The 54,855-nt window shown below is 59.9% G+C and carries 56 protein-coding genes and 5 tRNA genes (1 of these 61 running past the window's edge); 38 read left to right on the top strand and 23 right to left on the bottom strand.

Annotated features, from left to right (window positions below; all coding sequences use genetic code 11):
- Positions 1–27 precede the first annotated feature (27 nt).
- The 3 genes from BHC62_RS02815 to BHC62_RS02805 all read right to left on the bottom strand — a co-directional run bounded on the left by BHC62_RS02815 (position 28) and on the right by BHC62_RS02805 (position 2,592).
- On the bottom strand, positions 28–828 hold the full coding sequence (locus BHC62_RS02815; protein ID WP_070994153.1) for a hypothetical protein: 801 nt from the start codon (positions 826–828) through the stop codon (positions 28–30).
- Between the two features lie 65 nt (positions 829–893).
- Positions 894–1,886 (bottom strand): trans-aconitate 2-methyltransferase, encoded by a 993-nt coding sequence (locus BHC62_RS02810; protein ID WP_029292095.1) that lies wholly within the window; start codon positions 1,884–1,886, stop codon positions 894–896.
- A gap of 34 nt (positions 1,887–1,920) precedes the next feature.
- Positions 1,921–2,592: a GntR family transcriptional regulator gene (locus tag BHC62_RS02805; RefSeq protein ID WP_029292093.1), complete on the bottom strand. Its 672-nt coding sequence runs from the start codon at positions 2,590–2,592 to the stop codon at positions 1,921–1,923.
- 127 nt (positions 2,593–2,719) lie between these two features.
- Here BHC62_RS02805 and BHC62_RS02800 point away from each other — a divergent pair, with 127 nt between their 5' ends.
- The 3 genes from BHC62_RS02800 to gdhA all read left to right on the top strand — a co-directional run bounded on the left by BHC62_RS02800 (position 2,720) and on the right by gdhA (position 7,389).
- Positions 2,720–3,916, top strand: a complete 1,197-nt coding sequence (locus BHC62_RS02800; protein WP_070994152.1) for a benzoate/H(+) symporter BenE family transporter — start codon at positions 2,720–2,722, stop codon at positions 3,914–3,916.
- Positions 3,917–4,037: 121 nt separating this feature from the next.
- Entirely contained in the window at positions 4,038–5,702 is a 1,665-nt protein-coding gene (ettA, locus tag BHC62_RS02795) for an energy-dependent translational throttle protein EttA (RefSeq protein WP_029292090.1), read from the top strand.
- A gap of 349 nt (positions 5,703–6,051) precedes the next feature.
- Positions 6,052–7,389 (top strand): NADP-specific glutamate dehydrogenase, encoded by a 1,338-nt coding sequence (gene gdhA / locus BHC62_RS02790; RefSeq protein WP_070994151.1) that lies wholly within the window; start codon positions 6,052–6,054, stop codon positions 7,387–7,389.
- A gap of 66 nt (positions 7,390–7,455) precedes the next feature.
- On the opposite strand, the gene BHC62_RS02785 is transcribed toward gdhA, so the two are convergent.
- The 4 genes from BHC62_RS02785 to BHC62_RS02770 all read right to left on the bottom strand — a co-directional run bounded on the left by BHC62_RS02785 (position 7,456) and on the right by BHC62_RS02770 (position 10,844).
- Positions 7,456–7,812, bottom strand: coding sequence for a hypothetical protein (locus BHC62_RS02785; RefSeq protein WP_029292086.1), 357 nt, complete (start codon positions 7,810–7,812; stop codon positions 7,456–7,458).
- 132 nt (positions 7,813–7,944) lie between these two features.
- Positions 7,945–8,247, bottom strand: coding sequence for a chorismate mutase (locus tag BHC62_RS02780; RefSeq protein WP_070994150.1), 303 nt, complete (start codon positions 8,245–8,247; stop codon positions 7,945–7,947).
- Positions 8,248–8,409: 162 nt separating this feature from the next.
- Positions 8,410–10,263 carry a DUF4105 domain-containing protein gene (locus BHC62_RS02775; RefSeq protein WP_070994149.1) on the bottom strand — a complete coding sequence of 618 codons (1,854 nt, stop codon included), beginning with the start codon at positions 10,261–10,263 and terminating at the stop codon, positions 8,410–8,412.
- A gap of 92 nt (positions 10,264–10,355) precedes the next feature.
- Positions 10,356–10,844, bottom strand: coding sequence for a DUF3015 domain-containing protein (locus tag BHC62_RS02770; RefSeq protein WP_029292080.1), 489 nt, complete (start codon positions 10,842–10,844; stop codon positions 10,356–10,358).
- 265 nt (positions 10,845–11,109) lie between these two features.
- Between BHC62_RS02770 and BHC62_RS02765 the strand changes: the two genes are divergently transcribed.
- Together BHC62_RS02765 and BHC62_RS02760 are read left to right on the top strand one after the other, a co-directional pair.
- Positions 11,110–13,548 carry a Lon protease family protein gene (locus tag BHC62_RS02765; RefSeq protein ID WP_029292078.1) on the top strand — a complete coding sequence of 813 codons (2,439 nt, stop codon included), beginning with the start codon at positions 11,110–11,112 and terminating at the stop codon, positions 13,546–13,548.
- Between the two features lie 272 nt (positions 13,549–13,820).
- Entirely contained in the window at positions 13,821–14,141 is a 321-nt protein-coding gene (locus BHC62_RS02760; RefSeq protein ID WP_029292076.1) for a hypothetical protein, read from the top strand.
- A gap of 41 nt (positions 14,142–14,182) precedes the next feature.
- Here BHC62_RS02760 and BHC62_RS02755 read toward each other — a convergent pair whose 3' ends face one another.
- On the bottom strand, positions 14,183–16,003 hold the full coding sequence (locus tag BHC62_RS02755; RefSeq protein ID WP_070994148.1) for a hypothetical protein: 1,821 nt from the start codon (positions 16,001–16,003) through the stop codon (positions 14,183–14,185).
- A gap of 164 nt (positions 16,004–16,167) precedes the next feature.
- Here BHC62_RS02755 and BHC62_RS02750 point away from each other — a divergent pair, with 164 nt between their 5' ends.
- On the top strand, positions 16,168–16,656 hold the full coding sequence (locus tag BHC62_RS02750; protein WP_029292073.1) for a TIGR00645 family protein: 489 nt from the start codon (positions 16,168–16,170) through the stop codon (positions 16,654–16,656).
- 146 nt (positions 16,657–16,802) lie between these two features.
- Entirely contained in the window at positions 16,803–17,420 is a 618-nt protein-coding gene (locus BHC62_RS02745) for an FKBP-type peptidyl-prolyl cis-trans isomerase (protein ID WP_029292071.1), read from the top strand.
- 147 nt (positions 17,421–17,567) lie between these two features.
- Here BHC62_RS02745 and BHC62_RS02740 read toward each other — a convergent pair whose 3' ends face one another.
- The 3 genes from BHC62_RS02740 to BHC62_RS02730 form a co-directional block, all read right to left on the bottom strand.
- Complete coding sequence (locus BHC62_RS02740; RefSeq protein ID WP_029292069.1) at positions 17,568–17,825, bottom strand: hypothetical protein; 258 nt, start codon at positions 17,823–17,825, stop codon at positions 17,568–17,570.
- A 196-nt stretch (positions 17,826–18,021) separates the two neighbouring features.
- On the bottom strand, positions 18,022–18,363 hold the full coding sequence (locus BHC62_RS02735) for a zinc ribbon domain-containing protein YjdM (RefSeq protein WP_029292067.1): 342 nt from the start codon (positions 18,361–18,363) through the stop codon (positions 18,022–18,024).
- Positions 18,364–18,535: 172 nt separating this feature from the next.
- On the bottom strand, positions 18,536–19,504 hold the full coding sequence (locus BHC62_RS02730) for a polyprenyl synthetase family protein (protein WP_070994147.1): 969 nt from the start codon (positions 19,502–19,504) through the stop codon (positions 18,536–18,538).
- Positions 19,505–19,881: 377 nt separating this feature from the next.
- Between BHC62_RS02730 and rplU the strand changes: the two genes are divergently transcribed.
- From rplU to BHC62_RS02705, 5 genes are all read left to right on the top strand, one after another.
- The gene (gene rplU, locus BHC62_RS02725) at positions 19,882–20,196 is read left to right on the top strand and encodes a 50S ribosomal protein L21 (RefSeq protein WP_003176051.1); all 315 of its coding nucleotides are present in this window, start codon (positions 19,882–19,884) and stop codon (positions 20,194–20,196) included.
- A gap of 34 nt (positions 20,197–20,230) precedes the next feature.
- Positions 20,231–20,488 (top strand): 50S ribosomal protein L27, encoded by a 258-nt coding sequence (gene rpmA / locus BHC62_RS02720; RefSeq protein WP_029292052.1) that lies wholly within the window; start codon positions 20,231–20,233, stop codon positions 20,486–20,488.
- 193 nt (positions 20,489–20,681) lie between these two features.
- Positions 20,682–21,905 carry an Obg family GTPase CgtA gene (cgtA, locus tag BHC62_RS02715; RefSeq protein WP_029292050.1) on the top strand — a complete coding sequence of 408 codons (1,224 nt, stop codon included), beginning with the start codon at positions 20,682–20,684 and terminating at the stop codon, positions 21,903–21,905.
- Between the two features lie 123 nt (positions 21,906–22,028).
- The gene (proB, locus tag BHC62_RS02710) at positions 22,029–23,147 is read left to right on the top strand and encodes a glutamate 5-kinase (protein ID WP_070994146.1); all 1,119 of its coding nucleotides are present in this window, start codon (positions 22,029–22,031) and stop codon (positions 23,145–23,147) included.
- Positions 23,148–23,160: 13 nt separating this feature from the next.
- On the top strand, positions 23,161–23,625 hold the full coding sequence (locus BHC62_RS02705; protein ID WP_029292045.1) for a CreA family protein: 465 nt from the start codon (positions 23,161–23,163) through the stop codon (positions 23,623–23,625).
- A 189-nt stretch (positions 23,626–23,814) separates the two neighbouring features.
- On the opposite strand, the gene rpsT is transcribed toward BHC62_RS02705, so the two are convergent.
- Positions 23,815–24,093 carry a 30S ribosomal protein S20 gene (rpsT, locus tag BHC62_RS02700; protein ID WP_029292043.1) on the bottom strand — a complete coding sequence of 93 codons (279 nt, stop codon included), beginning with the start codon at positions 24,091–24,093 and terminating at the stop codon, positions 23,815–23,817.
- Positions 24,094–24,346: 253 nt separating this feature from the next.
- On the opposite strand from rpsT, the gene murJ reads away from it, so the two are divergent.
- From murJ to ispH, 6 genes are all read left to right on the top strand, one after another.
- On the top strand, positions 24,347–25,885 hold the full coding sequence (gene murJ, locus BHC62_RS02695) for a murein biosynthesis integral membrane protein MurJ (RefSeq protein WP_065944248.1): 1,539 nt from the start codon (positions 24,347–24,349) through the stop codon (positions 25,883–25,885).
- Between the two features lie 118 nt (positions 25,886–26,003).
- Complete coding sequence (gene ribF / locus BHC62_RS02690) at positions 26,004–26,942, top strand: bifunctional riboflavin kinase/FAD synthetase (RefSeq protein WP_029292040.1); 939 nt, start codon at positions 26,004–26,006, stop codon at positions 26,940–26,942.
- Between the two features lie 13 nt (positions 26,943–26,955).
- Positions 26,956–29,787, top strand: coding sequence for an isoleucine--tRNA ligase (ileS, locus tag BHC62_RS02685; RefSeq protein WP_070994145.1), 2,832 nt, complete (start codon positions 26,956–26,958; stop codon positions 29,785–29,787).
- Positions 29,780–30,289, top strand: coding sequence for a signal peptidase II (gene lspA, locus BHC62_RS02680; RefSeq protein WP_029292036.1), 510 nt, complete (start codon positions 29,780–29,782; stop codon positions 30,287–30,289). The genes ileS and lspA overlap by 8 nt, the downstream gene beginning before the upstream one ends.
- Positions 30,290–30,296: 7 nt before the next feature.
- Positions 30,297–30,734, top strand: a complete 438-nt coding sequence (gene fkpB / locus BHC62_RS02675; RefSeq protein WP_169851210.1) for an FKBP-type peptidyl-prolyl cis-trans isomerase — start codon at positions 30,297–30,299, stop codon at positions 30,732–30,734.
- 139 nt (positions 30,735–30,873) lie between these two features.
- A complete protein-coding gene (gene ispH / locus BHC62_RS02670) occupies positions 30,874–31,821 on the top strand; it encodes a 4-hydroxy-3-methylbut-2-enyl diphosphate reductase (protein ID WP_070994143.1) in 948 nt (315 codons plus the stop codon).
- Here ispH and BHC62_RS02665 read toward each other — a convergent pair.
- Complete coding sequence (locus BHC62_RS02665; RefSeq protein WP_070994142.1) at positions 31,775–32,356, bottom strand: GspH/FimT family pseudopilin; 582 nt, start codon at positions 32,354–32,356, stop codon at positions 31,775–31,777. The two genes, ispH and BHC62_RS02665, sit on opposite strands and share 47 nt — an antisense overlap.
- Before the next feature lie 203 nt (positions 32,357–32,559).
- Here BHC62_RS02665 and pilV point away from each other — a divergent pair, with 203 nt between their 5' ends.
- Genes pilV through thiO form a run of 5 tightly spaced genes read left to right on the top strand, consistent with a single transcriptional unit; the run spans position 32,560 to position 35,846 of the window.
- Entirely contained in the window at positions 32,560–33,045 is a 486-nt protein-coding gene (pilV, locus tag BHC62_RS02660) for a type IV pilus modification protein PilV (protein WP_070994141.1), read from the top strand.
- Entirely contained in the window at positions 33,042–33,749 is a 708-nt protein-coding gene (locus BHC62_RS02655; protein ID WP_070994140.1) for a PilW family protein, read from the top strand. The genes pilV and BHC62_RS02655 overlap by 4 nt, the downstream gene beginning before the upstream one ends.
- 34 nt (positions 33,750–33,783) lie before the next feature.
- Positions 33,784–34,275: a PilX N-terminal domain-containing pilus assembly protein gene (locus BHC62_RS02650; protein WP_070994139.1), complete on the top strand. Its 492-nt coding sequence runs from the start codon at positions 33,784–33,786 to the stop codon at positions 34,273–34,275.
- Positions 34,276–34,287: 12 nt separating this feature from the next.
- On the top strand, positions 34,288–34,686 hold the full coding sequence (locus tag BHC62_RS02645) for a type IV pilin protein (RefSeq protein WP_070994138.1): 399 nt from the start codon (positions 34,288–34,290) through the stop codon (positions 34,684–34,686).
- Positions 34,687–34,745: 59 nt separating this feature from the next.
- A complete protein-coding gene (thiO, locus tag BHC62_RS02640; RefSeq protein ID WP_070994137.1) occupies positions 34,746–35,846 on the top strand; it encodes a glycine oxidase ThiO in 1,101 nt (366 codons plus the stop codon).
- A 50-nt stretch (positions 35,847–35,896) separates the two neighbouring features.
- Here thiO and BHC62_RS02635 read toward each other — a convergent pair whose 3' ends face one another.
- On the bottom strand, positions 35,897–36,130 hold the full coding sequence (locus BHC62_RS02635; RefSeq protein WP_029292019.1) for a PP0621 family protein: 234 nt from the start codon (positions 36,128–36,130) through the stop codon (positions 35,897–35,899).
- A gap of 127 nt (positions 36,131–36,257) precedes the next feature.
- On the bottom strand, positions 36,258–37,283 hold the full coding sequence (locus BHC62_RS02630) for an outer membrane protein assembly factor BamD (protein ID WP_029292017.1): 1,026 nt from the start codon (positions 37,281–37,283) through the stop codon (positions 36,258–36,260).
- Positions 37,284–37,432: 149 nt separating this feature from the next.
- Here BHC62_RS02630 and rluD point away from each other — a divergent pair, with 149 nt between their 5' ends.
- The 7 genes from rluD (at position 37,433) to BHC62_RS02595 (ending at position 42,555) form a co-directional block, all read left to right on the top strand.
- Complete coding sequence (gene rluD, locus BHC62_RS02625; RefSeq protein WP_029292014.1) at positions 37,433–38,395, top strand: 23S rRNA pseudouridine(1911/1915/1917) synthase RluD; 963 nt, start codon at positions 37,433–37,435, stop codon at positions 38,393–38,395.
- Complete coding sequence (gene pgeF, locus BHC62_RS02620; RefSeq protein WP_070994136.1) at positions 38,392–39,117, top strand: peptidoglycan editing factor PgeF; 726 nt, start codon at positions 38,392–38,394, stop codon at positions 39,115–39,117. The genes rluD and pgeF overlap by 4 nt, the downstream gene beginning before the upstream one ends.
- 154 nt (positions 39,118–39,271) lie before the next feature.
- A complete protein-coding gene (gene clpB, locus BHC62_RS02615) occupies positions 39,272–41,836 on the top strand; it encodes an ATP-dependent chaperone ClpB (protein ID WP_070994135.1) in 2,565 nt (854 codons plus the stop codon).
- A gap of 303 nt (positions 41,837–42,139) precedes the next feature.
- A tRNA-Asn gene (locus BHC62_RS02610) sits at positions 42,140–42,215 on the top strand.
- A gap of 9 nt (positions 42,216–42,224) precedes the next feature.
- Positions 42,225–42,301: transfer RNA gene (locus tag BHC62_RS02605), tRNA-Pro, on the top strand.
- A gap of 5 nt (positions 42,302–42,306) precedes the next feature.
- Positions 42,307–42,382, top strand: a tRNA-Lys gene (locus BHC62_RS02600).
- A 96-nt stretch (positions 42,383–42,478) separates the two neighbouring features.
- A tRNA-Pro gene (locus BHC62_RS02595) sits at positions 42,479–42,555 on the top strand.
- A gap of 159 nt (positions 42,556–42,714) precedes the next feature.
- Here BHC62_RS02595 and BHC62_RS02590 read toward each other — a convergent pair.
- From BHC62_RS02590 to BHC62_RS02580, 3 genes are read right to left on the bottom strand one after another with little or no spacing between them, the layout of a single operon-like run.
- Positions 42,715–44,013: an NAD(P)/FAD-dependent oxidoreductase gene (locus BHC62_RS02590; protein ID WP_029292008.1), complete on the bottom strand. Its 1,299-nt coding sequence runs from the start codon at positions 44,011–44,013 to the stop codon at positions 42,715–42,717.
- Positions 44,014–44,073: 60 nt separating this feature from the next.
- Entirely contained in the window at positions 44,074–44,247 is a 174-nt protein-coding gene (locus BHC62_RS02585) for a DUF3094 family protein (RefSeq protein ID WP_032866455.1), read from the bottom strand.
- A 39-nt stretch (positions 44,248–44,286) separates the two neighbouring features.
- Positions 44,287–44,916 carry a DUF1780 domain-containing protein gene (locus BHC62_RS02580; protein WP_029292005.1) on the bottom strand — a complete coding sequence of 210 codons (630 nt, stop codon included), beginning with the start codon at positions 44,914–44,916 and terminating at the stop codon, positions 44,287–44,289.
- A 78-nt stretch (positions 44,917–44,994) separates the two neighbouring features.
- Here BHC62_RS02580 and BHC62_RS02575 point away from each other — a divergent pair, with 78 nt between their 5' ends.
- The 3 genes from BHC62_RS02575 (at position 44,995) to BHC62_RS02565 (ending at position 46,451) form a co-directional block, all read left to right on the top strand.
- Complete coding sequence (locus tag BHC62_RS02575) at positions 44,995–45,486, top strand: FAD/FMN-containing dehydrogenase (RefSeq protein ID WP_169390310.1); 492 nt, start codon at positions 44,995–44,997, stop codon at positions 45,484–45,486.
- Complete coding sequence (locus tag BHC62_RS02570) at positions 45,483–46,172, top strand: energy-coupling factor ABC transporter permease (protein WP_029292001.1); 690 nt, start codon at positions 45,483–45,485, stop codon at positions 46,170–46,172. Before BHC62_RS02575 ends, BHC62_RS02570 begins: the two co-directional genes overlap by 4 nt.
- A 63-nt stretch (positions 46,173–46,235) precedes the next feature.
- On the top strand, positions 46,236–46,451 hold the full coding sequence (locus BHC62_RS02565) for a hypothetical protein (RefSeq protein WP_029292000.1): 216 nt from the start codon (positions 46,236–46,238) through the stop codon (positions 46,449–46,451).
- Here BHC62_RS02565 and yacG read toward each other — a convergent pair.
- The 4 genes from yacG to BHC62_RS02545 are packed head-to-tail and all read right to left on the bottom strand — an operon-like array spanning position 46,448 to position 49,363.
- On the bottom strand, positions 46,448–46,651 hold the full coding sequence (gene yacG, locus BHC62_RS02560; protein WP_070994134.1) for a DNA gyrase inhibitor YacG: 204 nt from the start codon (positions 46,649–46,651) through the stop codon (positions 46,448–46,450). The genes BHC62_RS02565 and yacG overlap by 4 nt on opposite strands.
- The gene (gene coaE, locus BHC62_RS02555) at positions 46,648–47,271 is read right to left on the bottom strand and encodes a dephospho-CoA kinase (protein WP_029291995.1); all 624 of its coding nucleotides are present in this window, start codon (positions 47,269–47,271) and stop codon (positions 46,648–46,650) included. The genes yacG and coaE overlap by 4 nt, the downstream gene beginning before the upstream one ends.
- Positions 47,268–48,140 carry an A24 family peptidase gene (locus BHC62_RS02550; RefSeq protein ID WP_070994133.1) on the bottom strand — a complete coding sequence of 291 codons (873 nt, stop codon included), beginning with the start codon at positions 48,138–48,140 and terminating at the stop codon, positions 47,268–47,270. Before BHC62_RS02550 ends, coaE begins: the two co-directional genes overlap by 4 nt.
- Before the next feature lie 2 nt (positions 48,141–48,142).
- Complete coding sequence (locus BHC62_RS02545; RefSeq protein ID WP_070994132.1) at positions 48,143–49,363, bottom strand: type II secretion system F family protein; 1,221 nt, start codon at positions 49,361–49,363, stop codon at positions 48,143–48,145.
- A 203-nt stretch (positions 49,364–49,566) separates the two neighbouring features.
- Between BHC62_RS02545 and BHC62_RS02540 the strand changes: the two genes are divergently transcribed.
- From BHC62_RS02540 to BHC62_RS02525, 4 genes are all read left to right on the top strand, one after another.
- The gene (locus BHC62_RS02540; RefSeq protein WP_029291989.1) at positions 49,567–49,977 is read left to right on the top strand and encodes a pilin; all 411 of its coding nucleotides are present in this window, start codon (positions 49,567–49,569) and stop codon (positions 49,975–49,977) included.
- Positions 49,978–50,054: 77 nt separating this feature from the next.
- Positions 50,055–51,461 (top strand): O-antigen ligase, encoded by a 1,407-nt coding sequence (locus BHC62_RS02535; protein ID WP_070994131.1) that lies wholly within the window; start codon positions 50,055–50,057, stop codon positions 51,459–51,461.
- Positions 51,462–51,500: 39 nt separating this feature from the next.
- Positions 51,501–51,573: transfer RNA gene (locus BHC62_RS02530), tRNA-Thr, on the top strand.
- Positions 51,574–51,709: 136 nt separating this feature from the next.
- Positions 51,710–52,015, top strand: a complete 306-nt coding sequence (locus BHC62_RS02525; protein WP_070994130.1) for a DUF6388 family protein — start codon at positions 51,710–51,712, stop codon at positions 52,013–52,015.
- A 105-nt stretch (positions 52,016–52,120) separates the two neighbouring features.
- Here the strand turns inward: BHC62_RS02525 and nadC are convergent, their stop codons facing one another.
- Complete coding sequence (gene nadC, locus BHC62_RS02520) at positions 52,121–52,969, bottom strand: carboxylating nicotinate-nucleotide diphosphorylase (RefSeq protein WP_070994129.1); 849 nt, start codon at positions 52,967–52,969, stop codon at positions 52,121–52,123.
- Positions 52,970–53,235: 266 nt separating this feature from the next.
- Here nadC and BHC62_RS02515 point away from each other — a divergent pair, with 266 nt between their 5' ends.
- Positions 53,236–54,855, top strand: the 5' portion of a protein-coding gene (locus BHC62_RS02515) for a DUF1631 domain-containing protein (RefSeq protein WP_070994128.1). 540 nt of this gene lie beyond the right edge of the window; only the first 1,620 of its 2,160 coding nucleotides appear in the window; the start codon lies at positions 53,236–53,238; the stop codon falls past the right edge of the window.

Below are 54,855 nucleotides of genomic sequence, written 5' to 3'. Positions count from 1 at the left end.
GCCGGTCGCCCGGCCCGTCGGTACGCTTCAGGCCGCGGCGCGGCTACCCTCGGCCTGGAGGAGAGTGGCGTCCAGCAAGTCCCATAACGCTTCCAGGTTATTGAGGAAATCATCGGCGCCCTGGACGATTGCCGTGCTGTTCTCGGCGCTGAGGACTGACCCTACGGCTTCGATGGCATTCTGTTCGTGCTGGCATTCGGCGCCGGTTTCACCGTAGTGCTCCAGCAGGTAGTGCATGGCCGGCTCGTCGAAGCTGGCGCGGTACAGGCCGCTGTCAATCAGGCAGGCTTTTTCTCCGGGTATCAGTTGGCGATTGGAGATGATCTCCAGGGCCAGCGCGGTGCCCAGGCTTTTGTACACATCCTGGGGCGCCGTCGATTTGCGTGCTTCAAAGGTGTGGATGGCTTTTTTGGTTTGCGGCATCAGGCCGGTGGCAAAGTCGTAACCTGGCAGTTGGCCGAGCAACTCGTCGGAGCAACGCTTGAGCATGGACTCGATATGGGCCTGGTCGGACAGGTCGTCGAACAGCGCCTTGCCCGGCACTGAGCGGTTGATGATATGCCCGGCCATCATCGCCAGTTCCGGGCCATGGTTTTCCTCGCTGTCGACGATTTCCTGCAGCAGATGGCTTTCGGTGGGCAGGCCGATCTGCTTCAAGCCTTCAGGCAGGTTCCAGCCCGGGCGGGTGGCATCGCAAAAGCTGCGTATATGGTGGAACAAGGCGCCGATAGCTTCGGTTCCGGGGTTGACCCGGGCCCAGTTGTGGAAGATGGGGTGGCTGTAGCAGCGATGGGTTTTGACACGGTCCACAAGGGTTTCTATACGCATGATCGATCTCCCAAGGATTGGTTACGACATAGGGTTCCTTACTGCTTTAAAGGAAGGGTGGTGCTTTAGTGACCGACAATCAGGCGACTGCCCGACAGGCCGGGTTTACTGATGGTCACGTCCATGAACCCAGCCTGTTCGAGCAGCGCTCGCCAGCCTTGCTCAGAAGGAAACCGTCGATCCATGAAGTGGGTATGTAAAAACGTGAACGCCAGCGAATAGGCGTTGTTTTGCCAGGGTGTGTCGTCGGGGATGGCGTCCGCAATCACCAGTTTGGCGCGGGGGGATGCGCCCTTGATGGCCGCCAGCAGGCGCGGCAGAACCTGGCTTTGCGTCGGGTTCAGGTCATGGAACACGAAGCCTGCGTGAATGACATCGACGTCCTTGAGCAAGGCCGGATCGTTGATAAGGCTTTCAACCGGTGCATGAATCACCTGGATCCGCTGGCTCAGGCCTTTGCCTTCAATGATTTCCCGGGCTTTCTGGCAAGCGCTGGCACTCAGGTCTATGCCAATTGCCGTGGCCTGTGGCAGTTGCTCAAGCAGGCGGATCAGCAGGCCGCAAGTGCCTGAGCCGAAATCAATGATTTTTTGCGGGTTGGCTTGCAGGATTTCCTTTTCGGCATGGGGATAAAAGTCGGTCGCCCCCATCCATTTGGACGTCCTGGCCACGTGCTCACCATTGCGTACGTAGGTGTCGATAGCACCCTGCATATCATTGGCGAACTGCACAGGGTGTTCGATCAACGGCGCGCAGGACTGCAAGGCCCACAGCAGGTAGCCGCAGTTGTTCACCGCCGCTGGCAGTTCGGCGGTGCCCTTGTAGCTTTCGGGGTCAGGGCCAGGCGCGGCCAGCCCCAGCTTGCATAGCGCGTTGAGGTAGGACACGACGAAATGGTGCTTGGCGCCGCTCAGGTCTACGACCTGTTGCGCATCGAAGGGCTCTGCTTGCAACAGCAGCTCGACAACGCCCAAACGTGCGCCCATTTCCAGGAAAATCGACTTCCCAGCCAGGTTCTGCGCCGAATCCACGGCGGTTGCTGAAATGACCTCTACCACGACTACCTCCTTGTTGTGCGGTAAGCACTCACTTTTAAGTTTTGCGGTCGAAAAAGTTTTCCAGTGCAATAGCGGCCTTTATCAAGTGCTTGCGCACCAACTCCTCGGCGCGGTCCAGATCCTGGTGGGTGGCGGCCTCGACCATCGCCAGGTGTTCGTCCTGTGACATGTGCTCACGGCCCATGGCAGACAAGTGAAAGCGCAGGTAACGATCCTCCACGGACAGTTGTTTCTCGACCAGTTGCAAGAACTTGGCATGAGGCGTCTTCCCGTAGAGGCACATGTGAAAACGCTTGTTCAGCACCCCCAGTTGGTCCATTTCCGTTTCGTCATTCATCTGCTGGATCAAGTCCCTGGCCATCTGCAGATCTTCGTGGGTCAAGTAGGGAATCGACTGCCGTATGGCGGCCGGTTCCAGTGCCAGGCGGATCGCGTAGTTATCAAGGCCATCGGCCTTCGATATCTGCGTCACGATCGCGCCTTTGTAAGGCACGAAATCCACTAGCGCCTGTGCCTCCAGTTTCTTCAGCGCTTCTCGAACCGGCATGCGACTGACGTTGAAGGTCTGCGCCAGCTCCTCTTGGCGCAACACCTCTCCGGGAGGGAGCCGGCCCTCCAGGATTGCCTGCTTCAGCACCTGTTCAATCTGCTCGCTTGCTGTTCTGTGTTGAATCTCACCCAGGTCACTAAGCCGTTTGCTTTTCAAATCTACTACTCACTACTATTCAGACGAAGCAACCAATATCCATTGGATATTGGTTTAGCATCGTATTTTCGATTGTGCAAGTTTGTTCCTGTCACGGCTCGAAAAGTCGACAAGCGAGGTGGCGGTGATGAGTGTTTCGAGCAAGCGATGGAGTGCGCGCAGTGGTCTACCCGTGGCTTGGTGGAGCCTGATCAGCACAGGAGCGAGTGCAGCGCTGATAGGGTTTATCAGTACTTTTTTTATTGTGCTGCAGGGTTTTTACAACGTGGGGGCTTCACCCAGCCAGGCGGTCAGCGCCCTGGCGGTACTGTGTCTGTTTCAGGGAGGGTTGGGGATCGCCTACTCCTTGTTAACCCGAAAGCCGTACGCGTTTGCGTGGTCGACACCGGGGTCGGCGATCCTGCTTGGGTATAACCAGCCCCTGGTTGGGTTTGGTGAAGCAGTCGGTGCCTTTTTCATGTCCGGGGTACTGATGCTGGCGCTGGCCGTGGTACCGAACATTGCCCGCTATATTGAAAAAATACCCGCCAGCCTGTCATCGGCGATGCTGGCGGGGGTTTTGCTCTCACTGTCCACCTCGTTTGTACCGGCCTTTGAGCGCTACCCCTTGATCATGGGAGTGGTGGCCGCCCTTTGGTTGGTGCTGTTTATCTTCAAACCGTTATTCGCCTTGCCGGTGACGCTTTGCGCGCTATTTGCCTATTTCCTGCTCCAGCCACCGCTGGCACCGGTGGTGGAGGCTTCAGCCCTGACGTTTGAGTGGGTAGTGCCGGTCTTCACCTTGTCCTCGTTTATCAACCTGTCGATCCCACTGTTTGTGGTCACGTTGTTTTCACAGAATATTCCCGGCTATCTGATTTTGCGTAATAACGGCTACACCAGCCATTTCCCCGGGATGCTGTTCGTCACCGGATTCGCCACCAGTTGTGCCTCCCTGTTCGGCTGCCACAATCTCAACCTGGCAGCGCTGACGGCGGCCATGTGTGCCGGGCCCTTGGCCTGCGAAGACAAGTCGCAGCGGTATATCGCCAGTTGTGCGGCGGGCATCAGTTACTGGGTCATGGCGTTCTTTGCCGCCGGGTTGGTGAGCCTGTTATCGGTCATTCCTTCGGCGGTTGTGCTGGCGCTGGCTGCACTGGCATTGTTCAGCACGCTGGCGGACGCCCTGAGGGACGCGCTCAAAAGTGATCTTTATTACCCGGCTGTCGCCACCTTGATGATCACCGTGTATTTCCCCGACTTCTTCCATGTGTCGTCTTCATTTTGGGGGTTGGCGCTGGGGTTTGTGTTCTATCTGGCCTACAGCAGGAAAAAGCGCGGCTGAAAAGCACCTGTCAACCTGCCCGCCGCCGCTGACTTAGGTTAACCTTGATCATTCGATGTGCTACGTACAGCGCCATGCCGCTACGCAGGCCCTGTTCTCATCTTTTTACGAGGTCCATATTTTGGCTCAATACGTTTTCACCATGCATCGGTTGGGCAAAGTTGTTCCACCGAAGCGGGAAATCCTGAAAAACATTTCGTTGTCCTTTTTTCCGGGCGCCAAGATCGGTGTGCTCGGCCTCAACGGTTCGGGTAAGTCCACGCTCCTGAAAATCATGGCTGGCGTCGACACCGAGTTCGAAGGCGAAGCCCGCCCGATGCCCGAACTGAACATCGGCTACCTGCCGCAAGAGCCGATCCTGGATCCGTCCAAGACCGTGCGTGAAGTGGTCGAGGAAGCCGTCAGCGTCATCAAGGACGCCCAGGCCCGCCTGGACGAGGTCTATGCCGCCTACGCCGAGCCGGATGCCGACTTCGACAAACTGGCCGCCGAACAGGCCAAGCTCGAAGCCATCCTGCAGGCCGGTGACGGTCACAACCTGGAACGCCAGCTGGAAGTCGCCGCCGATGCGCTGCGCCTGCCGGCGTGGGACGCCAAGGTCGAGCACCTGTCCGGTGGTGAAAAGCGCCGCGTGGCCTTGTGCCGCCTGCTGCTGTCGGCCCCCGATATGCTGCTGCTCGACGAACCGACCAACCACTTGGACGCCGACTCCGTGGCCTGGCTGGAACACTTCCTCCATGACTTCCCGGGCACCGTGGTTGCGATCACGCACGACCGGTACTTCCTGGACAACGTCGCCGGCTGGATCCTGGAACTCGACCGTGGCGCGGGTATCCCTTACGAGGGCAACTACTCCGGTTGGCTGGAAGCCAAGTCCGACCGTCTGGCCGCTGAATCCAAGCAGCAGTCGGCCCATGAAAAGGCCATGAAAGACGAGCTGGAATGGGTGCGCAAAGGCGCCAAGGCCCGTCAGTCGAAATCCAAGGCCCGTCTGCAACGCTTCGAGGAAATGCAGTCCCAGGAATTCCAGAAGCGCAGCGAGACCAACGAAATCTACATCCCGGCCGGTCCGCGCCTGGGTGACAAGGTCATCGAGTTCAAGAACGTCTGCAAAGGCTATGGCGACCGCGTGCTGATCGACAACCTGTCGTTCTCCATGCCTAAAGGCGCCATCGTTGGCGTGATCGGTGGTAACGGTGCGGGTAAATCCACGCTGTTCCGCATGCTGATGGGCAAGGAGCAACCGGATTCGGGCACCATCGAAGTCGGCGAAACCGTGCAACTGGCCTGCGTCGACCAGAGCCGCGAAGACCTCGACGGCAGCAAGACCGTGTTCCAGCAGATTTCCGACGGTTCCGACCAGATCCGCATCGGCAACTATGAAATCCCGTCGCGCACCTATGTCGGCCGCTTCAACTTCAAGGGTGGCGACCAGCAGAAGTTCGTCAAGGACCTGTCCGGTGGTGAGCGTGGTCGCTTGCACCTGGCCCTGACCCTGAAAGAGGGCGGCAACGTCCTGCTGCTCGACGAACCGTCCAACGACCTCGACGTTGAAACCCTGCGTTCCCTGGAAGAAGCCCTGCTGGACTTCCCGGGCGCCGCGATTGTGATCTCTCACGATCGGTGGTTCCTTGACCGTGTGGCAACACACATCCTCGCGTACGAAGATGACTCGCAAGCTGTGTTCTTCGAAGGCAACTACACCGAGTACGAAGCCGATCGCAAGAAGCGCCTGGGCGAAGCGGCTGCCCAGCCGCATCGTGTACGGCACAAGAAACTGGCCTGAATCGGGTCGGTGGTTTGAAAAGCGGAGCCTTCGGGCTCCGTTTTTTGTGGGCGCATTTCAGGTACGCCGAGGTGACTTCATCGCAGGCAAGCCAGCTCCCACATTAGATCGAGTACCTGCGCTACAACACGATCAAATGTGGGAGCTGGCTTGCCTGCGATAGCGGTTTAACTATTGGTGCATTCCCCGAGTTGAAATCCCTGTTAGGGGGCATAAAATCAGGGTTATTTATATCCAATGCACCATTTAAATTCACAAAAGCGACATTTTGCCCTGTCGCGGTGCGACATGAATTGATAAAGTCCTGGGCAATTCGCCATTAACGACAATAAATCTGCCGAGACTTTTCATGATCGAATCCGTCGAATCCTTCCTTGCCCGCCTCAAAAAACGCGACCCGGACCAGCCGGAATTCCACCAAGCTGTGGAAGAAGTCCTACGCAGCCTGTGGCCTTTTCTTGAAGCCAATCCCCACTACCTGACTTCGGGCATCCTCGAGCGCATCTGCGAGCCGGAACGGGCCATTACCTTCCGGGTATCGTGGGTCGATGACCAGGGCAAGGTCCAGGTCAATCGCGGTTTCCGTATCCAGATGAACAGCGCCATTGGTCCCTATAAAGGCGGCCTGCGCTTCCATCCGTCGGTCAACCTCGGGGTGCTGAAATTCCTCGCCTTCGAGCAGACCTTCAAGAACTCCCTGACCTCGCTGCCCATGGGCGGCGGCAAGGGCGGCTCGGACTTTGATCCCAAGGGCAAGAGCGACGCCGAGGTCATGCGTTTCTGCCAGTCGTTCATGAGCGAGTTGTATCGCCATATCGGCGCGGACGTGGACGTACCCGCTGGCGACATTGGCGTGGGTGCCCGGGAAATCGGCTTTCTGTTCGGCCAGTACAAGCGCCTGAGCAACCAATTCACCTCGGTGTTTACCGGTAAGGGCATGAGCTACGGCGGCAGCCTGATCCGCCCCGAGGCCACCGGTTTTGGCTGTGTGTACTTCGCTGAAGAAATGCTCAAGCGCCAGGGCCAGCGTGTCGAAGGCAAGCGCGTGGCGGTTTCTGGCTCGGGCAACGTCGCGCAGTACGCGGCGCGCAAAGTCATGGACCTGGGTGGCAAAGTAATTTCCCTGTCCGATTCCGAAGGCACCCTGTATTGCGAAAATGGTTTGACCGAGGAGCAATGGTCGGCGCTGCTGGAGCTGAAAAACGTACAGCGCGGGCGTATCAGCGAATTGGCCTCGCGCTTCGGCCTGGAATTCCGCGCCGGCAAGACCCCGTGGGAACTGGCTTGCGATATCGCCCTGCCATGCGCGACGCAGAACGAACTGGACGCCGAAGCCGCCCACCACCTGTTGCGCAACGGCTGCATCTGCGTGGCCGAAGGCGCCAATATGCCGACCACCCTCGAGGCTGTGGATATCTTTATCGACGCCGGCATCCTGTTCGCACCGGGCAAAGCCTCCAATGCCGGCGGCGTGGCGGTGAGTGGCCTGGAAATGTCGCAAAACGCCATGCGCCTGCTGTGGACCGCCGGTGAAGTGGACAGCAAACTGCACAACATCATGCAATCGATCCACCACGCCTGTGTGCACTACGGTGAGGAAAATGGCCGGGTCAACTACGTGAAGGGCGCGAACATCGCGGGCTTTGTGAAAGTGGCCGATGCAATGCTGGCCCAGGGCATCGTCTAAGCCATAACGCTGATCCACTGTAGGAACCGGCTTGCCACCGCTGGCAAGCCAGCGCCTACAGAGGTGTTATTGGCTGCGATAGGCCCGTGCGGCGTCGCGGTCCTTCTCTTGCTGCCAGGCGCGCTCGCGCTCGTCCCAGTGGCGCTCCCGGTAGTCCTGCTGGTCCTCGCTCTCGCGCATGGCCTTGCATTGGCGAAAGCCATCTTCCCAGCCTTCGGCGTAGGTGCGGTCCTTCACATAGCGTGGGACGTCCTTGCGAAACACCCCAGTGATCACCCCGGCCGCCTGGCGCCCACTGCCGCAGCCATCCTCAAAACCGTCGGCGAAGGCCGGTGGATAACCCCTGGCCAGCAACTCCTCGTGGGTGGTTTGGCACCCTGAAAGCGCCATCACCACGCCCAGCACCACAGCGAACCGCCACATCTCATACTCCCCGGCCGTTGAGCGGCTGATAAGGGAAGTCTAGAAGGGGATTCGTCGGGGAGATGTGAAAGCTGGGTGAGCTATTTGTTTGGACGGCATATTTTTGGTGGCAAGCCCGCTTGCCACAGGGGGTTATGTCGTAGGTTGGGTGAGAGCGGCGTGTTCGGCCAATTCCTGCTGGATGAATGCGCTGATCATCGTCCGGTACACCTGTTCAGTGACGTCGGGGTTGGCGCCAAGGGTGTGCGATAGCTCGCGAACCTTGTTGATGACTTGTTCGACACGCTGGGGAGCCTTGACGCTGTCGCTGTCTTTTTTAAAGCGCGCAGCCTGGGAGACGAAACTACCGCGTTCGGCCAGCAGGGCGACGATCTGGCGGTCCAGGCGGTCGATGTTTTCCCGGACTTGTTCAAGGGTGGTGCAGGTGACGGCCATGTCGTTAGAGCTCCTGTAGGTATGGGGTAAACACGGACTAAAAATGTGGGAGCGGGCTTGCTCGCGAAAGCGGTGCTTCAGTCAATCTATCCGGCGACTGATACTCCTCCATCGCGGGCAAGCCCGCTCCCGCACTGGAATTTTAGTGGGTTTTGCGCCGGGTCAATAGTGATACCACTTCACTTCCAGCATCACTTCGTTCACCGGCGTGGCCATGTGGCTGAACTCGCGTTGTGCGCTCAGGCGTACGCCGAGGTTACGTGACACTTCCCACTGCTGATTCAGGCTGATACTACGGCGTACTTCGCCATTGGTGAAGAAGTCGCCCTTGGCCTCCAGGCTGAGGTTGCCCAGCGGGTTTTTCCACAAGACACCAGTGTTGAAGCCGGCCGCCGGGGAGATGAATTCGCTGAAGTCGTTGTTATGTTCCACGCGCACGGTGCCGAGGGCAAAGCCGAGCATGTCGTCGTGCAGTTGCCAGGTGCCGCCGGCGCCGCCATTGACGTGGCTGACCAGGGTTTCGTCGTCATGTTTGCCCGGTACTCGCTCAAGGCCGCCGGTGACTTGCCAGGACAACGGCTGCAGCAGCTCATTGCGTGGGGTCAGGGAGCGGATGGTCGCCAGGTCCAGTTGCTGCAGTTGCCAGTTGTTACCTTCGTACTGGCGCAGTTTCATCTGCAGGATTTCAATCTGCGCGCCCAGGGGGAAGCCTTCGGCGTTGTCGTTGAGGTCGTGGTAAGCCATGCGCAGGCCGTATTCGCCGAAGGCCTTGTCGCCACGGGTGCCGATGCCTGCTTGCCAGGTGCGCGATTCATGGCCGTTTTCCGGCAGGCCAGGGCGATCGATCTGGAGGTCGGGCGCCGGGTTCTGGTTGATTGCCCGCAGCAACTCGAAACTGCGCTGGGAGCGCTCGCTGTCGCGCTCCAGGCCGTTGGCACGGTAGCGGCCAAGGCGGTAGGCAGCGTCGATGATCAGGGCCTGGCGGTCTTTGCCCAGGCTTTTGAACGTTGGGTCTTGCAGTTGTTTCTGGTCATCGCTGATCTTCAGCACCCATTGTTGCTCGTCGCTGTCCAGGGGCTTGGCGCGCTCCAGCAATTCCCGTTCACGGGACGGGCGGTAATCGATTTTTTCCACCAGGCCGGCGTCCTTCACCGCTTTTACGGTGTCGGTAGGAATGGCAGTCAGCGGGAACTGTTCGGTCAGGCGCAGGCCGGGGCGCGCCACTTGCAGCAGCTCCAGCAGGCGGTACGAGCAGTTTTCATCGAAGAAGAAGTAGTCGAACTGGATCTGCTTGAGCTCCCACACGTGCTCGACCATGCGCTCGGTTTCGACCTGGGTCAGGTTCAGGCGGTATTCCCACAGGTCGCGGTTCTCCAGGCTACGGTATTCCGAGAGTTTTTCCTGGTAGGGCACCAGGGCAAACAGCCCTGGGTAACCGCCCATCAGGCCTTTCCAGGCGTAGAGGATGCTGTTGTCCGAGCCTTCAATGTAGGCGCCGAAATTGATCGCGTAGCTGAGCAGGGCAGTCTTGTTGCTTTGTACGTCGGCCTGGTCGATGCGCAGCAAGGTATGGCCGAACATCGAGGACGGGCTGTTGAGATAGGCCGCCGGGAAGATCATCACCGCGCTGTGGGGCGCGACGTCCTTGAACCATTGCTTGAACTCGGCGCAGTCCACGGCCGGCAGGTCGCTCAGCTGCAACTGGTCTTTGAGCCAGCGGGTGCGGGCCGGGTACACGCATTGGGTGTGTTTTTCGCCAAGGCTGGCCGGGGCGTACAACGCCTCTACGGTGGCCTTGAGCTCGGCGTCCGGGTGATGGGCACCGTCTTTGGCGATGAAGAATTTCTGGTCGCTGACATAGCTGCGCCAACCGCTGATCTTGCCGGCTTCGTAGTGCCCCAGCGAAAGCCAGAACGGATCATTGGCCAGTTGCTGCAAACGTTGATCATCAAGATGCGGCGCCGCAGATAGCGGGGCGCAGGCGAAGAGTGCCAGGTAGGCAAGGCGTTTGAGCATAGGGGCAACTTAAGTCGGAATAAATAAAGACCCAAAGCGGGCAGGTCCAAAAAACAAAACCCGCGCCGGATAAGGGCGCGGGCAGGTCGAGCTTAAGCCTGGGTGGCGTATTTCGCCAGGCGGGCATCGCCTTTGAGAACAGCGATGGTGTTGGAGTGCACGTCTTCTGCGGTTACGTCAGCCTTGCTGAAGATCTGCTGGAAGTGTTCGTGAGTCACTGCTGCGAAGTGATCACGATCCTCTGGAGCAACGCCCAGGACCACGGCATAGGTGGTCAGCGCTTCGCCGTTGCCTTTGGCCATGTCTTCGGACAGCTCGTTCATCATGCCATTCATGGCAATCCACGATTTGCCGCCGTAAGTCAGCGCGCTGTTGGTGCTGCAACCGTTGGTGCCCGAGGTCATGCCGAACGTGGCGTTACCGGAGGTGCCGTTGGTGGTGGAGGCCAGGAAGTGGGCCGGCGTGCCGCGCTGGCCTTCGAACAGCATGTTGCCCCAACCGCAGTTCGGGCCACCTGGCGCTTCGGCCATTGCATTGAGGGAGACAACGGTGAAGAGAGTACCGAGAAGGATCCGTTTCATAGCTTTGTTCTCTTAGTGTGCAAACCAATGGACAAGGGTTCAGGCGCCTCATGGCGCCCTAGGGGCCAGTTATTAGTCCAACCCGCGCAGTTTGGAGTTTAGGCATGTTCCAAGGGTTCCGTGGGTTTTTGTAAAACAATCAATGCAGGCCGGTTTTTTTGCAAGCCGCATCCCGTGTCTATGCTTTACCTCAGTCGTGCCTTGCCAGCCAGCTACGCACGGCGCCAGAATGCCGCCATTGCCCCGCCTGATGTAAGGAAGCCCGATGCCTGATCCTGTTGCTGCCAGCTTGCGTCTAGCGCCCGAAGCGCTGACTCGTCCTTTCTCCGCTGAACAGTTCAGCTTCTCGACCACCAATGACTTGGAGCCCTTTCGCGGTGTGCTTGGCCAGGAACGCGCGGTTGAAGCGTTGCAGTTCGGTGTGGCGATGCCACGCCCCGGTTACAACGTGTTTGTCATGGGTGAGCCCGGTACCGGGCGCTTTTCGTTCGTCAAACGCTACCTCAAGGCCGAAGGCAAGCGCCTGCAGACCCCGGCAGACTGGGTCTATGTCAATAATTTCGACGAGCCCCGCGAGCCCCGCGCCCTGGAATTGCCTGCGGGCGGCGCGGCCCCGTTCATTGCCGATATCAGTGGCCTGATCGACAACCTGGTCGCCACGTTCCCGGCGGTGTTCGAGCACCCGACGTATCAGCAGCGCAAAAGCGCCATCGACCGCGCCTTCAACCAGCGCTACGACCGTGCGTTGGACGTGATCGAGCGCCTGGCCCTGGAAAAGGACGTGGCGCTGTACCGTGACAGCACCAACATCGCCTTTACCCCGATGCTCGATGGCAAGGCCCTGGACGAGGCCGAGTTCTCGCAACTGCCGGAAGCCGATCGTGAGCGCTTCCACACGGATATTTCCGAGCTCGAAGAACGCCTCAACGAAGAACTCGCCAGCCTGCCGCAGTGGAAGCGCGAGTCCAACAACCAGATGCGCCAGTTCAACGAAGAGACCATCACCCTGGCCTTGCAGCCATTGCTGGCGCCGTTGTCGGAGAAGTACGCCGAGAACGCCGGCGTCTGCGGCTACCTGCAGGCGATGCAGGTCTATCTGCTCAAGACCGTGGTCGAGTTGTTGGTGGATGACGCGAAAACCGACGCCCAGGCGCGCAAGCTGCTCGAAGAGCAGTACTGCCCGAGCCTGGTAGTGGGCCATGCGCTCAATGGCGGCGCACCCGTGGTGTTCGAGCCGCACCCGACCTACGACAACCTGTTCGGCCGGATCGAGTACAGCACCGACCAGGGCGCGCTCTACACCACCTATCGGCAACTGCGCCCGGGGGCGCTGCACCGCGCCAACGGCGGCTTCCTGATCCTGGAAGCCGAGAAAATGCTCAGCGAGCCGTTTGTCTGGGACGCGCTCAAGCGGGCCCTGCAATCACGCAAGCTGAAGATGGAATCGCCACTGGGCGAGCTGGGCCGCCTGGCCACCGTGACCCTCAACCCGCAAGTGATTCCATTGCAGGTGAAGGTCATCATCATCGGCGCCCGTTCGCTGTACTACACGTTGCAAGACCTGGATCCGGACTTCCAGGAGATGTTCCGGGTACTGGTGGATTTCGATGAAGATATCCCGATGGTCGATGAGAGCCTGGAGCAATTTGCCCAATTGCTGAAAACCCGTACCTCGGAAGAAGGCATGGCACCGCTGACCTCGGATGCCGTGGCGCGGCTGGCGACCTACAGCGCTCGCCTGGCGGAGCACCAGGCACGCCTGTCGGCCCGGATTGGCGACCTGTTCCAACTGGTCAGCGAGGCGGACTTCATCCGCCACTTGGCAGGCGACGAACGCACCGACGCCGGGCATATCGAACGTGCCCTGAAAGCCAAGGCCACGCGCACCGGGCGGGTCTCTGCGCGGATTCTCGACGACATGCTCGCCGGGGTCATCCTCATCGACACGGCTGGCGCCGCGGTGGGTAAATGCAACGGGCTGACTGTGCTCGAGGTCGGTGATTCGGCGTTTGGCGTGCCGGCGCGGATTTCCGCCACGGTGTACCCGGGCGGTAGCGGCATTGTCGATATCGAGCGCGAGGTCAACCTTGGGCAACCGATCCACTCCAAGGGCGTGATGATCCTCACCGGTTACCTGGGCAGCCGTTATGCCCAGGAATTCCCCCTGGCGATCTCCGCGAGCATTGCCCTGGAGCAGTCCTACGGTTACGTCGACGGCGATAGTGCCTCGTTGGGCGAGGCCTGCACATTGATTTCGGCGCTGTCGAAGACGCCGCTCAAGCAGTGCTTTGCCATCACCGGCTCGATCAACCAGTTCGGCGAAGTGCAGGCGGTGGGCGGGGTCAACGAGAAGATCGAAGGCTTCTTCCGTCTGTGCGAGGCTCGTGGCTTGACGGGCGAGCAGGGCGCGATCATTCCCCAGGCCAACGTCGCGACGTTGATGCTCGATGAGAAGGTCTTGCAGGCCGTGCGGGCAGGGCAGTTCCATGTGTATGCCGTGCGCCAGGCCGACGAGGCGTTGAGCCTGTTGGTGGGCGAACCTGCGGGTGAGCCGGATGCAGAAGGGCAATTCCCCGAGGGTAGCGTCAACGCCCGCGTGGTTGAGCGTCTGCGGGCGATTGCCGAGATGATCAGCGAGGAAGACCTCAAGGAGGCGGAAAAGGAACTGGCGCAGCAGGCGTTGGCTGAGGCCAAGCCAACCTGATGTATCCGTTGTAGGAGCCGGCATGCTGGCGATGGCGGTCTGTCAGGTATTGATAGGCCAGCAGCTTTGGCGCTATCGCCGGCAAGCCGGCTCCTACAGGGGGTGCCATATTTTTGGCTCAATTGTATGGGGCCAACCACCGTTGGTCCCTACAACCTTGGTTTGTACCGGTTTTCTTCTATTCTCAGCTCAAGGGATATCTACAGGAGTCATGGGATAGAGACAGCCTTGCACTTGGAGGCTGAACACCGGATCTACCGAGGGTCGCCGCCATGCCGCGCAGCCTTTGCCTCACCCGCCAGTGCCTGGGCCTGGTTACCCGAATTGAATGTTCCATTCGTCCTCTTGCGGGGGATGCAGGGATGTGGACCTTGCTGTTTGCCGCCGGAATGACCGGTGAGCAGCCCTCGACCATCAAGTCCCAAGGGCCGTTCCACGGGCCGTTCGTCGCGGAAAACATTCTTGAATCCATCGTGCAAAGCCTGACCCTGCACGGCTACGAACTGGCCGACGACCCGCAGATATGGTGCATTCACCTGCAAGCCCATCTGCGCCAGCTCAACGGCGGCCGGCCCCACGCCCTGCACCTGTAACCCGCAACCCCTGTAGGAGCCGGCTTGCCGGCTCCTACAGGTTATTTGGTCTCGGGTTTGTCCAGCTTGACCTCAAAGCCGTACTGCACCGTGTTCAACGCCGTGCGTTGGTAGGTTTCAAGCTCGGTCGGCCGGCCATAAAAGTAATGCACATCAAACAGTGCAGTGCCGTATTCCTGGGCGCGATGGCTGACGCCGAGGATTTCCTTCAAGTAGTTGCCGCTGGCGTCCTTGGCAAAGAACCGCCAGCTGTCTGAAGGAAAAAGCGCCTGGTCGACAATCAGCGCGTTGTCCTGGAGCGACAGGCCCTTGGGCAATTGTGCCGTGCTGACGGTGCTTTTTTCGATGGTGGCGAGGAACAGTGGGATCGATCCCACGGCAAACCCTGGGTTTTCCGGGAATAAATTCAGATCGTAGGTGATCGTGCCGCGCCATGGGTCGACCTCAAAGGCCTCGGTAGGCAACTCGATGGGCTCGCCGCGCTTGCCTTCATCGTTCGCCGTAAAGAACGTCAGCGGTGCATCGCTGCTGGTGCGTGTAGAGCCGATCAGGTCGTCATTGAACGTGAAAGGATGGTCGAAGGCGATGTGGGCGGCGCTGGCGTCCTCCACTGACTGGCTGATGGTGATGCTGCTTTTCAACTGGTCTTCGGTGAGGCTGGCGCTTTGCAGCCAGTCTGCGGCCTGGTCGTCATACACCGTGACCGGCATGGGCAGGGCCTGCACGGTTTTTTCCAGGCTGTTTTTGTCGAAGCGCCGGATCGGCAGCTCAAGGTCCTTGCGGGTGACAGCTGCTTCGGAAAAGTCCAGTACGCTGACCTGCAGGTTATCGATCTGGCCATTGAAGTAGACCTTGGCGTAGTGGCTGGGCTGTTTTTGCTCAAAGGCTTTCTGCTCGTCTCCCAGCTGTTTCTCAAAGGCGTCGGACCAGGTTTTCTGCTTGCGCATCTGCGCCAGTTGCTGCTCGTAGAACGCCACCTGGGCGGCGCTCTCGTTGATTGAGCCGGAGCGGGAAAGAAACTGCCCTGTAGTGTCGCGGGCCTGGACCAGCAGCGGGTTGGGCGACTCATCCGCCACTTGCGGCGCCAGGGGCGCGGTGTTGGTCAGTTCGATCTCGGCGTAGTTGTTTTCCAGGGCCAGCAGGGTAACGGTGAGGTTTTCTTCGCTGCGTTTCTGGCCCACGTCTTTGCGAGTCAGGTCGAAGGTCAGGACTTTACGCGGTGCGATGACCTCGACCTGGCCCTTGAGTGTGACGGGTTGGGGCTGGCTCTTGTTGTCCGTCTCGATGCCTTCGATGAACGGATAGGTGACGGTCAGGTCGTCCGGGTTGGTCAGGTTGGAGCTGCTGGGGCTCAGTTGAATGCCGGGGTCGGTTTCCGACCATTCCGGCTGGAATGGGATGACCTTGTTGTTGCTCAAGGTCACCGATTGCCATTCCAGGCCATGGGGAAAGGGGAATTGGTCCGGCATATTGACGCTGAACGGGAACACCGGTTGCAGATCGGTCAGGTAGTCCGAGTGCGAGTTCTTGCGCAGGACGAATAGCCCGTTGATGTAGGTATCCACCAGTGCTTGTGGCGTCGGGTAGTGCGCAAGCGCGGCCAGGGTGTTTTCCCCGTACTCGGTCTCGACGGGTTTGGTGTCGAGCTTGATGCGCGCACGCTCCAGCAGCAGCAGCGAACCGCCCAGTTCGGCTACGGCCTCCTTGAGGCGTGGGTCCTGGATGGCGTCCAGGGATTGCTCGAACTGAGCGGTTTTTTCTTCGAGACTGGCTTGCTTGTGCTCGTCGCTGGGGGAGCAGCCGCTGGCCGCCAGCAATGCCACACACAGGCCAAGACTGGCCAAGGGAGATCGCACATCCATTATTTGAGATTCCTGTCCGGCAGCATCGAGCCACTTTGATGAGGCCGACACTAGCAGAAAAATTGTCTTACAGAAGCGCTACAGGTCAGTTTCCGGGTGGTTATGGCGCGATGTACGTGGCTGATATACTCGCCGCCATTTCTAGCCACGCTGTGTGAGATTCCATGGAACGCTTTATCGAAAATGCAATGTATGCCTCCCGCTGGCTGCTGGCGCCGATCTATTTCGGCTTGTCCCTCGGGCTGCTGGCGTTGGCGCTGAAATTCTTCCAGGAAGTGATCCACTTGCTGCCCAATGTCTTTGCGATGGCCGAGTCGGAGCTGATCCTGGTGCTGCTGTCGCTGATCGACATGGCCCTGGTGGGTGGGTTGCTGGTGATGGTGATGATTTCCGGCTACGAGAACTTCGTCTCGCAATTGGATATCGACGACAACAAGGAAAAGCTCAACTGGCTGGGCACCATGGACTCTTCGTCGCTGAAGATGAAAGTGGCGGCATCCATCGTGGCGATTTCCTCGATCCACCTGCTGCGTATCTTCATGGATGCCAAGAATGTCGATCCACAGCACCTGATGTGGTACGTGATCATTCACATGACCTTCGTGATCTCGGCGTTTGCCATGGGTTACCTGGATAAAGTCACCAAGCATTGATCCAGGCCCGGCGCCTTTTGGCCCGGGATTTTGGGCTCATCAAGCGTAGGGCGAGTGTGCTAGTCTGCTCGCCCTTTTAGTTTGGATAGCACGCAGAAACTGCGCTTTTGCAGGCCTTTGCGGTTGTCCTACAGCGGAGCCTTTCCATGTCCGAAGTTAATCTGTCCACCGACGAAACCCGCGTCAGCTACGGTATTGGCCGTCAGTTGGGCGACCAACTGCGCGACAACCCGCCACCTGGCGTGAGCCTGGACGCGATCCTGGCTGGCCTGACCGACGCGTTCGGCGGCAAGCCAAGCCGTGTTGACCAAGAGCAAATGGCTGCCAGCTTCAAGGTGATCCGCGACATCATGCAAGCCGAAGCAGCAGCCAAGGCTGAAGCCGCCGCAGGCGCTGGCCTGGCATTCCTGGCTGAAAACGCAAAGCGTGAAGGCATCACCACCCTGGCTTCCGGCCTGCAGTTTGAAGTGCTGACCGCCGGTGAAGGCGCCAAGCCGACCCGTGAAGACCAGGTGCGTACCCACTACCATGGCACCCTGATCGACGGCACCGTATTCGACAGCTCCTACGAGCGTGGCCAGCCGGCAGAATTCCCGGTGGGTGGCGTGATCGCTGGCTGGACTGAAGCCCTGCAACTGATGAATGCCGGTAGCAAATGGCGCCTGTACGTGCCGAGCGAACTGGCTTACGGCGCACAAGGCGTTGGCAGCATCCCGCCGCACAGCGTTCTGGTATTCGACGTCGAGCTGCTCGACGTTCTGTAAGACCTGCTGATGGTTGCGCCTGGCTCTGCGTAGGCGCTGGCTTGCCTGCGATGCAGACGACTCGGTCTTGAGCTACACCGAGGTGCTGCTATCGCAGGCAAGCCAGCTCCCACATGAGCCCGGTGCAATCAGGGCTTTTCGGGTTGCTCATGGGTGAAACTTGCCATGCAGCTCTGTCACCGGGCGCAATGCTCGGGCATAGCAGAACAGAAACAGATTCCTCACTACCTCCTTCAGCACCCCAGGTTCACTGGAACTCAGGCCGTTGACGTCCAGGTCGCCCTGGTCCTGCAATTCATTCAGCGCTTCTTCTTCGAGCACCGCACACACTTCGCCGGTTTCCCGATGAAGGATCCGCAGGTAAGGGTGCGGACGGTCCAGCCAGGCATCAATCAAATAAGTCATGGTTCGCATCTCCTTGAAAGGTTTCAATGAGAATAATTCTTATTCGTAGAATAGCAAGTCCCTATTGGCAATTTCCTGATTTTTCTGTGTGGGCATTGTGCAAGGTCAAAAGGGATGGCTTTTTGCTACTTGGAGGGAGGTGAAGCGGGGAGGGTGAGACGCCATCCCGCGGCGGGCGCGGGATGGAGCAGGCAGGTCAGACCTTGCGGACGAACTCGGACTTGAGCTTCATCGGGCCGATACCGTCGATCTTGCAGTCGATATCGTGGTCGCCATCGCAGAGGCGGATGTTCTTGACCTTGGTGCCGACCTTGACCACCAGCGAGGTGCCCTTGACCTTGAGGTCTTTGATCACGGTGATGGTGTCACCGTCTTGCAGGACGTTACCCACGGAGTCTTTCTTCACGGCTTCATCATTGGCTGCTTCGGCTTCACCACCGACGGACCACTCGTGGGCGCATTCCGGGCAGATCAGCTGGGCGCCGTCTTCATAGGTGTATTCGGAATTGCATTTTGGGCAGGGTGGCAACGTGCTCACTAAAGCTCCTTGAAAGTCAGGATGGCTAAAAGTCGCACATTATATAGGGTTTTGCTGGGGCGGGGGCGCTGCGGTCTAAATGTGGGAGCTGGCTTGCCTGCGATGCAGGCACCTCGGTCTATCAGCGGTACCGAGGTGATGCTATTGCAGGCAAGCCAGCTCCCACAGAGCGTTAGTGAGTACGCGCGACCGCAAACTCACTCAGTTCCACCAGGGCATCCCGGTATTCGCTGGCTGGAAGGGCTTCCAGGCATTTGATGGCGCGGGCTACGTAGTCGCGGGCCAGTTGTGCGGTGTAGTCGAGCGAGCCCGAGGCTTCCACGGCTGTGCGGATGCTTTCCAGGTCCTCGATGCCGCCTTTCTGGATCGCCTTGCGCACCAGTGCCGCCTGTTCCGGCGTGCCTTCGCGCATGGTGTAGATCAGCGGCAGGGTCGGCTTGCCTTCGGCCAGGTCGTCACCGACGTTCTTGCCCAGGGTTTCAGCGTCGCCGCGATAGTCGAGCAGGTCGTCCACCAGTTGGAAGGCCACGCCCAGGTGGTCACCAAAGGTGCGCAGGGCTTCGGCCTGTTCGGCAGTCGCCTGGCACAGGGCGGCGGCGCTGTGGGTCGAGGCTTCGAAGAGCATCGCGGTCTTGCCGCGAATCACTTCCATGTAGGTTTCTTCGGTGGTGCTCGCGTCACGCACCTTGGACAGTTGCAGCACTTCGCCTTCAGCGATGATGCGCGTGGCCTGGGACAGGATTTTCATCACCGGCATCGAGCCCAGTTCGACCATCATTTCGAACGAGCGCGAATACAGGAAGTCGCCCACCAACACGCTGGGCGCATTGCCCCACATGGCGTTGGCGGTCTCGCGACCGCGGCGCATGCCGGACATGTCGACCACGTCGTCGTGCAGCAGGGTGGCGGTGTGCAGGAACTCGATAGTAGCGGCCAGCAGGCGCAGGTCATCGCCTTCGCGGCCCAGGGCCTTGCCACACAGCAACACTAATAAAGGACGCAGGCGTTTACCGCCGGCCGACGTAATATAGTCGCCAATTTTGGAGACCAGCGGCACTTTAGAAGTCAGTTGCTTCTTGATGATGTCGTCGACGGCGCTAAAATCGTCCGCCACCGCGCGGTAGAAAGCTTGGGGTTGCATCAGCGACAGTCGCTCCAGAAGGGTTGCGCGGCATGCTAGGACCCGCGCCCCCGGGTGTCAAGGCGCGTCCAGTCACCGTGAAAGCTACTGCGCTCGGTAATCCTGCGTCAAAAACAGGCTCGGAATGCTCATTTACAACCAGTAAACTCCGCTTCCTCGCCTGTTTTTTCCTTGTCTTCCCTTCGCTCGCTACGCTTTCACGGCGACTGGCGGCTACTTGCAAGCCTTCCACAGCTTGCGTACAATCGCGCACCCTGAACTTCCTGGGCAGCACCTGCCTTACGCAATTGCATTCGGGACGTCCATCCCATGCAGCCATGCCAGCCAATACCTCTTCTTATAAAGCGCTGGGTGAGCAGGATTATCGGAGAAATACCATGTCGTACGCAGTAATTGTTACTGGTGGCAAGCAATACAAGGTCGCCCCAGGTGAATACCTGAAGATCGAAAAACTGGAAATCGCTACCGGCGAATCCGTTACTTTTGATCGCGTTCTGTTGGTCGCCAATGGCGATGACGTGAACATCGGCGCTCCAGTTGTTGCTGGCGCTACCGTTGTGGCTGAAGTGATTTCCCAAGGTCGTCACGATAAAGTCCGCATCATCAAGTTCCGTCGTCGTAAGCACCACATGAAGCGTATGGGCCACCGCCAGTGGTACACCGAGATCAAAATCACCGGTATTCAGGCTTAATTTCAGCCTAATTCCTCACTAGGAGAATTGACTCATGGCACACAAAAAAGCTGGTGGTAGTACCCGTAACGGTCGCGACTCAGAAGCCAAACGCCTTGGCGTTAAGATGTATGGCGGCCAGAAAATCATTCCGGGCAACATCATCGTGCGTCAGCGCGGCACCCAATTCCACGCCGGTTACGGTGTAGGCATGGGTAAAGATCACACCCTCTTCGCGAAAATCGAAGGCGTGATCAAGTTTGAAGTAAAAGGCGCGTTCAACCGCCGTTACGTGAGCGTTGTCTCGGCTTAATTGCGAGCTCGCTGGAAAAGCCCTGTCTTGCGACGGGGCTTTTTCGTTTGTGGGGTGAGTCTCTTGCAAAGCTGTTTGTGATGGGCTCAAGCGCTGGATTTGCGGTCGTTGATTGAGGTCGCTGCGCTCATTTTTGCAAGAGTCTTATGTCTTGGTTTCTTAAGCTCGTCCGTGCGGCGAGAGGCGTTTTGTTATGAAGTTCGTTGATGAAGTTTCCATCCGAGTAAAAGCAGGCGACGGCGGTAACGGTTGCATGAGTTTCCGCCGCGAAAAGTTCATCGAGAACGGTGGTCCGAACGGTGGTGATGGTGGTGATGGCGGTTCCATCTACATGATGGCCGACGAAAACCTCAATACCCTGGTGGACTATCGTTACACCCGGCACTTTGATGCCGAGCGTGGCTCCAACGGCGGCAGCACCGACTGCACCGGTAAAAAAGGTGAGGACCTGGTGCTGCGCGTACCGGTCGGCACCACGATCATCGACTCTGCGACCCAGGAAGTGATTGGCGACCTGACCAAGGCCGGCCAGAAGCTGATGGTTGTGCAGGGCGGCTGGCACGGTCTGGGTAATACCCGATTCAAGTCCAGTACCAACCGTGCGCCACGCCAGACTACGCCGGGCAAGCCGGGCGAGCAGCGTGACCTGAAGCTGGAAATGAAAGTGCTGGCAGACGTTGGCCTGTTGGGCCTGCCGAACGCCGGTAAAAGTACCTTCATTCGCTCGGTGTCCGCCGCCAAGCCGAAAGTCGCGGATTATCCGTTCACCACCCTGGTGCCGAACCTGGGTGTGGTCAGTGTCGATCGTTGGAAGAGCTTCGTGGTCGCGGACATTCCGGGTCTGATCGAAGGTGCTTCCGATGGCGCGGGCCTGGGGATTCGCTTCCTCAAGCATTTGTCCCGTACCCGTCTGTTGCTGCACCTCGTCGATATGGCGCCGCTGGATGAAACCAGTGCCCCGGATGCTGCCGAAGTGATCGTCAACGAACTGGCCAAGTTCAGCCCGTCCCTGGCTGAGCGTGACCGTTGGTTGGTGTTGAACAAGTGCGACCAGATCCTCGAAGAAGAGCACGAAGAGCGGGTCAAGGAAATCGTTGACCGCCTGCAGTGGGAAGGTCCGGTCTACGTGATCTCCGCCATTGCCAAAGAAGGCACTGAGCGTCTGACCCGCGACATCATGCGCTACCTGGAAGATCGTGCCGATCGCCTGGCTGCCGATCCGGCCTACAAGGCCGAGCTGGCGGATCTTGATCAGCGCATCGAAGACGAGGCGCGTGCGCAGTTGCAGGCGCTGGATGACCAGCGTGCCCTGCGTCGCAGTGGCGTCAAGTCGGTCCATGATATCGGTGACGATGATTGGGATGAGGAAGATGTGGATGATGAAGATGGTCCGGAAATCATTTACGTGCGTGACTGATCTGTTGCGATAAACTTAAGCGCCGCTCAATCGAGCGGCGTTTTAGTATCTGGTAATCGGTAGTCACGAATAACGTTATGGGCGGCGCTGGGTCGCGTGGCCCTCAATCTAAGGTTGAAGATGATGCGGAGCAAAGTGACGGGTGCGCAACGCTGGGTCGTAAAGATCGGAAGTGCGCTGCTGACGGCAGATGGCAAGGGGCTGGATCGCGCAGCCATGAGCATCTGGGTTGAACAGATGGTGGCCTTGCATGAGGCGGGTGTCGAGTTGGTGCTGGTGTCGTCCGGGGCGGTTGCCGCCGGGATGAGCCGCCTTGGCTGGACCGCGCGACCCAGCGCGATGCATGAGTTGCAGGCTGCTGCGGCGATTGGTCAGATGGGGTTGGTGCAGGCTTGGGAATCCAGCTTCGCCGAGCACGGGCGCCATACCGCGCAGATTCTGTTGACCCATGACGATCTGTCTGACCGCAAGCGTTACCTCAATGCCCGTAGCACCTTGCGTGCCCTGGTCGAGCTCAAGGTGATCCCGGTGATCAACGAGAATGACACCGTGGTGACCGACGAGATCCGTTTTGGCGACAACGACACCTTGGCTGCCCTCGTGGCCAACCTGGTGGAGGCTGACCTGCTGGTGATCCTCACGGATCGCGATGGCATGTTCGACGCCGATCCGCGCAACAATCCGGACGCCCAGTTGATCTACGAGGCGCGTGCCGATGACCCGGCGCTCGATGCCGTGGCCGGCAGTGTCGGTGGTGCGCTGGGGCGTGGTGGCATGCAGACCAAGTTGCGCGCTGCGCGCTTGGCGGCCCGCTCTGGTGCCCATACCATCATCGTCGGCGGGCGCCTGGAGCGCGTGCTGGATCGCCTCAAGGCTGGCGAGCGCATTGGCACGTTGCTATCGCCCGAGCGTGGCATGCTGGCGGCGCGCAAGCAGTGGCTGGCCGGCCATCTGCAGACCCGTGGCACCCTGGTGCTGGATGCGGGGGCGGTGTCGGCGTTGTCCCAGGGTAACAAGAGCTTGTTGCCGGTAGGCGTCAAGCTGGTCCAGGGCAGCTTCCGCCGTGGTGAAATGGTGGTGTGCGTAGCGCCGGACGGTCGTGAGATCGCCCGTGGCCTGGCCAACTACAGCGCCCTTGAGGCGCAGAAAATCATTGGGCAGTCGTCTGAGTCGATTGTCGGTCTGTTGGGTTACATGGCTGAGCCGGAACTGGTTCACCGCGATAACCTGATCCTGGTTTAAAGGAAAAGCTGCGATGCGTGTATTGAAGGGGTTGCTGGGGTTGTTGGTGGCGATGCCGCTGCTGGCTTCGGCTGAAGAGATTGGCCAGGTATCGACGGTGTTCAAGTTTGTCGGCCCCAACGACCGAATCGTCGTCGAGGCGTTTGACGACCCCAAGGTTGACGGCGTGACCTGCTACTTGTCCCGCGCCAAGACCGGCGGTGTCAAAGGTGGTCTGGGCCTGGCCGAAGATCGCGCCGAAGCGTCGATTGCCTGCCGCCAGGTCGGGCCGATCCGCTTCAAGGGTGAACTCAAGGATGGCGACGAAGTGTTCAAGGAGCGCACCTCGCTGGTGTTCAAGACCATGCAGGTGGTGCGTTTCCTTGATAAGAAGCGCAATACCCTGGTGTATCTGGTCTACAGCGACCGCCTGATCGAAGGCAGTCCGCAGAATGCGGTGACGGCGATTCCGATCCTGCCTTGGCCTAGTGCGCAATAAGCCTGGCAGTGCAGCGTTGCTTTATGTGGGAGCTGGCTTGCCTGCGATAGCGGTTTAACAGTCGACATCTTTGTTGAATGTTATGCGCCCGTCGCAGGCAAGCCAGCTCCCGCATTTGTTTTGGGGTTGGCATAAATCGTAGGCAATAAAAAACCGACCCTGGGGTCGGTTTTTTAACAAGCTTATCGCTTAGGCTGCAACAGCAAGGTTCAGAGCCTTGATGTGGCCATTCAGACGACCTTTATGGCGAGCAGCTTTGTTCTTGTGGATGATGCCTTTATCGGCCATACGGTCGATAACTGGCACGGCCAGAACGTAAGCAGCTTGAGCTTTTTCAGCGTCTTTTGCGTCAATGGCCTTAACTACATTCTTGATGTAGGTACGAACCATGGAACGCAGGCTGGCGTTGTGGCTGCGACGCTTCTCAGCCTGTTTTGCACGTTTTTTGGCGGAAGGTGTGTTGGCCACCGTCGAGCTCCTCGAAAGACTTTTTAGGAAATAGCAAACAAAATAGGCCGCGAATCATGCCGATGAGTTGAAGTCTTGTCAAGGGCGGCTGATGCGAACTGCTGAGTGGTCGATCTGAAGAGGCGGGTTATTTATTTCCGGCGCTTGACCTGTAAACTCGCGAGCTTTGGCTCTGTGCTGTTGCAGGCGCGCAGTATCGCATAAGTGGGCGCTTTGTTCGCCTGCTCTTTATCTATAGGCAAAAACTCTTTCAATGAATCTGCTCAAGTCGTTGGCCGCCGTCAGCTCTATCACGATGATTTCCAGGGTTCTGGGGTTTGTACGTGACACCCTCATTGCACGTATTTTTGGCGCGAGCATGGCCACGGATGCCTTCTTTATCGCCTTCAAGCTGCCCAACCTGCTGCGGCGGATCTTCGCCGAGGGTGCGTTTTCCCAGGCATTTGTGCCGATTCTGGCGGAATACAAAACCCAGCAAGGCGAGGAGGCCACCCGCACCTTCATCGCCTACGTCTCGGGCCTGTTGACCCTGGTGCTGATGCTGGTGACCATCGCCGGGATGCTCGCCGCACCCTGGATTATCTGGGCCACGGCGCCCGGTTTTGCCAACACCCCGGAAAAATTCGCCCTCACCAGCGATCTGTTGCGGGTGACCTTTCCTTATATATTGCTGATCTCCCTATCGTCCCTGGCGGGCGCGATCCTCAATACCTGGAACCGTTTCTCGGTGCCGGCGTTTGTGCCGACCCTGCTTAACGTCAGCATGATCATATTTGCGTTGTTCCTCACGCCGTACTTCGATCCGCCGGTCATGGCGCTCGGCTGGGCAGTGCTGGCCGGTGGCCTGGCGCAACTGTTGTATCAGCTGCCGCACCTGAAAAAGATCGGCATGCTCGTGTTGCCGCGCCTCAATCTCAAGGACACTGGCGTGTGGCGCGTGATGAAAAACATGCTGCCGGCGATTCTCGGGGTGTCGGTCAGCCAGATCTCCCTGATCATCAACACCGCGTTTGCTTCGCTGCTGGTCTCCGGCTCCGTGTCGTGGATGTATTACGCCGACCGTCTGATGGAATTGCCATCTGGCGTGCTGGGCGTGGCGCTGGGCACCATTTTGCTGCCGACCCTGGCGCGTACTTACGCCAGCAAGGACCGCCATGAATACTCGCGCATTCTCGACTGGGGCCTGCGCTTGTGCTTTGTGCTGGTGCTGCCATGCGCCCTGGCCCTGGGAATCCTGGCGGAGCCGCTGACGGTTTCGCTGTTCCAGTATGGCCAATTCAGTGCCTTTGATGCCTTGATGACCCAGCGCGCGCTGATCGCTTATTCGGTGGGGTTGCTGGGGATTATCGTGATCAAGGTCTTGGCGCCGGGCTTTTATGCCCAGCAAAACATTCGTACCCCAGTGAAAATCGCGATTTTTACCCTGGTGGTCACCCAACTGTTCAACCTGATATTCATCGGGCCGCTGGCTCACGCCGGCCTGGCCCTGGCAATCAGCGCCGGCGCCTGCATCAATGCTGGCCTGCTGTTTTATCAACTGCGTAAACAAAAAATGTATCAGCCGCAGCCAGGCTGGGGCGTGTTTGCCCTCAAGTTGCTGTTGGCCGTGGCCGTGATGTCGGCCGTATTGCTGGGGCTGATGCATTGGATGCCGGCGTGGGACGAAGGGCAGATGCTCGAGCGATTCCTGCGCCTGGGCCTGCTGGTCGTGGCCGGGGTGATCGCCTACTTTGGCATGTTGTTGCTGCTGGGCTTCCGTCTGCGGGATTTCAATCGCAAGGCGCTGAATTGATCGCAATCAACAATAAGCCGGCTGTTTTTTCGATTCGAATCATTTGGCCTGTGCTGTTGCCTGTCGTCCGGGGCCGGGTGTGGTTATAATCGACCACTTTATGAGCAAGAAGCGCGTTATGCAGCTGGTTCGAGGTCTCCACAACCTGCGCCCCGAGCATCGGGGCTGCGTCGCCACTATTGGCAACTTTGACGGTGTTCACCGTGGCCACCAGGCTATCCTGGCGCGGCTGCGCGAGCGCGCAGTCGAGTTGGGTGTGCCCAGCTGCGTGGTGATTTTCGAGCCGCAGCCCCGTGAATTCTTCACCCCCGAGACGGCCCCGGCCCGTTTGGCCCGCTTGCGGGACAAACTGCAGCTGCTGGCCGAAGAAGGCGTGGACCGGGTCTTGTGCCTGGCGTTCAACCAGCGTTTACGCAGTCTCAGCGCCACCGAGTTCGTCGACCGTATCCTTGTCGATGGCTTGGGTGTGCAGCATTTGGAGGTCGGTGACGACTTTCGCTTCGGTTGCGACCGGGTAGGGGATTTCGATTTCCTGCAACAAGCCGGCGTAACCCAGGGGTTTACCGTCGAAGCCGCGCAAACCGTTGAACTGGACGGTCTGCGCGTGAGCAGCACCCAGGTGCGAAATGCCCTGGCCGCTGCCGACTTCGCCTTGGCCGAGCGTTTGCTCGGTCGCCCGTTCCGGATTGCCGGGCGGGTCCTGCACGGCCAGAAGCTGGCGCGCCAACTGGGCACGCCAACTGCCAACGTGCAACTCAAGCGCCGTCGCGTGCCACTGACCGGGGTGTATCTGGTGAGTGTCGAGATCGACGGCCAACCGTGGCCCGGAGTCGCCAATATAGGCGTCAGGCCAACGGTTGCAGGTGATGGCAAGGCCCACCTGGAAGTTCACCTTTTGGATTTTGCCGGGGATTTGTATGACCGGCGTTTGACGGTGGTTTTCCACCAAAAGCTGCGTGAAGAGCAGCGATTCGCCTCCCTTGAGGCGTTGAAAACGGCGATCAATGCGGATGTCGCCGCCGCCCGTGCACTAGCCGCACCTAGCGCCCATCGCTAATGAAGAGCCTTAAATGACCGACTATAAAGCCACGCTAAACCTTCCGGACACCGCCTTCCCAATGAAGGCCGGCCTGCCACAGCGCGAACCGCAGATCCTGCAGCGCTGGGACAGTATTGGCCTGTACGGAAAGTTGCGCGAGATTGGCAAGGATCGTCCGAAATTCGTCCTGCACGACGGCCCTCCTTATGCCAACGGCACGATTCACATCGGTCATGCGCTGAACAAGATTCTCAAGGACATGATCATCCGCTCGAAAACCCTTGCGGGCTTCGATGCGCCTTATGTCCCGGGTTGGGACTGCCACGGCCTGCCGATCGAACACAAGGTCGAAGTGACCTACGGCAAGAACCTGGGCGCCGACAAGACCCGCGAGCTGTGCCGTGCCTACGCCACCGAGCAGATCGAAGGGCAGAAGTCCGAATTCATCCGCCTGGGTGTGTTGGGAGACTGGGACAACCCGTACAAGACCATGAACTTCAAGAACGAGGCCGGTGAAATCCGTGCCTTGGCCGAGATCGTCAAGGGCGGCTTCGTGTTCAAGGGCCTCAAGCCCGTGAACTGGTGCTTTGACTGCGGCTCGGCCCTGGCCGAAGCGGAAGTCGAGTACGAAGACAAGAAGTCCTCGACCATCGACGTCGCGTTCCCGATTGCCGACGACGCCAAGCTGGCCGGGGCCTTTGGCCTGGCGAGCCTGGCCAAGCCAGCTGCCATCGTGATCTGGACCACCACCCCGTGGACCATCCCAGCCAACCAGGCGCTGAACGTGCATCCGGAATTCACCTACGCCCTGGTGGACGTTGGTGATCGCCTGCTGGTGCTGGCCGAGGAAATGGTCGAGGCCTGCCTGGCCCGCTACGAGCTGCAAGGCTCGGTGATCGCCACCGCCACCGGCTCTGCGCTGGAACTGATCAACTTCCGTCACCCGTTCTATGACCGCCTGTCGCCGGTGTACCTGGCTGACTACGTCGAACTGGGTTCGGGTACCGGTGTGGTTCACTCCGCGCCGGCCTACGGCGTGGACGACTTCGTGACCTGCAAAGCCTATGGCATGGTCAACGATGACATCCTCAACCCGGTGCAGAGCAATGGCGTGTACGCGCCTTCGCTGGAGTTCTTCGGCGGCCAGTTCATCTTCAAGGCCAACCAGCCGATCATCGACAAGCTGTCGGAAGTCGGTGCGCTGCTGCACACCGAAACCATCAAGCACAGCTACATGCACTGCTGGCGCCACAAGACCCCGCTGATCTACCGCGCCACCGCGCAGTGGTTTATCGGCATGGACAAAGAGCCAGTCGCCGGCGAAACCCTGCGCAAGCGTGCGATCAAAGCCATCGAAGACACCAAGTTCGTCCCGGCCTGGGGCCAGGCACGTCTGCACTCGATGATTGCCAACCGTCCGGACTGGTGCATCTCCCGCCAGCGCAACTGGGGTGTGCCGATCCCGTTCTTCCTGAACAAGGAAAGCGGCGAACTGCACCCACGTACCGTCGAGTTGATGGAAGTGGTGGCCCAGCGCGTTGAACAGGAAGGCATCGAAGCCTGGTTCAAGCTGGATGCCGCTGAGCTGCTGGGCGACGAAGCGCCGCTGTACGACAAGATCAGCGACACCCTCGACGTGTGGTTCGACTCCGGTACCACCCACTGGCACGTACTGCGTGGTTCGCACCCGATGGGTCACGAGACCGGCCCGCGTGCCGACCTGTACCTGGAAGGCTCGGACCAGCACCGTGGCTGGTTCCACTCGTCCCTGCTGACCGGCTGCGCCATCGACGATCACGCCCCATACCGCGAACTGCTGACCCACGGCTTCACCGTCGACGAGAACGGTCGCAAGATGTCCAAGTCCCTGGGCAACGTGATCGCGCCGCAGAAGGTCAACGACACCCTGGGCGCCGATATCATGCGCCTGTGGGTGGCTTCCACCGACTACTCGGGCGAGATGGCCGTTTCGGAGCAGATCCTGCAACGCAGCGCCGATGCCTACCGCCGTATCCGCAATACCGCACGCTTCATGCTGTCGAACCTGACCGGTTTCAACCCGGCCACCGACATCCTGCCGGCCGAGGAAATGCTCGCCCTGGACCGTTGGGCCGTGGACCGTACCCTGTTGCTGCAGCGCGAGTTGCAGGAACACTACGGCGAGTACCGGTTCTGGAACGTCTATTCGAAGATCCACAACTTCTGCGTGCAGGAGTTGGGTGGCTTCTACCTCGACATCATCAAGGACCGCCAGTACACCACCGGCGCCAACAGCAAGGCGCGCCGCTCGGCGCAAACCGCGCTGTATCACATCTCCGAAGCGCTGGTGCGCTGGATCGCACCGATCCTGGCCTTCACCGCCGACGAACTGTGGGAGTACCTGCCGGGCGAGCGTAACGAGTCCGTGATGCTCAACACCTGGTACGAAGGCCTGACCGAATTGCCGGCCGACTTCGAACTGGGCCGCGAGTACTGGGAAGGTGTGATGGCCGTCAAGGTTGCGGTGAACAAGGAACTGGAAGTCCAGCGTGCGGCCAAGGCCGTCGGTGGCAACCTGCAAGCCGAAGTCACGCTGTTTGCCGAGGAGGGCCTGACCGCCGACCTGGGCAAGTTGAGCAACGAACTGCGCTTCGTGCTGATTACCTCCACAGCCAGCCTCGCGCCATTCGCCCAGGCCCCGGCTGATGCGGTGGCTACCGAAGTACCGGGCCTCAAGCTCAAGGTGGTCAAGTCGACCTTCGCCAAGTGCGCCCGTTGCTGGCACTGCCGTGAAGATGTTGGCGTGAACCCTGAGCATCCGGAAATCTGCGGTCGTTGCGTCGACAACATCAGCGGTGCTGGCGAGGTTCGCCACTATGCCTAAATCCAGCCGTTTCGGACGTCTGGGTTGGCTCGTACTGAGCTTGCTGGTCCTGGTCATCGACCAGGTCAGCAAGGCTCACTTCGAGGGCTCCCTGGAAATGTTCCAGCAGATCGTGGTGATTCCTGACTACTTCAGCTGGACCCTGGCCTACAACACCGGCGCTGCATTCAGCTTCCTGGCTGACAGTGGCGGTTGGCAGCGCTGGCTGTTTGCCCTGATCGCCGTGGTGGTCAGCGCGGTGCTGGTGGTCTGGCTCAAGCGCCTGGGCCGCAACGACACCTGGCTGGCTATCGCCCTGGCACTGGTGCTGGGCGGGGCCCTGGGCAATCTGTACGACCGCATTGCCCTTGGCCATGTGATCGACTTCATTCTGGTGCACTGGCAGAACCGCCATTATTTCCCGGCGTTCAATTTTGCCGACAGCGCCATCTGCGTTGGCGCTGTCATGCTGGCGCTGGATATGTTCAAGGGCAACAAACCCGGAGAAGCCGTAAATGACTGAACAAGTATTGGCCGAACAACGCATTGGCCAGAACACGGAAGTCACCTTGCATTTTGCATTGCGCCTGGAGAATGGCGACACGGTCGACAGCACGTTCGACAAGGCCCCGGCGACCTTCAAGGTCGGCGACGGCAACCTGCTGCCGGGCTTCGAAGCGGCACTTTTCGGCTTCAAGGCAGGCGACAAGCGCAACTTGCAGATCCCGCCGGAAAACGCCTTTGGCCAGCCCAACCCGCAAAACGTACAGATCATCCCGCGTTCGCAGTTCCAGGATATGGAGCTGTCGGAAGGCTTGCTGGTGATCTTCAACGATGCGGCGAATACTGAACTGCCCGGTGTGGTCAAAACCTTTGATGACACTCAGGTGACTATCGACTTCAACCACCCGTTGGCCGGTAAGACCTTGACCTTTGATGTTGAAATCATCGACGTTAAAGCGCTCTAACTGACGATTCCGGCCTATTGTAGGAGCGAGCTAGCTCGCGAAGGTCTTCAACGAAAATCCTGGCATCCTGAATGATCGCGGTGCCTGTGAAATTTTCGTGACCAAGCTCGCTCCTACATGGCAAGACACGAGGCACAGCATGCAAATCAAACTCGCCAACCCCCGTGGCTTCTGCGCCGGCGTGGACCGGGCGATCGAAATCGTCAATCGCGCCCTGGAAGTCTTCGGGCCACCGATCTACGTGCGCCATGAAGTTGTCCACAACAAGTTCGTGGTCGAAGACCTGCGGGCTCGCGGCGCGATTTTTGTCGAGGAGCTGGAACAGGTGCCGGATGACGTTATCGTCATTTTCAGCGCCCACGGCGTTTCCCAGGCCGTGCGCACCGAAGCGGCAGGCCGCGGCCTGAAAGTCTTCGACGCGACGTGCCCGCTGGTTACCAAGGTGCATATCGAAGTGGCACGCTACAGCCGTGACGGCCGTGAGTGCATCCTGATCGGCCACGCCGGCCACCCGGAGGTCGAAGGCACCATGGGGCAGTACAACGCCAGCAATGGCGGCGCGATCTACCTCGTGGAAGACGAAAAAGACGTCGCCGAGCTGCAAGTGCATAACCCTGAAAAGTTGGCCTTCGTGACCCAGACCACGTTGTCGATGGATGACACCAGCCGCGTCATTGATGCCCTGCGTACTCGTTTCCCCGCCATTGGTGGGCCACGCAAGGACGATATCTGCTACGCCACACAAAACCGCCAGGATGCCGTCAAACAACTGGCCGACGAGTGCGACGTAGTACTGGTGGTGGGTAGTCCCAACAGCTCCAACTCCAATCGTCTGCGTGAGCTTGCCGAACGCATGGCTACTCCGGCATACCTGATCGATGGCGCCGAAGACCTGCAGCGCAGTTGGTTCGACGGTGTCGAGCGTATCGGTATCACGGCCGGCGCCTCGGCGCCGGAAGTCTTGGTGCGTGGCGTCATCCAGCAGTTGCAGGCGTGGGGCGCGACAGGCGCCGATGAGCTGGCAGGGCGTGAAGAACACATCACTTTTTCCATGCCCAAGGAGCTGCGGGTTCGTTCGCTGCTCTGAGCCCTGTCTCGCTGGTGTACCCGCGGCACAATGCCTGCTCGGCCTTGTCGCTGCGCAAGCTGATCCGGCCGCTGGGTGCCAGCACTACCTGATGCAGGCTCAGCGGCTGCTCCGCTGAGCACACATACACGGTGCCGGCACGAAACCCTCCCGCAGACAGCAGGGGTTCGCCCAGCCCGCTGAAACGAATCTGCGTGCGCACCGGTGTATTGCCTACGATGGGAGTCCGCCCATTGTCCTGGCGCTCCAGCAGTACCGGGTTGTCGTCGTCCAGGTGGCCGCGCCCATTCATGTCCACCACCACCCTCCAGCCTTTGCTCCAGTCGTCATCCAGCGCATGGATGACGACCGTCCGATTGCGAGCAATGGCTTGGGTGCGGGCGTAGCGCAGGCCGGAGGCCAGTGCCTGTGCCGCGCTCAGTCGCGTTTGTGAGTCCATCAGGCTCTTGAATCCGGGCACTGCCAATTGCGCCAGGATGCCGCTGACGATCAAACCGAGCAGCAATTCGATCAATGTGAAACCCCGTTGTTTCATACATCGTCCCTCCGTGGACAGTTCATTTGCTTGTGACAGGAATAGTTATAGCGGCGGTCCACGACTGCGCAGTGATGGCCTTCCTGTCCAAAGTATTTCCCTATATTCCGAGGGGCGGCGCGGCTGCCAGGGCGGCGCTAGTCTTGGACAACCCACGGCCATTTCGGCCGTTTTTATGACCCTCGACAAGGATGACGATGGCTATGCGAGCCTGCCCGATAACGTGTTGTACTCCCGTCCCCGCCGCTCGGGAGGTTGGCATGAGCCTGATCGAAGTACTGGTCTCGCTGCTGATTCTCGGCGTCGGTCTGCTGGGGGCCGGGTTGATCCAGCTGAATGCACTCAAGTACACCGACAGCTCCAGAATGATCAGCCAGGCGAGTTTCATCGCCTATGACATGCTCGACCGGATCCGCGCCAACGCGGGTGCTGACTACTCCTGGGAAAGTGGCGATAGCTGGGCAGCCAACACCTTAGCCGCGAGTGTCCGCGACCTGGACTTGCACGACTTCGAGGCCAATATCCGCCACTTGGCTGGCGATTCCGCCAAAGGTTCGATTGCGATCAGCCAGCGCGAGGTGACTATCAGCATCAGTTGGGATGATTCGCGTGCAGCCAATGCTGACAACACCCGTGAAACATTCACCCTGACCAGTCGTGTCGCGGTTGATCCGAGGCCTGTGCTATGAGGCGCTCCAGTGCGGGCTTTGGCCTGGTCGAGGCATTGCTGGCGACGCTTCTGGGGTTACTTGTAGTCCTGGCGGCCGTCCAGGTAACACTGGCTGCCCGAAGCACTGCGGCCAGCCAGCACGCCTCGGCGCTATTGCAGGATGATGGGCGGTTTGTCCTGGGCAAGATGCTCCAGGAGATTCGCCTGGCGGGGATGTTCGGTTGCCTGTCCCTGCCTTTGATTGCTCAGGCGCCTGCTGACTTTTCCAGGCCGGTCAGTGTGCTGGTCAATGGTGCCTCAACCAGCCTGACGCTGGTCACGGGCGATGTCGGCGACCAGGGCAGTCGTCCTGACTGGACGGTGCTCAGCAATTGTATTGACAGTGCTCAGGCCTATTCGGGGGTACCCCCCAAGCCAGGGACCGGGCAGATCGCTTTTCCCGTGCGCAAGCTGACCTACACCTTTGAGTCAGGGCAACTGAAGATCAGCACTCCGACAACCCCGGCCAAGGCGGTGCTGGTGGATAACGTGGGGGCGTTCGAAATGAGTTTCGGGATGGCCAGCCGGCCCGGGTCCAGTGTCGTGACCCGGTATGACAGCCACCCCAGCGAAGAATCGCTGATCCGCAGTGTGCGTGTGGCGTTGACGCTCCGCGATCCGGCACGTCGCGCGCGCGACCAGATCTACAGCGCCGTCGCAGCCGTGCGTAATCGCCTTGAATAGTGGGCTCCGGATATCGGCCTCCAGGCAGCGCGGCATGGTGCTCTTGATCAGCCTGGTATTGCTGCTGCTGTTGACGGTTCTCGGGCTGTCATCGATGCAGGGCGCAACGTCGCAGGAGCAACTCGCCGGCAGCATCAGGCACCGCACCTTATCGTTTCAAGCGGCCGAAGACGGGCTCAGGCGCGGTGAGTCGGCTGTGCAGGCGCATGGGTTCGGTTTGCCGGCCTGTCAGTCGCAAGTCACCTGCGCACCGCCAAAAGAGGCGTATGCCATCAGCCAGCCGGGTGTCGATCCGGTCTCGGTCATCGCCTGGGTCGGCTTGAAGGGGGGCGTATACGGTATTCAAAACCTAGGGCCCGGTATCGGAATGGCACATTTGCCGCCCAATACCCCCGCAACTTTATATCGGGTCACGGCTGTGGGGTTCAGCGGTCAGTCGCGCACGGTTCTGGAGAGCGTCTTTGCGCGCGTCGACCCGGATGCCGGTGGGGGATTTCGAAGAGTTCTATGGCGACAACTTCAATAGGTGAGCATCACGATGAGCGGCAACTGCAAAGGATTCACCTTGATAGAGTTACTGATTGCACTAGCGATCATTGCCACATTGGCTGCGGTGGTTTATCCGGGGTACAGCGCCCATGTGAAAAAGGCCTACCGCACAGAAATCGTCGGGCTGCTCACGGAGCAAGCCCAGCAGCTGGAACGCTATTACGTGAGAAATGGCACTTTTATTGATGCCAGCGGCGTCAGTACCGGTAATGATCGCTATAGAATCACGGTGATACTGAATCCGCAGGACTTCACCCTGACCGCGACGCCTCTTGCCGGCGCGATGCTGGGTGATACTTGTGGTGAGTTCAGCTTGACCAGCACTGGCGCGCGGGCTAATCCCGGCGCGGTGCCCGGCACCACTCGTCAGGAGTGCTGGGGGCGATGAGGCTGGTGGGCGACGGGGTGCCAGGGGTACTCCTTTCTTTTCATGGGCTGGATCGAACAATGACTAAGCAACAGCAAGTCGTAGTGGTGGGTGGTGGTGTTATCGGGCTGTTGACGGCGTTCAACCTGGCAACGCAGGGGCAGGCAGTGGTCGTGCTGGACCGTTCATCGGTCGGGCAAGAGTCTTCCTGGGCCGGTGGCGGGATTGTTTCGCCGTTATACCCGTGGCGCTACAGCCCGGCCGTCACGGCGCTGGCCCATTGGTCCCAGGATTTCTATCCGCAATTGGCCCAGCGCCTGTTTGCCGCCACCGGTGTGGATCCCGAGGTTCATACCACCGGCCTTTATTGGCTGGACCTCGACGACGAGGCCGATGCCCTGGCCTGGGCTGCACGGGAAGGTCGGCCATTGAGCAAGGTGGATGTGTCGGCCGCCCGTGATGCGGTTCCTGTGCTGGGGGCAGGGTTTTCACAGGCCATTTATATGGCCGACGTGGCCAACGTGCGTAATCCGCGCCTGGTCAAATCCCTGAAGGCTGCGTTATTGGCGTTGCCCGGGGTGACCTTGCATGAGCATTGCGCGGTACAGGGCTTTATCCAGGAGGGCGGCAGCATCGTCGGGGTCAATACGGCTCAGGGTGAAGTGCGTGGCGATCAGGTCGTGCTCGCGGCCGGGGCCTGGAGTGGTGAATTGCTGGACAGCCTGGGGCTGACGTTGCCCGTGGAGCCGGTCAAGGGGCAGATGATTCTGTACAAGTGCGCCTCGGACTTTCTGTCGAGCATGGTCCTGGCGAAAGGGCGCTATGCGATTCCACGCCGGGATGGGCACATCCTGGTTGGCAGTACGCTGGAACATGAAGGCTTCGACAAGACGCCGACCGAACCGGCCCTGGAAAGCCTGAAAGCCTCGGCGGTGGAGTTGATTCCGGCACTGGCGGATGCCGCAGTGGTGGGGCATTGGGCCGGGTTGCGGCCAGGTTCGCCCGAGGGCATCCCTTATATTGGCAAGGTGCCAGGGTTTGAAGGGCTGTGGCTCAACTGCGGGCATTACCGCAACGGCCTGGTATTGGCACCTGCGTCTTGCCAGTTGTTTGCTGACTTGCTGTTGGGGCACGAGCCGGTTATTGACCCCGCTCCCTATGCGCCCGTTGGTCGGATATAAGCGTGGGCCCTTGTAGGAGCCGGCAAGCCAGCTCCTACGGTTCCAGGCTTTCAGCGTTCGATAGACTTTGGTCCCTGCTCGAGGTGCGCCTGGGTGCAGTACCACTCCTGCTGCTGGCTCAATGCCCGGTCCTGAGGCAGATGTACGCCACAGTGGGCACAGCGAACCATGGGCGCGGCCCCTTGTTCGCGGGGCTGTTGCTGCGTAGAAGCGGAGCGCTTGAACTTGCGCCAGAACCATACCGCAGCAGCAATCAGGGCAATCCAGAACAGTAAACGAACCATGGCAGGCAGCTTCTCGACAGGGAATGCGGCAGTTTAGCCAAGGATGTTAACGGCGCACAGGGTAATAAAGTCGCGCCATGAAAAAAGGAGCCCCGAGAGGCTCCTTCTTGCGCTGCCAGACTGGTTTTCAGTCAAAGACACCGAACGTCATGTAGCTGAACCACGAGCGATCCTGGTTGTTGCCCAGGGCCTCTGGTGCTTCTTCCTCGATCACGTCGCCGTTCTCGTCATGGGGCTTGAGCTCGGACGGGATGGAGTCCTTGGCGTCCTGATACTGCTTGAGGATGTCCTGGTTGGCGCGGGTTTCACCCGGCGGCAACGGCGGACGGGACTCGATCAGGCCCAGGGTGTACTTGCTCAGCCACGAGCGGTTGTCCGCTTCGGCAACCTGCGGCACAAACTGGCCGTCTTTCAGGCTTGGGTGGTCTGGGTAGTTGAGTTTCAAGGTCTGCAGGCTGGTGTCCGCCAGGGTATCCAGATGCAGGCGCATGTAGGCTTCGGTCATTACTGCCAGGCCATCACCCACCGAAGGGGTTTCCTGGAAGTTTTCCACTACATAGCGGCCACGGTTGGCGGCAGCGACATAAGCCTGGCGCGTCAGGTAGTAGTGGGCTACGTGGATTTCGTAGGAAGCCAGCAGGTTGCGCAGGTAGATCATGCGCTGCTTGGCGTCCGGCGCGTAGCGGCTGTTGGGGAAGCGGCTGGTCAGCTGGGCGAACTCGTTATAGGAGTCGCGCGCAGCACCAGGGTCACGCTTGGTCATGTCCAGCGGCAGGAAGCGCGCCAGCAGGCCAACGTCCTGGTCAAACGAGGTCAGGCCCTTGAGGTAGTAGGCGTAGTCCACGTTCGGGTGTTGCGGGTGCAGGCGGATAAAACGCTCGGCAGCGGACTTGGCAGCTTCCGGCTCGGCGTTCTTGTAGTTCGCGTAGATCAGTTCGAGCTGGGCCTGGTCGGCATAGCGGCCAAACGGATAACGCGACTCCAAGGCCTTGAGCTTGGCCGTGGCGCTTGTGTAGCTATTATTGTCCAGGTCGGCCTGAGCCTGCTGGTACAGCTCGACTTCACTGAGGTTTTCGTCGACGACGTCCTTTGTTGACGAGCAAGCAGCAGTCATGGCGAGGATGGCGATCAGCAGCAGGTGTTTCACTTGCATGGCGGCTTGCGTCCCTATGACGGCCGCTGTCTTGGGCGGGGCCGTCCTGTTATGATGAGCGCCCCGATGAAAGCCTCGGGGCAAAAGACGCCGTATTTAACCACAAGCGCGCAGCCGAAACCAAAGGCTGTGCCACGCCTAGTCTGAGCATGTCCGATAAAATTGAACTTCGCGCAGAGGTGCCGTCCGAATTGGGCGGCCAACGCCTCGATCAAGTCGCCGCACAACTATTCGCTGAGCACTCGCGCTCGCGCCTTTCCGCCTGGATCAAAGACGGCCGCCTGACTGTGGATGGAGCGGTTATCCGCCCGCGAGACATAGTTCATGGCGGTTCGGTTCTTGAGCTGACTGCCGAGCAGGAAGCCCAGGGAGAATGGATCGCCCAGGACATCGAGCTGGATATCGTCTATGAAGACGACGACATCCTGGTGATCAACAAACCCGCAGGCCTGGTGGTTCACCCGGCGGCCGGGCACGCTGATGGCACCTTGCTCAATGCCTTGTTGCACCATGTGCCGGACATCATCAATGTCCCGCGCTGCGGCATTGTCCACCGCCTGGACAAGGACACCACCGGTCTGATGGTGGTGGCCAAGACCATCCAGGCACAGACGCAGTTGGTCACACAATTGCAGAGCCGCAGCGTCAGCCGCATCTATGAGTGCATCGTGATTGGTGTGGTCGTGGCGGGTGGCAAGATCAACGCGCCTATCGGTCGTCATGGCCAGCAGCGCCAGCGCATGGCGGTGATGGAGGGTGGCAAGCAGGCCGTCAGCCACTACCGCGTGCTGGAGCGTTTCCGTTCCCACACCCATGTGCGGGTCAAGCTGGAAACCGGCCGTACCCACCAGATCCGGGTGCACATGGCGCATATCAACTTCCCGTTGGTCGGCGATCCGGCCTACGGTGGTCGCTTCCGTATTCCGCCGGCCGCCAGTGTGACCATGGTCGAATCGTTGAAGTCGTTCCCGCGCCAGGCGTTGCATGCACGCTTCCTGGAGCTGGATCATCCGACGAGCGGTGAGCGGATGAGCTGGGAATCGCCACTGCCCGACGATTTTGTCTGGTTGCTGTCGCTACTCAAGCAAGACCGCGAGGCCTTTGTCGGATGAGTGACTGGCTGATTCCTGACTGGCCTGCGCCGGCCGGGGTGAAAGCCTGTGTCACTACCCGTGCGGGCGGCGTCAGTCTGGCGCCGTTCGACAGTCTGAATCTGGGCGATCATGTCGAGGACAGCCTTGGGGCTGTACTTGAGAATCGCCGTCGTCTCACTGCCGCGTTCGATATCCAGCCGGCCTGGCTGCGCCAGGTCCATGGTGTCGTCGTGGTCAAGGCCGATCCGGGGCAGATTGCCGAGGCAGATGGCAGTTGGACCGATACGCCCGGCATCGCCTGCACGGCGATGACCGCCGATTGCCTGCCGACCTTGTTTTGCAACAAAGCCGGGACCCGGGTTGCCGCTGCCCATGCCGGTTGGCGTGGACTGGCCGCGGGAGTGCTGGAAGCTGCCGCCGAAAGCCTGGACACTGCGCCTGCCGACGTACTGGTCTGGTTAGGCCCGGCGATTGGCCCGAAGGCCTTTGAAGTGGGCCCGGAAGTGCGTGAAGCCTTCGTGCAGCAACATCCGCAAACCGCGCAGGCTTTCGTTCCCAGCCATAATCCTGGCAAGTTCCTGGCCGACATCTATCAGTTGGCGCGTCTGCGCCTGGCTGCGCGCGGCATCACCGCCGTTTATGGTGGCGGTTTGTGTACGGTGACCGACCCACGCTTCTTTTCTTACCGGCGCAGCCCGCGCACCGGTCGATTTGCCTCCCTGATCTGGCTCGAACGCTAGACTCTGCTGATCCATATCATGCATTGCCGGCTTGAATCCTCCAGAATCCACCCCATCTATAAGGGTATCTGGCAGGTTTCTTCATTCAGGATGCGTTAATCGCGAGCAAGCTCGCTCGCACATAGCTCCGGCCTGCTCAAAAGGAAGGTGACTAATGCGTATTGATCGTTTAACCAGCAAATTACAATTGGCGTTATCGGATTCCCAATCCCTGGCAGTTGGCCTCGACCATCCGGCCATTGAGCCCGCGCACTTGATGCAGGCGCTCCTCGAACAGCAGGGTGGTTCGATCAAACCCCTGCTGATGCAGGTGGGCTTTGACGTCAACAGCCTGCGCAAGGAATTGAGCAAAGAGCTCGACCAGCTGCCGAAAATCCAGAATCCGACGGGCGACGTGAATATGTCCCAGGATTTGGCGCGCCTGCTCAATCAGGCGGACCGCCTGGCTCAGCAGAAGGGCGACCAGTTCATCTCCAGCGAACTGGTGCTGCTCGCTGCCATGGACGACAACAGCAAGCTCGGCAAGTTGTTGCTGGGCCAGGGCGTGAGCAAAAAGGCCCTGGAAAATGCCATCAACAACCTGCGCGGCGGCGAGGCGGTGAATGACCCCAATCACGAGGAGTCGCGCCAGGCCCTGGACAAATACACCGTCGACCTGACCAAGCGCGCCGAAGACGGCAAGCTGGACCCGGTGATCGGGCGTGACGATGAAATTCGTCGCACCATCCAGGTCCTGCAGCGTCGCACCAAGAACAACCCGGTGCTGATCGGCGAGCCTGGCGTGGGTAAAACCGCCATCGCCGAAGGCCTGGCCCAGCGCATCATTAATGGTGAGGTGCCGGACGGCCTCAAGGGCAAGCGCTTGCTGTCCCTGGACATGGGCGCGTTGATCGCCGGTGCCAAGTTCCGTGGTGAGTTCGAAGAGCGCCTCAAATCCCTGCTTAACGAACTGTCGAAGCAGGAAGGGCAGATCATTCTGTTTATCGACGAACTGCACACCATGGTCGGCGCCGGTAAAGGCGAAGGCTCGATGGATGCGGGCAACATGCTCAAGCCAGCACTGGCTCGGGGCGAGTTGCATTGTGTCGGTGCGACCACGCTCAACGAGTACCGCCAGTACATTGAAAAGGACGCGGCCCTTGAGCGTCGTTTCCAGAAAGTCCTGGTGGAAGAGCCGAGCGAAGAAGACACCATCGCGATCCTGCGTGGCCTGAAAGAGCGTTATGAGGTCCACCACCGGGTAGCAATCACTGATGGCGCGATCATTGCGGCGGCCAAGTTGAGCCATCGCTACATCACTGACCGTCAGTTGCCGGACAAGGCCATCGACCTGATCGACGAAGCGGCCAGCCGTATTCGCATGGAAATCGATTCCAAGCCTGAAGTGCTGGACCGCCTGGAGCGCCGGCTGATTCAACTGAAAGTCGAATCCCAGGCGCTGAAGAAAGAGGACGATGACGCGGCGAAGAAACGCCTGGAAAAACTCCAGGAAGAAATCGTCCGCCTGGAACGTGAGTATTCGGACCTGGAAGAAATCTGGACCTCGGAAAAAGCCGAAGTGCAGGGTTCCGCACAGATCCAGCAAAAGATCGAGCAGTCGCGCCAGGAGCTGGAAGCTGCCCGCCGTAAAGGCGACCTGAACCGCATGGCCGAGCTGCAGTACGGGGTGATCCCGGATCTGGAGCGCAGCCTGCAAATGGTCGACCAGCATGGCCACAGCGAAAACCAGTTGCTGCGCAGCAAGGTGACCGAGGAAGAAATTGCCGAGGTTGTGTCCAAGTGGACCGGCATTCCGGTGTCGAAGATGCTGGAAGGCGAGCGTGACAAGCTGTTGCGTATGGAAAGCCTGTTGCACCAGCGCGTCATCGGCCAGGAAGAGGCGGTGGTGGCGGTGTCCAACGCGGTACGGCGTTCGCGCGCCGGGTTGTCCGACCCGAACCGCCCGAGTGGCTCGTTCATGTTCCTCGGCCCGACCGGCGTGGGTAAGACCGAGTTGTGCAAGGCCCTGGCCGAGTTCCTCTTTGATACAGAAGAGGCGATGGTGCGTATCGATATGTCCGAGTTCATGGAGAAACATTCCGTGGCTCGCTTGATCGGGGCGCCACCAGGCTATGTGGGCTACGAGGAAGGTGGCTACCTGACCGAAGCGGTACGGCGTAAGCCTTACTCGGTGATCTTGCTGGATGAGGTCGAGAAGGCTCACCCGGACGTGTTCAACGTGTTGCTGCAAGTGCTGGAAGATGGCCGGCTGACGGACAGCCACGGGCGTACCGTGGATTTCCGTAATACGGTGATCGTGATGACCTCCAACCTGGGCTCGGTACAGATCCAGGAAATGGTCGGGGATCGTGAAGGTCAGCGTGCTGCGGTAATGGATGCGCTGACCAGCCACTTCCGCCCGGAATTTATCAACCGGGTCGATGAAGTGGTGATCTTCGAGCCTCTGGCGCGGGATCAGATCGCGGGCATTACCGAGATCCAGTTGGGCCGCCTGCGCAGCCGTCTGGCAGAGCGCGAGCTGATGCTGGAGCTGAGCAGCGAGGCCTTGGACAAGTTGATCGCCGTGGGTTACGACCCGGTGTATGGCGCACGGCCATTAAAACGTGCGATCCAGCGCTGGATCGAGAACCCGTTGGCCCAACTGATCCTGTCGGGCAGCTTTATGCCGGGGACCAGCGTCAAGGCCACCGTGGAAAACGAAGAAATCGTCTTCCACTAAGCGCCGATTGGGTGGTTATAAGCAAAGGCCCCGCATTGCGGGGCCTTTTTTTTCGATAGGGCGTTGAACTGTAAGGCAAAGGCTTGTAAAGTGCGCCCCGCAGCAACGTCAGCCCACGGGTTTCTTCTCCCCAAGGAGAAATCAGAAAGAAGCGCAAATCATTGTCTTAAAAGCAATTTAAAGGGTTGACAGGGGTTTTTAAGATTGTAGAATAGCGCGCCTCAGACACGCTAACGTAGCGATACGGACAGCGTCGAAGAGAAGGATACATCGCAGTAAAAGTTGTACTTTGAAATATGTAGTTCCGTGATAGCTCAGTCGGTAGAGCAAATGACTGTTAATCATTGGGTCCCAGGTTCGAGTCCTGGTCACGGAGCCAATTTCAAACCGGGGTATAGCGCAGTCCGGTAGCGCGCCTGCTTTGGGAGCAGGATGTCAGGAGTTCGAATCCCCTTACCCCGACCATTTTTGGGTCGTTAGCTCAGTTGGTAGAGCAGTTGGCTTTTAACCAATTGGTCGTAGGTTCGAATCCCACACGACCCACCATTTTTGAGACCAGTTCACGCTGGAATCGAATCTTAAGATCAGAGGCCAAAAGCACTGATCGAAGAAGGCGACTTGAAAAGGTCGCCTTTTTTTTACCGGGGTATAGCGCAGTCCGGTAGCGCGCCTGCTTTGGGAGCAGGATGTCAGGAGTTCGAATCCCCTTACCCCGACCATATTAAAAATCCTCGTATCGAAAGATACGGGGATTTTTTTTGCCTGCGCAAAACCTGAAAGTACCGCCGATCCAATGTAGAAGGGGGCTTGCTCCCGATTGCGGTGTGTGTGAACCACCGCTATCGGGAGCAAGCCCCCTCCCATCCGGGACCGTGTTGTTAGTGGAGTTTGAGCCGCGGCTCGGTGCCCCGTCCAATCTTGCTGCCCAGCATCAACATCATCGTGCGGAAGAACCCGTACAAGGCCATCTGGTGCATGCGGTACAGCGACACATAGAACATCCGCGCCAGCCAGCCTTCAAGCATCACGCTGCCGGTCAGGTTGCCCATCAAGTTACCCACAGCCGAAAAACGCGACAGCGAGATCAGTGAGCCGTAGTCGGTGTACTTATAGCTGGGCAGGGGCTTGCCCTCGATGCGCAATTTCAGCGATTTGGCCAGCAACGACGCCTGCTGGTGGGCCGCTTGCGCCCGCGGTGGAACGTTACGGTCGGTACCCGGCTGCGGGCAGGCCGCGCAGTCGCCAAAGGCGAAGATATTCTCGTCACGGGTGGTCTGCAGCGTTGGCAGCACCTGCAGTTGGTTGATGCGGTTGGTCTCCAGGCCGTCGATGTCCTTGAGAAAGCCCGGCGCGCGAATCCCGGCGGCCCACACCTTGAGGCTGGCGGGAATCACCTGGCCACTGCTGGTGATCAGGCTGTCGGCGGTGACTTCGCTCACGGCGGAGTTGGTCATGACCGTCACCCCGAGCTTTTCCAGGGTTTTATGCACAGGTCCGCTGATCCGCTCTGGCAGGGCTGGCAATACCCGTGGCCCGGCTTCGATCAGGGTGATGGACATGTTTTCTGGTTTGATCCGGTCCAGGCCATAGGCTGCCAGCTCATGGGCCGCGTTGTGCAGCTCCGCGGCCAACTCGACACCGGTGGCGCCAGCGCCAACGATTGCCACGCTGATTCTTTCCACCACATCGGTTTGCCCGGCATGGGCGCGCAGGTAGTGGTTGAGCAATTGCTGGTGGAAGCGCTCTGCCTGTTTGCGGGTATCGAGGAACAGGCAGTGTTGTGCTGCGCCCTCGGTGCCGAAGTCATTGGTGGTGCTACCGACCGCAATCACCAGGGTGTCATAGCCCAATACGCGCGCAGGCACCAGTTCCCGGCCTTCTTCATCAAGGGTCGCGGCCAGCTGGATTATCTTCTGTTCACGATCAAGCCCGCTCATGCGCCCCAGCTGGAACTCGAAGTGGTTCCATTTTGCCTGGGCAACGTAATTGAGTTCGTCTTCAGAGGAGTTCAGCGAGCCGGCGGCAACCTCGTGCAGCAGGGGTTTCCAGATATGGGTCAGGTTGGTGTCCACCAGCGTGATGCTGGCGGTACCGCGCTTGCCCAGAGTCTTACCCAGGCGGGTAGCCAACTCCAGGCCGCCGGCGCCGCCGCCGACGATAATAATACGATGGGTCATGGGGGTATCTCGCAAGGCTAAAAGAAATCGGTGCAGTTACCCGAGCGAGCGCCAGGCAGCTCATAGCGTCAGGTAACTCAAAAGGCGGCTCAGGAGGCCCAGGCCAATCACCACAAGCAGTACCACCCCAAGGAGCAGCCACGGCCGGAAAGGCTTGCGCTCAACCTGGTGTTGGGACAGTTGCAGGTACTCTTCGACATGTTCTTGGTCGTCAGGGTTCAGGCGGCTGGTCATAAAGGCCTCGTCAGGTAGACGTTGCAAAAGGGCATCACGTTACAGGCTGATACCCACGTCGAACACTATGCTGCGCCCCAGGTTGTTGCGCAAGAAATCCGGGGCGTCCGGGTGGGCGAACAACACGCGTGCAAAGGTCGGGCCGACCAATGACAGCGAGCGCCAGCCCTGGCGCAGGTATTCCGTGGGCGGCGGGAAATGGCTGTTGAGGTCCAGCACTTCGCGCTTGAGGCTGGCGAAGGCGATGATATCCAGCTCCCCCAGGTCCATGCCGCGTTCTTTATAGTTATGGGCCTTCTTGCGTAGGGTCGGCGCCAGGCGCAGCAGGAACTCATGGGCGGGAATGCGCCTGGGCTTGGCTTCACGCCGCACCAATTGGCTCAGGGAAAAAGCGCTGCGCCGCCGTAGCAGTTCGTCGCGCCATTCGTCATTCAGGCGCCGGCCTTCGTCCAGGACAAAAAACACTTCGAAACTGGCGTCGCGAAACAGCACATCCGGCGGCTCTTGACCGGCGGCATGAAATTCTTCGGCGCGGTAGGGCACATTCAGGCCTTGTAGCAGGCGCTGGCAGACCCAACGCTCACGCTCCCATTTGCGGGCATTGGACAGGAACGCGTTGGCTTGTTCGGCCGCTATGGTGAGCAGGCGCAAATAATCTGAGTCATCCATGGTTCCAGCTTAGCGTTCAAATGATGACCGCAGGAAGTCCCGTGTGAAAAGGCTCGGTGTAGACTGGCGGTTCGGTTGATGGTTTTGCTCAAGGAGTTCGCGGTGAGGTTTTTGGTTGCGGTGTTTCTGGTCTTTCTGCCCCTGTGGGCCCAGGCAGTTGAGCTCGGGGAGCGGCTGGCGCCCTGGACCTTGCTGGATCAATTCGACCAGGCCTATACCCTGGATAATCAGGCGCAGGTCCTGCTGGTGGCGCGCAGCATGGACGCAGCCAAACAGGTGGATGCGGCATTGCAGGGCCAGCCCAAGGGCTATCTGGAGGCGCGCCATGTGGTGTTTGTCGCCGATATCCAGCGCATGCCGAGGTTGATCGCCAAGCTTTTCGCCGTCCCCGCGATGCAGGCCTACAACTACCGGGTCATGCTCGACCGTGATGCTCGGATCGCTCCACGTTATCCGGCGCCTGTGGATAAAGTACTGTGGCTGCAACTGGAAGACGGCAAGCTGGTCGCGCGCCATGAGTACGCCTCTGCCACCGAACTGCGCCAGGCCCTGGAGCAGGTGCAGCCGTGATCAGTGCCGCCGTGCTGGCGCCGCAAACCCTGTGGCTGGGCTGGCTGCTGTATGCGCCGGTGATTGTTTGGGCGGTCCTGCGCTCGTCCTGGGTCGAGTTGTTTGCCGACCGACGGCGCCAGCATTTGTTGTTCGGTACGGTGTTCGCGCTGTTCATGTTGTGGCTGGTGCGTCGGGATTTCGATACCGGCGTGTCCTACCACTTTATCGGCATGACCGCCGTGACCCTGTTGCTCGACTGGCCGCTGGCAATTGTAGGTGGGCTGGCTGCGCAACTGGGCCTGGTGCTGCTCGGGCGCCAGGACCTGGCGGCGGTCGGGGTCAACGGTGCACTGCTGATCCTCTTGCCGGTATTGGTGACCGAAACGTGTGCGTTGCTGGTGGAGCGGGCGCAGCCGCGCAATCCCTTCGTGTATATCTTCTGTTCCGGTTTTTTTGCCGCCGCATTGTCGGCGTTGCTGTGCCTGTTGGCCGGCCTGGGCTTGCTGTGGCTGGACGGTCGCTTCGCCATGCCCGAATGGATCGAAGACTTTATCGGCTACCTGTGGCTGATCATCTTTCCCGAAGCCTTCATCAACGGCATGGTGATCAGTGCCTTGGTGGTGTTTTGCCCGGAGTGGCTTGAGACGTTCAACCGCACGCGCTACCTCTCGGCGCCCTGGAAGGACGACAATTCGCGGCCTTGATCCAAATCAAAGGCACAACGCGCAAGTGGTCGCATGCTCTGCGAAACTTCCAGGAGCACGATCATGAGTGTGTACGAGTGGGCGCGGCAAGAGATACGCAGGAGTCAGGAAGCGGCGCTGGAAATTGGCTTTGATCCAGGTTTGAGCCTACGTGCCCTGCTGAGTGCGGTGGTGCAGCAGAGCAAGGGCGTGCGCAGTTTTGAAGACCTGGCCGACGAGTTGCAATACCTTGCGGAAAACCTCGACGACCAGCAGGAATACGCTTTTATGCGGCCTTAGTGGGCGCGCGGTGGCAGGTCTTCGGAGAACAGCTCGTCTTCGGCATCCGGGCTGACCGGAATCTTGTGTTCTTCTGAGGCCCAGGCACCCAGGTCGATCAGTTTGCAGCGATCCGAGCAGAATGGCCGGTTGAGGTTGGTCGCTGTCCATTCCACGGGGGCGCCGCAGGTTGGGCATTCGACGGTCAAGGGTTGGCTCATGTTCGGCCTCCACGCAAAGTAAGGTAAAAGTGGTGCAGTCGCTCGACCTCGGCCTGTAGCCAGGCCAGGTCCTGGTCATTGACCAGTACATCGTCGGCATGGCGCAAGCGATCTTCCCGGGAGGCCTGGGCCTTGAGAATCGCCTGCACCTGTTCTTCGCTGATGCCGTCGCGCAGCAGGGTACGCTGAATTTGCGTTGATTGCGGCACATCGATCACCAGGATGCGTTGGGTCATGGTGTATTGACCCGACTCGATCAACAACGGCGACACCAAAATCGCATAGGGCGAACGCGCGCGGGCCAGATGGCTGCGGATCTCGTCGGCAATCAGCGGGTGCAGCAGGGCTTCCAGCCACAGGCGCTCTTGCGGCGCCTCGAAAATACGCTTGCGCAAGGCGGCGCGATCCAACTGGCCATCGGGCAGCAGAATCCCACCACCGAAGTGCTCGGCAATCTTCGCCAGCGCTGGCCGCCCGGGCTCCACCACCCAGCGTGAGGCATGGTCGGCGTCGATCAGGTCCACGCCAAGGTCGATAAAGTGCTGGGCCGCAGCGCTTTTGCCGCTGCCGATGCCGCCCGTCAGGCCAAGAATCCAGGGTGTTGCGACAGAAGTGGTCATTTGAAACCGACAGACTGCAAATAGAAGTCGGTTATTTGACCACCCCAGAGCAATGCAATCCAGCCGGCAATCGCCAGATAGGGGCCAAAAGGCAGGGGCACCGAGGTCTGCGCGTTACGCACGCGCAACACAATCACCCCTGCGATCGCACCCACCAGCGACGCCAGCAACAGCGTCAGCGGCAGGATCTGCCAGCCACCCCAGGCGCCGAGCAGGGCTAGCAGCTTGAAGTCGCCATAGCCCATGCCGTCCTTGCCAGTGCACAGCTTGAATAGCCAGAACACCGACCACAGGCCCAGGTACCCGGCAACCGCGCCCAGCACTGCATCGGGCAGCGTTACATACAGCTCGAAGTAATTGAGGATCAGCCCCAGCCACAGCAGTGGCAGCACCAGCACATCCGGTAATAGCTGGTGGTCGGCATCAATCAGGCTCATGGCCAGCAACCCCCAGCTCAAGAGCAGCACTCCAGCGGCCGGCCAGCCGAAGCCGTAGTGCCAGGCGATAAATGCCGAGAGCAGCCCGCAGGCCAGTTCGGTGAGCAGGTAGCGCGGGCTGATGGCGCCGTGGCATCGCGCGCAGCGCCCCCTGAGCAGCAGATAACTGATCACCGGGATATTTTCCCATGGGCGAATCGGCGCCGAACAATGCGGGCAACAGGAGTTGGGGCGCAACAGGTTATAGGTCGGGCCACCGGGCTCCGGAGGCAGGCCGAGTATCTCATGGGCCTGGGCGCGCCAGTCCCGTTCGAGCATTTTTGGCAGGCGCCAGACCAGCACGTTGAGGAAGCTGCCGACGATCAGCCCGAGCACCAGTGCTGCCCAGACGAACAACCAGGGATGGAGGATCAGGAGTTGGTCCAGAGTCATATTCAAAACGCCGTGCCAAGCTGGAAGATCGGCAGGTACATGGCGATTACCAGGGCCCCGACAATGCTGCCGAGCACCACCATGATCAGCGGCTCCATCAGGCTGCTGAGGTTGTCCACCAGGTTGTCGACGTCCGTTTCATAATGATCGGCGACCTTCTCCAGCATGCTGTCCAGCGCTCCCGATTCTTCGCCGATGGCTGTCATCTGGATCGCCATGCCAGGGAACAGGCCGCTGGCGGTCATGGTTCGATTCAATTGCATTCCTATTGCCACGTCCTGGCGCATACGCGTGATTGCCTGTGTGAACCGCTCGTTGCCAGCGGCTGCGGCCACTGAGTCCAGCGCCTGTGCCAGCGGTACGCCAGCGGCAAAGGTGGTGGCGAGTGTGCGAGCGTAGCGGGCGACTGCGGTTTTTTTCAGCAGTGTGCCTGCCAGCGGTAGTTTCAACAAACCAGTGTCCAGCCACAGGCGCAAACCGTTGTGTCGGCGGTAGGCGCGGCGTATTCCCCAGGCACTTGCGATTGCGGTCAGCAATAGCATCCACCATGCGCCTTGCATGAATTCGGACAGCCCGATGACCAGCAGGGTAAAGCGTGGCAGCGGTGTGTCGATGCCGGCGAACAGGCTTTCGAATTGGGGCACGACGTGGATCAGCAAGATGCTGCTGACCAGCATCGCCACGAGCACGACCACCAACGGATAGGTCATGGCCTTCTTGATCCGGGCCTTGAGGCGCTGGCTCTTCTCCAGGTGGGTGGCTACCCGCTCCAGCAAGGTCTCCAGGGTGCCGGCCTGTTCGCCGGCCGCGATCAGGCTGCAATACAGGGGGTTGAAGCACTGCGGCTGTTTCGATAGTGCGGCGGTCAGGCTGTTGCCGGCGGCAATCTCCTGCTTCAGCCCTAGGACCATTGTGCGCATGGCCCGGCTGTCAAAGCCTTCGCCAATCATGTCGAAGGCTTGTAGCAAGGGAATTCCCGCCTTCAGCAGGGTCGCCAGTTGGCGGGTGAACAGCGCAATATCGGCTGGGGTGATTGGGTTGCCCAGGCCGCAAAGGAGGCTGGAGCGCACGAGTACCCGAACCGGGGTTATGCCTTGCCGGCGCAGTTGTGCCTTGATCACGGCCGGGCTATGGCCACGGGTTTCGCCGGACACCTTGCGGCCATTGCGCAACGTGCCTTCCCAAGCATAGGTGGCGGTGGGGCTCACAGTGACATCATTCATTGGCGGCGATAGCTCATCGGCAGGTGATGATCTACAGCTTAGTCAGGCCTCTGTGTCCATCCGGCTATTGGGGAGGGGAAAAATGTCAGATTGTGCGTCTTGTGAGGGCCTGGCCCGACGCGGATGAGTACACTGGCGCGGTTGCCAAGGGCAGGGCACAGGATGTGCCTTGCGATGGGTTTTTATTCTGGAGAGTGAGTGTGATGCGTCAGAACGGCTTTACTTTGATCGAGTTGTTGATCGTCGTGGCGATCATCGGCATCTTGGCCACGATTGGCCTGCCCATGTATACCAAGCACCAGGCCAAGGCCAAGTTCACGGCGGGGCTGGCGGAAATCTCGGCGTTGAAGGCCGGTTTCGAGGACACCTTCAACCAGGGCACGGTGCCCACGCTGGCGCTGATCGGTGGTACCAGCCCGACCGCCAACTGCACGATCAGCGTTGCAGGTGATGTGGCTACGGGCACGGGTTCGATTGCCTGTGAAATTCTCGATGCGCCTGCGCCCATCCAGGGCAAGCTCATTACCCTGGCGCGCAGTGCCAGCGAGGGTTGGAAGTGCACCACGACCGCTGACGAGCAGTACATTGCAAAGGGGTGCGCGGCTGTCAAATGAGGCCGGGTCGCGTGAATCAGTGACGGGAGCCGGGCGTAACGGCTCCCAGGCACTCCACAAGGAAGTAAAGATTGCCCATGACGTTATCCGTGCAACAGCGAGGAAGCGTGTTCCTGGTGCTGGCGCTGAGCCTTCTGCTACTGGGCATCACCCTATCCTTCAGTGGTCATGACTGGCAGCGTGTGGTGCAGGTTGGCGTTGGCGTGTGCGCAGTGGTCTATGGCCTGGTGACTCCCGCCGGCAGGCTGGTCGACAGGCCCACCGCGATCGGCCTGGCGCTGGTTCTTGGCCTGGGGCTGGTCTCCACGTGGTTGGCCCACCAGCCACTTTGGGCGTTGACCGAGTGGGCGCTGATGCTCACCTGCGGGGTGATTGCGGCGGCTTTTGCCCGGCTGCGACGCAATGGCGATCAGGCCCTGGATCAGGCGCTGATCCTGTTTGTGTTGCTGCTGTGCCTGATCAAGACCCTTCAATATGGGTACGCAGGCGTGCTGGCGTTTACCAGTGGCGACACGACACTGGACACAGATCTTCTGCTTGGTGGGTTCTCCAACAAGCGCTTCTACGGCCAGTTCCAGACCTTTACCTTGCCCTTGCTGGCGTTGCCGCTGCTGCTTGCGAGCACTTCGCGGTTGACGCGTGGCCTGGTGTTCGCCCTGTTGTGTGCCTGGTGGTTGATTGCAATCAGTGGTGGCACCCGTGGTACCTGGCTGGGGATCGGCGTTGCGGCGGTCATCCTGGCTTTTTTGGGGGCTGCGGGGCGTCGCTGGTTGGCCTGGCAGGTGGCTGCGTTGTGTGGCGGGCTGTTTTTGTACTGGTTGTTGTTCATGGTTTTGGCGCGTTACCTGGGGCTGGAGATTGCCAGTCTTTCCAATGACCGGCTCACCACCAGCCTTTCAGGTCGTGAAGTGATCTGGTGGCAAGCCTGGGACATGATCCGCGAACGGCCATGGCTCGGTTTTGGGCCGATGCACTTTGCTGATATCCCCAACCCGATCGCAGCCCACCCGCACCAGGCAATCCTGCAGTGGGCCAGTGAGTGGGGCGTGCCCTCGGCCTTGTGTGTGTCGTTGCTGGCGCTGCGCGGTGGTTGGGCCACGTTGAGGGTGATCCATCGGCAAGGGCCGGCACGGTCACCGCAAGACCTGTTGCGCCTGTGTCTGTTCGCCGCGTTGCTGGGCGCGACCGTGCAGGCGATGGTCGACGGGGTGATTGTGATGCCCTATTCGCAACTCTGGTTGGCGCTGGTGGTGGGCTGGCTGATGGCGTTGCATCCGTGGCACACGCCGGTTGTCGAACCTATGCCGCTGTTGCATCGGGCCTGGCAAGTGGCGGCTGTGCTTGCGGTGGCGTTGCTGGTAGTTGTCGTGTACCGCGACCTGCCTGGCTCCACGGAGCGCAGCCAACACTACATCGACACTGCCAAAGGCCACCTGCAGCCACGGTTCTGGGTCCAGGGAGTCATTGCGCCGCACATCCGGTAAGTTGCCGGGCGCCCCATGCAGTGCTAGCTTTAGCCCACCGCCCGTGTAGCTCAGTTGGTAGAGCAGCGCACTCGTAACGCGAAGGTCGCAGGTTCGACTCCTGTCTCGGGCAAAAAGGCACCACAGTTTTCAGATGATCCCAGAATGGTTCTGAAGGCCAGACGAACCGGTATTCATGCCCGTTCTTTTGTATCTGCGCAACCTTGATGACCCAGATGCATCCCCATTCCTCGATCTAAGAGAACGCCATGACCACGACAGAAATGACCCAGCAAGTGCGGCACGCAGAAGCCCTCAAAAAGTACCTCGAGGAGTCGCCGCAGCTTAAGGAAGAGATCAAGGACCTGAGTGCTGATGATCAGCGCGACCAGATCCAGTGGGCATTCGAGGACGAGGCCGAGAGCCAGGGCTTCCAGCCTTGGGAGCTGACCCTCAAGTACACGTCCACGCCAGAGGAGTTCGAAGTGGCACGCCTGGCCCTGCATAAAGAGGCGGCCGAGGTGTTGGGTGTCGAGTGGGAAGAGTACTGCGAGATGAACGACCTGGTGGTTTAAACGCTATCTGTTCGTCTCCCGGTCCTCATCGACGGCTAGCCGTCTCCTACAGAAATTGTGCCGGACCTGTAGGAGCCGGCTTGCCGGCGATGACGGTGGTTCAGTTCAAATACTGAGCCGCATCGACAAATCCACCGCCTTCACATCCTTGGTCATCGCCCCGATGGAGATGTAGTCCACACCGGTCTCGGCAATGGGCAACAAGGTGCTTTCATTGATCCCGCCGCTGGCTTCCAGCTTGGCCTTGCCGCCGTTCAAGCGTACGGCTTCGCGCATGTCGTCCAGGCTCAACTCATCCAGCATGATGATATCGGCGCCCGCCGCCAGCGCTTCGCGTAACTCTTCCAGGCTTTCCACTTCGACTTCCACCGGCTTGCCGGGGGCGATCTTGTGGGCGGCAGTAATGGCCTGGGCAATGCCACCGCAGGCGGCGATATGGTTTTCCTTGATCAGGAACGCGTCATACAGGCCGATGCGGTGATTGTGGCAACCGCCGCAGGTCACTGCGTACTTTTGCGCCAGGCGCAGGCCGGGCAGGGTCTTGCGGGTGTCCAACAGCTTGACCTGGGTGGCTGCGACGAAGTCCGCCAGGTATTGCGCACGTGTGGCCACGCCGGATAACAACTGCAGGAAGTTCAGCGCGCTGCGCTCACCGGTCAACAGCGAGCGGGCAGGGCCTTCGAGGTGGAACAGCGCCTGGTTGGGGCTGACGCGCTCACCGTCGCGCACCTGCCAGTGCACGGCAACCCGTGGGTCCAACTGGCGGAACACGGCATCGACCCAGGCGGTGCCACTGATGACGGCAGCATCACGGGTGATGATCGTGGCCTTGGCCAGCCGTTCGGCAGGGATCAATTGCGCGGTGATGTCGCCGCTGCCGATGTCTTCCAGCAGTGCGCGGCGCACGTTGGCTTCGATTTCGGCGGTGAGGTCGGCGAGGCGTAGATTCGGCATAGCGGGCTCCACATACAAAGTGCCCCGATTATAGGGGCATGGCAGCGCCGAACCCAAGGTATGCAGGCATAACCTGCCTGATTACAAAGCAGCTACAGAGTTTGCTGGCGCTACAGGGTCTAATTGCAAGATAATCTCGCGCCTTGCAATTGGCGTCATAGCTTTGACGTCTCGGTGATCTACAGATAATCGCTACCTGACGCTGTTCCACCGGCGGTTGCGGCGAGCGCTCATAAAACCGAACCCCGTCATTCCAGGAGGCCAGCATGCACAATGACGCAAAGGTGGTGCCGATCAATAAGATCGCCGCACAAGCGATGCCATCGCCGCTCGCCCGCCTGCCCGTGATCGTGCTTCAGGTTCGTGACAAGGCCACGCAGCAACTGGACCGGGGTTTGCAGGAGCTGTTCGATAACGCCGACGACACTCTGTTCGAAATGGCCGACAAGGCGCGCAACAACGCCGACCACAATATTTTCTTTGAAGCCATGCGCGACCTGCGCCTCAAGCGCAAGAACTTCGAGCGTGTGTTCATGGAGCAGCTTTTCGCCGCGTTCGCCAACCTGGGGCAGGCCGGGCAAGGCGAACTGCTGCTGCCGACGGTCTCCTACGAGGCCGTGCCGGGGGTGTCGGCTGACGATCTGGAAAAAGCCGTGGCCCTGGAGGCCATGCTCGACAAGGTCATGCACCGTGACGGCCTGGCCCTGGGACAACTGACCGCGCGCCTGGGCGCGTTGTTGGGCAAGCGCCTGGATGATCGGGAAAACCCCCTTGGCCCGGCGATGCTCTGTGAGTACTTCCTGCGGGCCGGGCGCAGCCTGGGGGTGGAGATCCGGGTCAAGCTGATTATTTTGAAACTGTTTGAAAAGTACGTACTCAGCGATGCCGACCTGCTGTACGGCGAGGCCAATCAGTTGCTGGCCGCCACGGGCGTACTGCCCGAGCTCAAGGCCGTACCTTCGCGCCGTTCCGGCGAGCGCGCCAGCAGCGCCCGCCCGCCGGCCGAGGCACCGCCGGCAGCCGACCCACAGGCCGACGAGGCCGAGCAACAAGTCTTCGCGGCCCTGCAGGAGCTGCTGCTGACGGTGCGCGGCAGTGTGGCGCCGACCCTGGAGGCCAGCGCCCAGGCCCTGCCGATTTCCACCCGCGACCTGCTGCGCCTGCTGTCCCATCTGCAGCAGTATGTGCCGGAGCCTGCGGTGGAGGACGATTTTGACTTGCGCCGCCAGTTGGAAGAACTGCTCACCCGGGTCAGCGTCAAGAGTGGCAAGTCGCGGGTAGTGGAGGATGCTGACGAGGATGTGATCAACCTGATCGCCATGCTGTTCGAGTTCATCCTCGACGACCGCACCTTGCCTGACTCCTTCAAGGCGTTGATTGCGCGCCTGCAGATTCCCATGTTGAAAGTGGCCGTGCTGGACAAGAGTTTCTTCAGCCGCGGCAGCCACCCGGCGCGGCGCTTGCTCAATGAAATCGGGGCTGCGGCCATGGGCTGGGGCAAGCGTGATGATTATCAGCGTGACAGCCTTTACCTGCGCATCGAGCAGGTGGTGCAACGCCTGTTGAACGACTTTGTCGACGATCCGGCAATTTTCTCGGTGCTCCTGCAAGAGTTCACTGCTTATACCCAGGACGAGCGCCGCCGCAGTGAGTTGCTCGAACAGCGCACCCGCGACGCCGAAGAAGGGCGCGCCCGTACCGAGCAGGCGCGGCAGCGGGTCGCTGATGCAGTCAATCAGCGCTTGCTGGGCAAGGTCTTGCCGCATTTCGTGGTGCAGTTCCTGCAACAGGCGTGGAGCCAGGTCTTGTTGCTTGAATGCCTCAAGCACGGCCAGCACTCGCCGCAATGGCAGGCACGGCTGCGGTCCATGGACGAATTGATCTGG

Origin of the sequence: Pseudomonas sp. 06C 126, from assembly GCF_001855215.1 — a bacterium.
Lineage (GTDB): Bacteria > Pseudomonadota > Gammaproteobacteria > Pseudomonadales > Pseudomonadaceae > Aquipseudomonas > Aquipseudomonas proteolytica.
The sequence above is the reverse complement of the archived record's forward strand: the minus strand, read 5'-3'. Positions and strand labels throughout refer to the sequence as shown.

Excerpts from the sequence above, each read along its gene's own strand:
- BHC62_RS02815 (WP_070994153.1), bottom strand. The coding sequence starts at position 828 with ATGCGTATAGAAACCCTTGTGGACCGTGTCAAAACCCATCGCTGCTAC.
- BHC62_RS02800 (WP_070994152.1), top strand. The coding sequence starts at position 2,720 with ATGAGTGTTTCGAGCAAGCGATGGAGTGCGCGCAGTGGTCTACCCGTG.
- gdhA (WP_070994151.1), top strand. The coding sequence starts at position 6,052 with ATGATCGAATCCGTCGAATCCTTCCTTGCCCGCCTCAAAAAACGCGAC.
- BHC62_RS02785 (WP_029292086.1), bottom strand. The coding sequence starts at position 7,812 with ATGTGGCGGTTCGCTGTGGTGCTGGGCGTGGTGATGGCGCTTTCAGGG.
- BHC62_RS02780 (WP_070994150.1), bottom strand. The coding sequence starts at position 8,247 with ATGGCCGTCACCTGCACCACCCTTGAACAAGTCCGGGAAAACATCGAC.
- BHC62_RS02775 (WP_070994149.1), bottom strand. The coding sequence starts at position 10,263 with ATGCTCAAACGCCTTGCCTACCTGGCACTCTTCGCCTGCGCCCCGCTA.
- BHC62_RS02770 (WP_029292080.1), bottom strand. The coding sequence starts at position 10,844 with ATGAAACGGATCCTTCTCGGTACTCTCTTCACCGTTGTCTCCCTCAAT.
- BHC62_RS02765 (WP_029292078.1), top strand. The coding sequence starts at position 11,110 with ATGCCTGATCCTGTTGCTGCCAGCTTGCGTCTAGCGCCCGAAGCGCTG.
- BHC62_RS02760 (WP_029292076.1), top strand. The coding sequence starts at position 13,821 with ATGCCGCGCAGCCTTTGCCTCACCCGCCAGTGCCTGGGCCTGGTTACC.
- BHC62_RS02755 (WP_070994148.1), bottom strand. The coding sequence starts at position 16,003 with ATGGATGTGCGATCTCCCTTGGCCAGTCTTGGCCTGTGTGTGGCATTG.
- BHC62_RS02750 (WP_029292073.1), top strand. The coding sequence starts at position 16,168 with ATGGAACGCTTTATCGAAAATGCAATGTATGCCTCCCGCTGGCTGCTG.
- BHC62_RS02745 (WP_029292071.1), top strand. The coding sequence starts at position 16,803 with ATGTCCGAAGTTAATCTGTCCACCGACGAAACCCGCGTCAGCTACGGT.
- BHC62_RS02740 (WP_029292069.1), bottom strand. The coding sequence starts at position 17,825 with ATGACTTATTTGATTGATGCCTGGCTGGACCGTCCGCACCCTTACCTG.
- BHC62_RS02730 (WP_070994147.1), bottom strand. The coding sequence starts at position 19,504 with ATGCAACCCCAAGCTTTCTACCGCGCGGTGGCGGACGATTTTAGCGCC.
- rplU (WP_003176051.1), top strand. The coding sequence starts at position 19,882 with ATGTCGTACGCAGTAATTGTTACTGGTGGCAAGCAATACAAGGTCGCC.
- rpmA (WP_029292052.1), top strand. The coding sequence starts at position 20,231 with ATGGCACACAAAAAAGCTGGTGGTAGTACCCGTAACGGTCGCGACTCA.
- cgtA (WP_029292050.1), top strand. The coding sequence starts at position 20,682 with ATGAAGTTCGTTGATGAAGTTTCCATCCGAGTAAAAGCAGGCGACGGC.
- proB (WP_070994146.1), top strand. The coding sequence starts at position 22,029 with ATGCGGAGCAAAGTGACGGGTGCGCAACGCTGGGTCGTAAAGATCGGA.
- BHC62_RS02705 (WP_029292045.1), top strand. The coding sequence starts at position 23,161 with ATGCGTGTATTGAAGGGGTTGCTGGGGTTGTTGGTGGCGATGCCGCTG.
- murJ (WP_065944248.1), top strand. The coding sequence starts at position 24,347 with ATGAATCTGCTCAAGTCGTTGGCCGCCGTCAGCTCTATCACGATGATT.
- ribF (WP_029292040.1), top strand. The coding sequence starts at position 26,004 with ATGCAGCTGGTTCGAGGTCTCCACAACCTGCGCCCCGAGCATCGGGGC.
- ileS (WP_070994145.1), top strand. The coding sequence starts at position 26,956 with ATGACCGACTATAAAGCCACGCTAAACCTTCCGGACACCGCCTTCCCA.
- lspA (WP_029292036.1), top strand. The coding sequence starts at position 29,780 with ATGCCTAAATCCAGCCGTTTCGGACGTCTGGGTTGGCTCGTACTGAGC.
- ispH (WP_070994143.1), top strand. The coding sequence starts at position 30,874 with ATGCAAATCAAACTCGCCAACCCCCGTGGCTTCTGCGCCGGCGTGGAC.
- BHC62_RS02665 (WP_070994142.1), bottom strand. The coding sequence starts at position 32,356 with ATGAAACAACGGGGTTTCACATTGATCGAATTGCTGCTCGGTTTGATC.
- pilV (WP_070994141.1), top strand. The coding sequence starts at position 32,560 with ATGCGAGCCTGCCCGATAACGTGTTGTACTCCCGTCCCCGCCGCTCGG.
- BHC62_RS02655 (WP_070994140.1), top strand. The coding sequence starts at position 33,042 with ATGAGGCGCTCCAGTGCGGGCTTTGGCCTGGTCGAGGCATTGCTGGCG.
- BHC62_RS02650 (WP_070994139.1), top strand. The coding sequence starts at position 33,784 with ATGGTGCTCTTGATCAGCCTGGTATTGCTGCTGCTGTTGACGGTTCTC.
- BHC62_RS02645 (WP_070994138.1), top strand. The coding sequence starts at position 34,288 with ATGAGCGGCAACTGCAAAGGATTCACCTTGATAGAGTTACTGATTGCA.
- thiO (WP_070994137.1), top strand. The coding sequence starts at position 34,746 with ATGACTAAGCAACAGCAAGTCGTAGTGGTGGGTGGTGGTGTTATCGGG.
- BHC62_RS02635 (WP_029292019.1), bottom strand. The coding sequence starts at position 36,130 with ATGGTTCGTTTACTGTTCTGGATTGCCCTGATTGCTGCTGCGGTATGG.
- BHC62_RS02630 (WP_029292017.1), bottom strand. The coding sequence starts at position 37,283 with ATGCAAGTGAAACACCTGCTGCTGATCGCCATCCTCGCCATGACTGCT.
- rluD (WP_029292014.1), top strand. The coding sequence starts at position 37,433 with ATGTCCGATAAAATTGAACTTCGCGCAGAGGTGCCGTCCGAATTGGGC.
- pgeF (WP_070994136.1), top strand. The coding sequence starts at position 38,392 with ATGAGTGACTGGCTGATTCCTGACTGGCCTGCGCCGGCCGGGGTGAAA.
- clpB (WP_070994135.1), top strand. The coding sequence starts at position 39,272 with ATGCGTATTGATCGTTTAACCAGCAAATTACAATTGGCGTTATCGGAT.
- BHC62_RS02590 (WP_029292008.1), bottom strand. The coding sequence starts at position 44,013 with ATGACCCATCGTATTATTATCGTCGGCGGCGGCGCCGGCGGCCTGGAG.
- BHC62_RS02585 (WP_032866455.1), bottom strand. The coding sequence starts at position 44,247 with ATGACCAGCCGCCTGAACCCTGACGACCAAGAACATGTCGAAGAGTAC.
- BHC62_RS02580 (WP_029292005.1), bottom strand. The coding sequence starts at position 44,916 with ATGGATGACTCAGATTATTTGCGCCTGCTCACCATAGCGGCCGAACAA.
- BHC62_RS02575 (WP_169390310.1), top strand. The coding sequence starts at position 44,995 with ATGGTTTTGCTCAAGGAGTTCGCGGTGAGGTTTTTGGTTGCGGTGTTT.
- BHC62_RS02565 (WP_029292000.1), top strand. The coding sequence starts at position 46,236 with ATGAGTGTGTACGAGTGGGCGCGGCAAGAGATACGCAGGAGTCAGGAA.
- yacG (WP_070994134.1), bottom strand. The coding sequence starts at position 46,651 with ATGAGCCAACCCTTGACCGTCGAATGCCCAACCTGCGGCGCCCCCGTG.
- coaE (WP_029291995.1), bottom strand. The coding sequence starts at position 47,271 with ATGACCACTTCTGTCGCAACACCCTGGATTCTTGGCCTGACGGGCGGC.
- BHC62_RS02550 (WP_070994133.1), bottom strand. The coding sequence starts at position 48,140 with ATGACTCTGGACCAACTCCTGATCCTCCATCCCTGGTTGTTCGTCTGG.
- BHC62_RS02545 (WP_070994132.1), bottom strand. The coding sequence starts at position 49,363 with ATGAATGATGTCACTGTGAGCCCCACCGCCACCTATGCTTGGGAAGGC.
- BHC62_RS02540 (WP_029291989.1), top strand. The coding sequence starts at position 49,567 with ATGCGTCAGAACGGCTTTACTTTGATCGAGTTGTTGATCGTCGTGGCG.
- BHC62_RS02535 (WP_070994131.1), top strand. The coding sequence starts at position 50,055 with ATGACGTTATCCGTGCAACAGCGAGGAAGCGTGTTCCTGGTGCTGGCG.
- BHC62_RS02525 (WP_070994130.1), top strand. The coding sequence starts at position 51,710 with ATGACCACGACAGAAATGACCCAGCAAGTGCGGCACGCAGAAGCCCTC.
- nadC (WP_070994129.1), bottom strand. The coding sequence starts at position 52,969 with ATGCCGAATCTACGCCTCGCCGACCTCACCGCCGAAATCGAAGCCAAC.